Annotated in this window: 59 protein-coding genes and 1 pseudogene (1 of these 60 running past the window's edge); 9 read left to right on the forward strand and 51 right to left on the reverse strand. The window is 37.0% G+C overall.

Features of this window, described 5'->3' with window-relative positions; translation table 11 throughout:
* Positions 1 to 541 precede the first annotated feature (541 nt).
* From IHV12_RS19550 to IHV12_RS19725, 36 genes are all read right to left on the reverse strand, one after another.
* Positions 542 to 1,351 carry a hypothetical protein gene (locus IHV12_RS19550; RefSeq protein ID WP_197191972.1) on the reverse strand — a complete coding sequence of 270 codons (810 nt, stop codon included), beginning with the start codon at positions 1,349 to 1,351 and terminating at the stop codon, positions 542 to 544.
* Between the two features lie 21 nt (positions 1,352 to 1,372).
* A complete protein-coding gene (locus IHV12_RS22990; protein ID WP_305069394.1) occupies positions 1,373 to 2,413 on the reverse strand; it encodes a bifunctional lytic transglycosylase/C40 family peptidase in 1,041 nt (346 codons plus the stop codon).
* A 19-nt stretch (positions 2,414 to 2,432) separates the two neighbouring features.
* Entirely contained in the window at positions 2,433 to 3,053 is a 621-nt protein-coding gene (locus tag IHV12_RS19560) for a hypothetical protein (RefSeq protein WP_197191974.1), read from the reverse strand.
* On the reverse strand, positions 3,053 to 4,948 hold the full coding sequence (locus IHV12_RS19565) for a VirB4 family type IV secretion system protein (RefSeq protein WP_197191975.1): 1,896 nt from the start codon (positions 4,946 to 4,948) through the stop codon (positions 3,053 to 3,055). Before IHV12_RS19565 ends, IHV12_RS19560 begins: the two co-directional genes overlap by 1 nt.
* Positions 4,945 to 5,088, reverse strand: coding sequence for a hypothetical protein (locus IHV12_RS19570; RefSeq protein WP_197191976.1), 144 nt, complete (start codon positions 5,086 to 5,088; stop codon positions 4,945 to 4,947). The genes IHV12_RS19565 and IHV12_RS19570 overlap by 4 nt, the downstream gene beginning before the upstream one ends.
* Positions 5,089 to 5,093: 5 nt before the next feature.
* Positions 5,094 to 5,684 (reverse strand): hypothetical protein, encoded by a 591-nt coding sequence (locus tag IHV12_RS19575; RefSeq protein ID WP_197191977.1) that lies wholly within the window; start codon positions 5,682 to 5,684, stop codon positions 5,094 to 5,096.
* A complete protein-coding gene (locus tag IHV12_RS19580; RefSeq protein WP_197191978.1) occupies positions 5,671 to 5,994 on the reverse strand; it encodes a DUF5592 family protein in 324 nt (107 codons plus the stop codon). Before IHV12_RS19580 ends, IHV12_RS19575 begins: the two co-directional genes overlap by 14 nt.
* A 2-nt stretch (positions 5,995 to 5,996) precedes the next feature.
* Positions 5,997 to 8,000, reverse strand: coding sequence for a pLS20_p028 family conjugation system transmembrane protein (locus IHV12_RS19585; RefSeq protein ID WP_197191979.1), 2,004 nt, complete (start codon positions 7,998 to 8,000; stop codon positions 5,997 to 5,999).
* Between the two features lie 18 nt (positions 8,001 to 8,018).
* Positions 8,019 to 10,379, reverse strand: a complete 2,361-nt coding sequence (locus tag IHV12_RS19590) for a VirD4-like conjugal transfer protein, CD1115 family (protein WP_197191980.1) — start codon at positions 10,377 to 10,379, stop codon at positions 8,019 to 8,021.
* A gap of 70 nt (positions 10,380 to 10,449) precedes the next feature.
* Positions 10,450 to 11,505: an ArdC-like ssDNA-binding domain-containing protein gene (locus tag IHV12_RS19595; RefSeq protein ID WP_197191981.1), complete on the reverse strand. Its 1,056-nt coding sequence runs from the start codon at positions 11,503 to 11,505 to the stop codon at positions 10,450 to 10,452.
* A 1-nt stretch (position 11,506) separates the two neighbouring features.
* The gene (locus tag IHV12_RS19600; protein ID WP_197191982.1) at positions 11,507 to 11,719 is read right to left on the reverse strand and encodes a hypothetical protein; all 213 of its coding nucleotides are present in this window, start codon (positions 11,717 to 11,719) and stop codon (positions 11,507 to 11,509) included.
* Positions 11,720 to 11,726: 7 nt separating this feature from the next.
* Complete coding sequence (locus tag IHV12_RS19605) at positions 11,727 to 13,115, reverse strand: hypothetical protein (protein WP_197191983.1); 1,389 nt, start codon at positions 13,113 to 13,115, stop codon at positions 11,727 to 11,729.
* A gap of 18 nt (positions 13,116 to 13,133) precedes the next feature.
* A complete protein-coding gene (locus IHV12_RS19610; protein WP_197191984.1) occupies positions 13,134 to 13,361 on the reverse strand; it encodes a hypothetical protein in 228 nt (75 codons plus the stop codon).
* Positions 13,362 to 13,387: 26 nt separating this feature from the next.
* Positions 13,388 to 13,570 carry a hypothetical protein gene (locus IHV12_RS19615; protein ID WP_197191985.1) on the reverse strand — a complete coding sequence of 61 codons (183 nt, stop codon included), beginning with the start codon at positions 13,568 to 13,570 and terminating at the stop codon, positions 13,388 to 13,390.
* A 69-nt stretch (positions 13,571 to 13,639) separates the two neighbouring features.
* A complete protein-coding gene (locus IHV12_RS19620) occupies positions 13,640 to 13,825 on the reverse strand; it encodes a hypothetical protein (RefSeq protein ID WP_197191986.1) in 186 nt (61 codons plus the stop codon).
* A gap of 16 nt (positions 13,826 to 13,841) precedes the next feature.
* Positions 13,842 to 14,306, reverse strand: a complete 465-nt coding sequence (locus tag IHV12_RS19625; protein WP_197191987.1) for a hypothetical protein — start codon at positions 14,304 to 14,306, stop codon at positions 13,842 to 13,844.
* Positions 14,307 to 14,550: 244 nt separating this feature from the next.
* Positions 14,551 to 14,841, reverse strand: coding sequence for a hypothetical protein (locus IHV12_RS19630; RefSeq protein WP_197191988.1), 291 nt, complete (start codon positions 14,839 to 14,841; stop codon positions 14,551 to 14,553).
* 80 nt (positions 14,842 to 14,921) lie between these two features.
* The gene (locus IHV12_RS19635; RefSeq protein WP_197191989.1) at positions 14,922 to 15,071 is read right to left on the reverse strand and encodes a hypothetical protein; all 150 of its coding nucleotides are present in this window, start codon (positions 15,069 to 15,071) and stop codon (positions 14,922 to 14,924) included.
* Between the two features lie 94 nt (positions 15,072 to 15,165).
* Positions 15,166 to 15,528 carry a hypothetical protein gene (locus tag IHV12_RS19640; RefSeq protein ID WP_197191990.1) on the reverse strand — a complete coding sequence of 121 codons (363 nt, stop codon included), beginning with the start codon at positions 15,526 to 15,528 and terminating at the stop codon, positions 15,166 to 15,168.
* An 18-nt stretch (positions 15,529 to 15,546) separates the two neighbouring features.
* A complete protein-coding gene (locus IHV12_RS19645) occupies positions 15,547 to 16,269 on the reverse strand; it encodes a hypothetical protein (RefSeq protein WP_197191991.1) in 723 nt (240 codons plus the stop codon).
* A complete protein-coding gene (locus IHV12_RS19650) occupies positions 16,266 to 17,075 on the reverse strand; it encodes a hypothetical protein (protein ID WP_197191992.1) in 810 nt (269 codons plus the stop codon). Before IHV12_RS19650 ends, IHV12_RS19645 begins: the two co-directional genes overlap by 4 nt.
* 208 nt (positions 17,076 to 17,283) lie before the next feature.
* Positions 17,284 to 18,474 carry a CpaF/VirB11 family protein gene (locus tag IHV12_RS19655; protein ID WP_197191993.1) on the reverse strand — a complete coding sequence of 397 codons (1,191 nt, stop codon included), beginning with the start codon at positions 18,472 to 18,474 and terminating at the stop codon, positions 17,284 to 17,286.
* 16 nt (positions 18,475 to 18,490) lie between these two features.
* Complete coding sequence (locus IHV12_RS19660; protein ID WP_197191994.1) at positions 18,491 to 18,871, reverse strand: hypothetical protein; 381 nt, start codon at positions 18,869 to 18,871, stop codon at positions 18,491 to 18,493.
* Positions 18,872 to 18,943: 72 nt separating this feature from the next.
* The gene (locus tag IHV12_RS19665) at positions 18,944 to 24,202 is read right to left on the reverse strand and encodes a PKD domain-containing protein (protein ID WP_197191995.1); all 5,259 of its coding nucleotides are present in this window, start codon (positions 24,200 to 24,202) and stop codon (positions 18,944 to 18,946) included.
* A gap of 119 nt (positions 24,203 to 24,321) precedes the next feature.
* Entirely contained in the window at positions 24,322 to 25,494 is a 1,173-nt protein-coding gene (locus tag IHV12_RS19670) for a hypothetical protein (protein ID WP_197191996.1), read from the reverse strand.
* A gap of 24 nt (positions 25,495 to 25,518) precedes the next feature.
* Positions 25,519 to 26,016: a hypothetical protein gene (locus tag IHV12_RS19675; RefSeq protein ID WP_197191997.1), complete on the reverse strand. Its 498-nt coding sequence runs from the start codon at positions 26,014 to 26,016 to the stop codon at positions 25,519 to 25,521.
* Positions 26,017 to 26,028: 12 nt separating this feature from the next.
* Positions 26,029 to 26,418 carry a hypothetical protein gene (locus IHV12_RS19680; RefSeq protein ID WP_197191998.1) on the reverse strand — a complete coding sequence of 130 codons (390 nt, stop codon included), beginning with the start codon at positions 26,416 to 26,418 and terminating at the stop codon, positions 26,029 to 26,031.
* Between the two features lie 42 nt (positions 26,419 to 26,460).
* Positions 26,461 to 26,619: a hypothetical protein gene (locus IHV12_RS19685; protein ID WP_197191999.1), complete on the reverse strand. Its 159-nt coding sequence runs from the start codon at positions 26,617 to 26,619 to the stop codon at positions 26,461 to 26,463.
* 57 nt (positions 26,620 to 26,676) lie between these two features.
* Positions 26,677 to 27,576 (reverse strand): hypothetical protein, encoded by a 900-nt coding sequence (locus IHV12_RS19690; RefSeq protein WP_197192000.1) that lies wholly within the window; start codon positions 27,574 to 27,576, stop codon positions 26,677 to 26,679.
* A 13-nt stretch (positions 27,577 to 27,589) separates the two neighbouring features.
* On the reverse strand, positions 27,590 to 28,525 hold the full coding sequence (locus IHV12_RS19695) for a hypothetical protein (protein ID WP_197192001.1): 936 nt from the start codon (positions 28,523 to 28,525) through the stop codon (positions 27,590 to 27,592).
* On the reverse strand, positions 28,525 to 29,979 hold the full coding sequence (locus IHV12_RS19700; protein WP_197192002.1) for an ATPase, T2SS/T4P/T4SS family: 1,455 nt from the start codon (positions 29,977 to 29,979) through the stop codon (positions 28,525 to 28,527). The genes IHV12_RS19695 and IHV12_RS19700 overlap by 1 nt, the downstream gene beginning before the upstream one ends.
* Positions 29,976 to 31,127 (reverse strand): AAA family ATPase, encoded by a 1,152-nt coding sequence (locus IHV12_RS19705; protein WP_197192003.1) that lies wholly within the window; start codon positions 31,125 to 31,127, stop codon positions 29,976 to 29,978. Before IHV12_RS19705 ends, IHV12_RS19700 begins: the two co-directional genes overlap by 4 nt.
* 14 nt (positions 31,128 to 31,141) lie before the next feature.
* Positions 31,142 to 31,819, reverse strand: coding sequence for an SAF domain-containing protein (locus IHV12_RS19710; protein WP_197192004.1), 678 nt, complete (start codon positions 31,817 to 31,819; stop codon positions 31,142 to 31,144).
* Positions 31,820 to 31,879: 60 nt separating this feature from the next.
* Positions 31,880 to 34,009 carry a thioester domain-containing protein gene (locus IHV12_RS19715; protein WP_197192005.1) on the reverse strand — a complete coding sequence of 710 codons (2,130 nt, stop codon included), beginning with the start codon at positions 34,007 to 34,009 and terminating at the stop codon, positions 31,880 to 31,882.
* A 72-nt stretch (positions 34,010 to 34,081) separates the two neighbouring features.
* The gene (locus tag IHV12_RS19720) at positions 34,082 to 35,074 is read right to left on the reverse strand and encodes a hypothetical protein (RefSeq protein WP_197192006.1); all 993 of its coding nucleotides are present in this window, start codon (positions 35,072 to 35,074) and stop codon (positions 34,082 to 34,084) included.
* A gap of 588 nt (positions 35,075 to 35,662) precedes the next feature.
* Positions 35,663 to 35,953, reverse strand: coding sequence for a hypothetical protein (locus IHV12_RS19725; protein WP_197192007.1), 291 nt, complete (start codon positions 35,951 to 35,953; stop codon positions 35,663 to 35,665).
* Between the two features lie 619 nt (positions 35,954 to 36,572).
* Here IHV12_RS19725 and IHV12_RS19730 point away from each other — a divergent pair.
* Entirely contained in the window at positions 36,573 to 36,923 is a 351-nt protein-coding gene (locus tag IHV12_RS19730) for a helix-turn-helix domain-containing protein (protein WP_197192008.1), read from the forward strand.
* Between the two features lie 179 nt (positions 36,924 to 37,102).
* Here IHV12_RS19730 and IHV12_RS19735 read toward each other — a convergent pair whose 3' ends face one another.
* The 4 genes from IHV12_RS19735 to IHV12_RS19750 all read right to left on the reverse strand — a co-directional run bounded on the left by IHV12_RS19735 (position 37,103) and on the right by IHV12_RS19750 (position 42,434).
* On the reverse strand, positions 37,103 to 38,296 hold the full coding sequence (locus IHV12_RS19735) for an AimR family lysis-lysogeny pheromone receptor (protein WP_197192009.1): 1,194 nt from the start codon (positions 38,294 to 38,296) through the stop codon (positions 37,103 to 37,105).
* Between the two features lie 343 nt (positions 38,297 to 38,639).
* Positions 38,640 to 40,151, reverse strand: a complete 1,512-nt coding sequence (locus tag IHV12_RS19740; protein ID WP_197192010.1) for a primase C-terminal domain-containing protein — start codon at positions 40,149 to 40,151, stop codon at positions 38,640 to 38,642.
* 814 nt (positions 40,152 to 40,965) lie between these two features.
* Positions 40,966 to 41,649, reverse strand: coding sequence for a hypothetical protein (locus IHV12_RS19745; protein WP_197192011.1), 684 nt, complete (start codon positions 41,647 to 41,649; stop codon positions 40,966 to 40,968).
* 161 nt (positions 41,650 to 41,810) lie between these two features.
* Positions 41,811 to 42,434, reverse strand: coding sequence for a DnaD domain protein (locus tag IHV12_RS19750; protein WP_197192012.1), 624 nt, complete (start codon positions 42,432 to 42,434; stop codon positions 41,811 to 41,813).
* 407 nt (positions 42,435 to 42,841) lie between these two features.
* Here IHV12_RS19750 and IHV12_RS19755 point away from each other — a divergent pair, with 407 nt between their 5' ends.
* From IHV12_RS19755 to IHV12_RS19775, 5 genes are all read left to right on the forward strand, one after another.
* Complete coding sequence (locus IHV12_RS19755; protein WP_231620814.1) at positions 42,842 to 43,699, forward strand: ParA family protein; 858 nt, start codon at positions 42,842 to 42,844, stop codon at positions 43,697 to 43,699.
* Positions 43,675 to 44,121, forward strand: a complete 447-nt coding sequence (locus tag IHV12_RS19760) for a hypothetical protein (RefSeq protein ID WP_197192013.1) — start codon at positions 43,675 to 43,677, stop codon at positions 44,119 to 44,121. The genes IHV12_RS19755 and IHV12_RS19760 overlap by 25 nt, the downstream gene beginning before the upstream one ends.
* Positions 44,122 to 44,333: 212 nt before the next feature.
* A complete protein-coding gene (locus IHV12_RS19765) occupies positions 44,334 to 45,308 on the forward strand; it encodes a DUF3895 domain-containing protein (RefSeq protein ID WP_197192014.1) in 975 nt (324 codons plus the stop codon).
* Between the two features lie 27 nt (positions 45,309 to 45,335).
* Entirely contained in the window at positions 45,336 to 45,983 is a 648-nt protein-coding gene (locus IHV12_RS19770) for a hypothetical protein (RefSeq protein ID WP_197192015.1), read from the forward strand.
* Entirely contained in the window at positions 45,976 to 46,206 is a 231-nt protein-coding gene (locus IHV12_RS19775) for a hypothetical protein (RefSeq protein ID WP_197192016.1), read from the forward strand. Before IHV12_RS19770 ends, IHV12_RS19775 begins: the two co-directional genes overlap by 8 nt.
* A 40-nt stretch (positions 46,207 to 46,246) precedes the next feature.
* Here IHV12_RS19775 and IHV12_RS19780 read toward each other — a convergent pair whose 3' ends face one another.
* The 3 genes from IHV12_RS19780 to IHV12_RS19790 all read right to left on the reverse strand — a co-directional run bounded on the left by IHV12_RS19780 (position 46,247) and on the right by IHV12_RS19790 (position 48,124).
* Complete coding sequence (locus IHV12_RS19780) at positions 46,247 to 46,699, reverse strand: hypothetical protein (RefSeq protein ID WP_197192017.1); 453 nt, start codon at positions 46,697 to 46,699, stop codon at positions 46,247 to 46,249.
* Between the two features lie 65 nt (positions 46,700 to 46,764).
* On the reverse strand, positions 46,765 to 47,679 hold the full coding sequence (locus IHV12_RS19785; protein WP_197192018.1) for a hypothetical protein: 915 nt from the start codon (positions 47,677 to 47,679) through the stop codon (positions 46,765 to 46,767).
* Positions 47,680 to 47,737: 58 nt separating this feature from the next.
* A complete protein-coding gene (locus tag IHV12_RS19790) occupies positions 47,738 to 48,124 on the reverse strand; it encodes a hypothetical protein (RefSeq protein ID WP_197192019.1) in 387 nt (128 codons plus the stop codon).
* 235 nt (positions 48,125 to 48,359) lie between these two features.
* On the opposite strand from IHV12_RS19790, the gene IHV12_RS19795 reads away from it, so the two are divergent.
* Positions 48,360 to 48,860, forward strand: a complete 501-nt coding sequence (locus IHV12_RS19795) for a recombinase family protein (protein ID WP_197192020.1) — start codon at positions 48,360 to 48,362, stop codon at positions 48,858 to 48,860.
* 36 nt (positions 48,861 to 48,896) lie between these two features.
* Here the strand turns inward: IHV12_RS19795 and IHV12_RS19800 are convergent, their stop codons facing one another.
* The 8 genes from IHV12_RS19800 to merR1 all read right to left on the reverse strand — a co-directional run bounded on the left by IHV12_RS19800 (position 48,897) and on the right by merR1 (position 55,384).
* On the reverse strand, positions 48,897 to 49,556 hold the full coding sequence (locus tag IHV12_RS19800; RefSeq protein ID WP_138116166.1) for a class I SAM-dependent methyltransferase: 660 nt from the start codon (positions 49,554 to 49,556) through the stop codon (positions 48,897 to 48,899).
* A 100-nt stretch (positions 49,557 to 49,656) separates the two neighbouring features.
* Positions 49,657 to 51,792 (reverse strand): heavy metal translocating P-type ATPase, encoded by a 2,136-nt coding sequence (locus IHV12_RS19805; RefSeq protein WP_138116164.1) that lies wholly within the window; start codon positions 51,790 to 51,792, stop codon positions 49,657 to 49,659.
* Positions 51,785 to 52,153 carry an ArsR/SmtB family transcription factor gene (locus IHV12_RS19810; protein ID WP_138116162.1) on the reverse strand — a complete coding sequence of 123 codons (369 nt, stop codon included), beginning with the start codon at positions 52,151 to 52,153 and terminating at the stop codon, positions 51,785 to 51,787. Before IHV12_RS19810 ends, IHV12_RS19805 begins: the two co-directional genes overlap by 8 nt.
* 237 nt (positions 52,154 to 52,390) lie before the next feature.
* Positions 52,391 to 54,031 carry a mercury(II) reductase gene (gene merA / locus IHV12_RS19815; RefSeq protein WP_154319798.1) on the reverse strand — a complete coding sequence of 547 codons (1,641 nt, stop codon included), beginning with the start codon at positions 54,029 to 54,031 and terminating at the stop codon, positions 52,391 to 52,393.
* 15 nt (positions 54,032 to 54,046) lie between these two features.
* Positions 54,047 to 54,385, reverse strand: a complete 339-nt coding sequence (merP, locus tag IHV12_RS19820; RefSeq protein WP_138116158.1) for a mercury resistance system substrate-binding protein MerP — start codon at positions 54,383 to 54,385, stop codon at positions 54,047 to 54,049.
* 17 nt (positions 54,386 to 54,402) lie between these two features.
* Positions 54,403 to 54,705 (reverse strand): mercuric transport protein MerT, encoded by a 303-nt coding sequence (gene merT, locus IHV12_RS19825; protein ID WP_031536987.1) that lies wholly within the window; start codon positions 54,703 to 54,705, stop codon positions 54,403 to 54,405.
* Entirely contained in the window at positions 54,702 to 54,971 is a 270-nt protein-coding gene (locus tag IHV12_RS19830; RefSeq protein ID WP_138116156.1) for a hypothetical protein, read from the reverse strand. The genes merT and IHV12_RS19830 overlap by 4 nt, the downstream gene beginning before the upstream one ends.
* A gap of 14 nt (positions 54,972 to 54,985) precedes the next feature.
* Positions 54,986 to 55,384 (reverse strand): mercury resistance transcriptional regulator MerR1, encoded by a 399-nt coding sequence (merR1, locus tag IHV12_RS19835; protein ID WP_047914436.1) that lies wholly within the window; start codon positions 55,382 to 55,384, stop codon positions 54,986 to 54,988.
* 245 nt (positions 55,385 to 55,629) lie between these two features.
* On the opposite strand from merR1, the gene IHV12_RS19840 reads away from it, so the two are divergent.
* Together IHV12_RS19840 and IHV12_RS19845 are read left to right on the forward strand one after the other, a co-directional pair.
* Entirely contained in the window at positions 55,630 to 56,199 is a 570-nt protein-coding gene (locus tag IHV12_RS19840; RefSeq protein ID WP_138116154.1) for a recombinase family protein, read from the forward strand.
* Between the two features lies 1 nt (position 56,200).
* Positions 56,201 to 57,671 (forward strand): annotated as a pseudogene (locus IHV12_RS19845) (Tn3 family transposase) (its annotated part continues 800 nt past the right edge of the window); the annotation flags it as partial.

The raw sequence follows: 57,671 nt of genomic DNA on the forward strand, positions 1-57,671 counted from the left end.
GAGCTCTTCATAGTCTGTTCTTATCCCTTCTACTTCTTCAGCGATCACATGAGTGTCGAGTAATTTTTTTAAATATGCGTTCTTCGACATGCTCGCAGCTCTTGCTTTATCTGCGAGCATTTTTTGTGTAGAAATCGAGACTCCTTTGATGTTCAATTGCTCCATTTTTTTCAAAACCTTTCTCCAGTAGATTGCGCAAACTTGATCTTTAATCTTTGAAAGATCGTTTATTCTTTCGAGTCTGGTAGCGATAGCTACCAGACGTCCCCCCTTCGAAAAGAAGGGGAGGCGAAAGCAATAAAGAGCATAAGGGAAAACTGCTACCATTTCATGGTTGAAACCGCAGTGCGGTTTGTTTTTTTGCGGTACCATGGAATCATAAAAAAATACCAGTCAGGTATATGAAAATCTTATGAAAATACCACCCAGGTATATGTTTTCCCTGAAAAAATACCAGTCAGGTATATCAATTTTTAGAGATAATACCTATCTGGTATACATAAAGAGTGGTGTTTTACTCGTCATCTTCAGAATAAAACTATCATTGCACTTCTAGTTCTTGCTTCTTTTTCTTGAGATTTTTTATTCGTTCTTGCTGCTCTTTTATCAACTTCTCATGATCTGTTTTTTCTCTTTTGTAACCTTCAATTTTCAAATTAAGTGAGGAAATAGTTTGGTTTACTTCTGCTTTTTCTGTTTCTGTTTTGTAATCGAGTTCTTTTTTTAATGACTCTATTTTTTGTTTTAACTCGTTCTGATTTTTGTTGGCTGTTGCAATCATTTTTTGTTCTTCTTTGATGATTTTTTCTGCATCTTTAATTAAAAGATTTGTATATTTAACTTCATAAAACGAATCTTTTAGAGGAATAAATCGATCATGTTTTTCTGCTTTAGCAGAAGAAACATAGATTTTTTGGTCTCCCTTCATCACACTTTTTGATTCGTTCTTATCATAAAAATCAAATGAAACACTCTTCCATTTGTCCGGTAAACCATGAACGAAAATGACATAATATTGATCGGTAATCTTTACAATTTTCTTCTTATATACAACTTCTGTATCTGATTTTTCTTTTATGTTTACACCAAGATCAACCGGAATTCCATTTCCCCTTTCTTTCACTAAGACATTGATCTCAAGTAAGTTTTTACTTTCATAAAAGTCTTTACTCGCCACCTCAATATCCATTTTAGAGAATGAAACCGGCGTCCGAAGAGCTGTATCTTCATGCGCTTTTGGCATATTAAATAGCACTCTACTAGATAAAAAGAATAAAAAAAGAAAGCCGATAGAGAAGACCATCAGCTTGTACTTTGTTCCGTTTTTCTTGAATTTTATTTTTGAAAACAACCCGTCCTGCACCTCTCTTTTTTACTGGGTTACACGAACAATGACACCATTATACGTGCCTTTCCAGTAACTATTTTGCATCGATGCCACTCTTACACCACCGGTGTCTTGACAGTTTAAAAATTCTCCATTCCCTAGATAGATGCCTACGTGTCCGTTCACTTTATACGTATCAAAGAAGACTAAATCGCCTCGTTTGATATCTGAAGGATTCACACGGGGACCTTTGTTTATTAACGTATCCGTTGTCACAGATGAGAGTGGTCCAAGGTTCAACCCAGCTTGTGAAAAAGCGTAGTGAATGAAGCTACTACAATCAAAATGACCACGTGCAATATCACCCTGATTACGTCCTCCACCGAACACGTACGTTGAACGACCGATGAACTTCGACCCCTCTGAGATGGCCTTTTCTACTGTCTTATGTCCTCCTGGTAACGGCTTTATCCCTCCATTTTCAGAACCATCATTCGCCACTAAATACCTCATCACATGTGACACATATAACTGGTCGCCATACTTCCACTGGCCATTGTCCCGTTTCCTTCCACCACTCTTCATAAACGCAAATTCTGCGGCGTTTGTTTCCGACCAACCACCGTAAGTTGAGATCGACCAAGGGATAAAACCGTAGCCATAATTGTATCCCTGAAGACTAGTTTCATTGACGTTTTGCTTGGCGTTTTCCTTCGCGTATTTGTATCCGATTGAGAAGTACTTCACACCTACTTCAATTGAGTAATGAGGATCTGTAATAGCATTAGGTGGCAGTCCTTGAGACTCACTCGACTGCATCACATCAGGGACTCGTCCTCCACTTTCTTGCATCATAATCGCGAGGATTAAGTTCACAGTCTCGGGTATTCCATTCTTCAAACATTCCTCTTCCACTTTCGAACGATACTGTTCGACTTCAGGAGAAATATTAATAGGAGAGACGCCTTCAAATGAACCTCCGTTATTCGAATTGCCTCCTACTGCCCCAAGAATCAGGAGGCTAACAAATAGACCGATAAACACATAAACGCCCACAGAAGACAAAAGGAGAGCTAATAGTTTCATTAGCACTCCTTTGATCAATTTATTCTTCATTTGCTTCTAAGCTCTTTCCAAATAGTGCGAAATAGGAGATCTTCCATTTGTTGTCTTCGCGCACAACATTAAAGTGAAATTCAACACCAATCGTACTTAACCGTTTCTTTTTTTCATCAAATAGTTCTGCTGTCGTTTTTGCAATGATTGTGTGGTTTTCTCCCATTCTTAGGTAGTCTTGTAAGTTAATTTTAGTTACCTCTCGATACGCATGTATAGGCACTTTTGTGTTTTCATCTTCGGTTTTTTTTAACTCCTCGTAAAAGTCACGCGTGAGATATGGCTTAGCATCCTCAAGGCTTTTAAATCGATTGTTGGCATCATAGGTATAGTACGCTTTTATAAAGTCCGTGACCGTTTCCCCAACCTCTTCTCGGTTCTTTTTCTTGATGGCTGCCTTTTCTTTTTCATAATCGCTCATGGTATCTTCTTGCACTCCGGATTCAATAATTAAATCATTGGCCGTCTCCGTCTTTTTCTCCTGAACAGGTTGTTTCTGTTGGAAAAAAAATAAAACCACAGCTGTGATAAATATCCCAACCGTGGCCAAATAAATCCTTTTAAGGTTCTTGTTCCCTTGTCTATTGTTCATCCCTTGATCTCCCATCATTAAGCCCCTCCTTTGAATAGCGCTAGCTCTTCCGGTGTAACTTCTACGGTCATTACTAGGTTCTGATCACCAGCGATAGAAAGAACACAATTTCCTTTATCAAACGTTGGCATCATCCCATATTCCATGTCTGTCATTTGGTCACCAAAGAGATTTTTTATTAGTTTCATGGAGGTCGCGTCTTGTCTGAAGATTGCTTTATACTGCGTCAATCCGAAGATCTCAGACAGCTTATTAGAAGCAAGCGCCATCTTGTCATTGGATACGTTCTCTGCCTTCGGAAACATTCGTTCCATACGCTGCGTGGCCAGAACAACTCCCCCGAAAAACTTTCGTGCTTCAGACATCAATGTTACAAAGAAGTCAGCTGTAAACGATTTTTGGATGTTAAGAACATTGTGACATTCGTCCACGATAATTAAGAATCGTTTGATATCCCACCAGTGCTTGGTCTGCGTGTCATAAGCGTCTTTTTCTCTTCTACCGGAGTGCATCATATTTGCCCAAATTTGAGTGAGTGCATTAAACACCTGGATGTCGAAAATTTCCGCCTTAAGCTGTGATAGATTCCCAATATCGTAGAATACAATCTGTTCATGGGTCATGTCTGGAATCGTTGTACACCCATCAAATAGCTCCCCGTACTGTCTCACGAGGTTACCAATAGACTTTGAAATATCACCGATTCTTCCTTTGAAACGTTCGTCTTCCTCTAATTTATAGCGTTCTAAACAGAACGCATGAAATTCGGAAAGAATAGGGTAGTCTTCAGCCGGTAAATTGGTTATACGCACTTCACCAGAATAGTCCCACAGCCCCTTAAACACATAAAAGTCATAAACAAGTTCATCAAACTGTTGTTGTTCAGCATCTGTGCTATTAGGATTTAACATGCGGTAACACATGTTTAGTTTCGATACGTGTTGCCTGAAAGAAGCTGCTTCATCGACCTTTAATTCATCTTCACCTTCTGATGAAACCGTAGGGAATACTTGAAAAAGGTTAACCCTACCACCTGATCCATCCAGATTGACGGTCTTACCTCCAAAATCTTCTGTTACAGCTAAAAACTCTCCTGACTTATCAAAACCTCGAATAAAGTTTCCTTTTAATGCATTATCACGTAAGATTTTTTTCAAAAGAGTTGATTTACCAGATCCCATATCACCTGATACAAAAAGGTTATAATAAAGACGTTTCATCGTCTGATGAAACATATCCCAGTAGACTGTTCCTCTTGTTCGAGTGTAGCCATAATAGGCTCCTGTTGGGTCCTTTAAACTCGTTTGATCGTGCGCGAATCCAAGACCTAACGCTTCAGCCGGAATCTCAATACCAGGCCTTCTGTTTACGAGCTTTTGTTGAGATTCATAATCTAAGAACTTTGCTTGCCATTCTTCCTTTTGTTCATCTAAAAAGACAATACTTTTGTATCCATCACTGTCTAGAGACTTGCAGATCTTGTTGATCCGTTCTTCAAGTTGTATTTGAGTAGGTGCGTTAATATAGATGCGAACGTGAATACGTTTAATTACTTCGCCTTCTTTGTGTAAAGCTAGTCCCAATTCTCGCAAAGTTTCAAATTCCTCGTTTGCTACATCATACTGACTCTGATTTTTTGCGTTATCCCGTCGAGAGCGTAACTCTTCTGTCGAGTGTGTAACCTTTTCTACATAATTCACGTCTTGGGTTGTAAAAGTATCGACCGTCACGATCGTGTTTTCTAAACTTGTAATCTCATTTAACCAAAATTCTGTAAAAACGTTTGGGAAACGGTAGACATGGAGACAAGCCTCATATCCATCTCCTTTGCGGTTATAATACTCTTCTTTAAAGGAGATACCACCCATAGGCTGTGTCTCATAGATCAGTGCGATATCTTTTTCTACATTCATTGCTTCACCCACTTGTCTTTAAAACGAAAAGAAGAACCTGTTACTAAAGAGTTAGCCGGACATTCATTTAGATTCATTTTTGCTCCATCTAGTTTTCGTATCATTGGATTATCATCTATCGATATTAGTTCTTTACACATTTTCCTCATCCCCTTGTATTGTGATTGTTTAGTCGAAACAAGATTTTTTCTTTCTTCCGCATGGGTACCGTATTCATGCCGAGAAAATTATTAAATCTCCTCACTTGTTCCAATCGCTTCTGAAGTTCTTCCACACTTTTCCCAAATACAAAAAGGTACGTATCACGCATCTCATAAGTTTTTTCAATATGCTTCAGCTTTTCTAACTCTGTGTGTAACGCTTCTAATTGAGCCGGGTTTGTTGTCCGTTCGATCTTATGTTTAAAGTAGTCTTGCTGCTGTTGATTGTCCTCTGGGAAGTTCATATACACTTCCTTAATCGGAAACGGATACTGCTTTTGAAACTTCCAGTTGTTTTCGGTCACAAACTGAAATTCTTGTTCATCCATGAGAAAAAGATCGTATTTACGAACGTCTAGGATCTCAAAATAAACGACCGTCGCACCAATCTTACTTTTTATGAATTCTTCTCCCGTAACACCACATACGGGATATACTTTATTGATCTTATTAATCTGCTTCGTAATTTTCTTTTCTTGCCTTGTTTGATTAGGTTTTTTGGATTCTTTCACCTTTACAGCGTCAAACTGCATCATCTCCGCCTCCTATATAAAAATCCCTATCCTCTAAGGACAGGGATTTATACACCTTTCGGTCTTTCTTTAACACAATCATGGCCGTCTGATAGTTTTTCTTGTGTGGAACATTCGAACTCGGTAACAACAATACATAAAGTGAGATTGGAAACAAAGCAACGTAAGGAACCTCTAAAATCGGAAGGACAATCCATTTGGTGATCCATCCGACACCTAGACTAGCAATAATAATGATTCCATCTAAAACTGTAAGTTTAGACCACTTGGCACTTGCTTGAATCTCTTCAGGCACTCGTAACGATCTTCTCAAAGCTAGTTCCCTCCATTTTTGTTTAGAATCGAATTTTTCGACATATCATACGTTTTCCTCATGTTCTGAACCGGTGTAGAATCATATACCTTTTGAGCAGTTTCTGCGTACTTATTAATCGCTGCGTCACCTAGCGTAAGATTCGTGGATGGTTTTGGCGTTACCGATTGATCAAAATGTTGCTTCGCCTGTGTAATATAAGATGGCATATTCACGCGAGGCGACATTACACCGTTTCCGTTTCTACTAGAAGCGCCTCCTTGTATTGGTGAGAATTTAGCTGAAGGCTTATAACCGTTTCCTTCGGATAATGGTGAGTTCTTTTCAGCTTTTGAAGCGAGAGGATGCTTTGCCATCGCGTTCATGCCTGAAGGTGATGCATTCCCTTGGCTTACTGGTTCTTGCATACTACCAAGTGGCGTGTTTTGGTTACTCTCATTGCCGAGCGCAACTTGTCCACCATTTGGTGCGTTTTGCCCTCCACTTTGTTTCTGGCCATTTGAACTTCCTGCGCCAGCTAAAGGTGATTGGTCGACCTTATGTGATGTTTCAGAACCACCTCCACCCGGAGATTTATTTTCGGCTCCTAATGGGGTATTGCTTCCAGAAGGCGAGCTTTTATCACCAGATGAACTTTTGCCTTCGAGTGGTGTATTTGCTTGTTCCGAAGCATTGTTCGTCCCACCCATATTTTTGTCTGAACCTAATGGTGTTTCATCTTGAGCTTTTGCGGCCATTCTATTTTCTTTGAATCCATCAAGTGCTCCTTTTACACCAGCGCCAACCGTTGCACCACCAACAGCTGCCTTTCCAAATCCTTTTGCGGTTCCTTTGGCCATCTTTCCGACTGTCTTTGCCCCTTTACCGATCGCATTTGTTGCCATACTAGCCGTTTTAGCTGCACCCATTACACCCATAATGGAACGACTGGCACTCTTTAACCCGGCATCTATGCCAAACAATTCTTCAATGATGTTCGGACCATCTATGACAAACACACCGGCCGCAAGAAGAATGAAGATTTGAACCGGCTTTGATATGTCTGTATCGACAATAAAGTCGACAAATATTAAATAAAAGTTGAGCAACAACATAATCACATAAAGAATGATAAACGTGTTTCGAATCTTTTCCACGAGCTTTTTATTTCGTTGTCCCGTATCTATATCTGTCATGGCTGTAGACATCGTAAAGAGCTTTAAAAAACCAAGCTCAATAATGAGTTGAGTTGTCTTGAAACCTGTAAACAGTAGTACCAAGCATACTGTCAACAGCTCGATAATCATGTAGACGGGATGCCATGAGTAGCGATAGTAAGCCTCGTCTTCCGTAAAGAAGTTAGATTCGAGATCTTCTAGCTTGTATGTTCCTGAAGCATCGTTTATTTTCTTTTGTAACATCTCTTTTCCACCTTCAGATAAAGGAGAAGAGGATAGGATACCTCCGGTGTCTACCGTTTCTGTAATATCAAGAAGACTTATACTCTGATCACTTTTGATGTAGTTACCAGGAGACGGATTAACATTTTTCCAACCACCTTTATCTAACACATAGATGTCTGTCATATTGCTTTGAATGATCTTTGTAGACTTTTTCGATTCAGCTTCTAATAAACTTACTCCTTGAGAGACTAACTTCTCCATCTGAAGCATTGACCAAGGGAGTACAGCAATTAACGTTAACGCTAGTAAACTATTTGTGATGTACTTACTTTTATCCGTTTGATTGAGGATCATAATTTTAAATCCTAACCACAACAATGCTAGTGATGCGATCGCCACAATCACTAGATCATACTTATCGATCCACTCATCAATGACAGCACTATCAAAGAAATTCATAACAGAGTAGATCTCCTCTAACGCCCCTGAGAGTGTGTCCACACAGAGTGCTAAACCTCTAATGATTAACCAAGCGATAATGCGAAAGGGTGCATTTAACAAGTTGGCCAATGATAGATGATCCCGAAAGTCTACGAGGGTATCAATCATTTGTTCTTCGCTCATATTCCCCACGCCCCTTTCTTAAACAAAATATTGCTCGACCTTCTGATACAAAGTTTGTTTCTCAGGTGATGAGAAATAGGTTTCGATTTCCTCTATCGTCTTTAGCCCTTCAAAATAAGCATACTCTTGTCCAGACAACGTTTTCTTTACGATAGCCTTGATTAAGATATATTTGTCCTCTGTAATCACCTCTAAAATAGGAGTACTCGTATCCAATACACCTTCTATTTGATTCATAAAATCTTCTTCTCCTCTCTCTTCATAATCCAAAATGACTTCACTTGCGAAATTCTCTTCTGCTTCAGGAATAAGTGTTGCTGCAACTTCCACCATTACAGGTGGCTGGATGTCCTCTTGTTTCTTCTTATTCTCAGCTTTATTATTTGGTGGTTCTTGCTTTTCAACAGCTTCTGAAGATTCTTCTGACTCTTTATCCTTCTTCTTTGTTTTAGCCTCGTTTTTCGGCTTCGTTTTCTTCTCCGGCTTTTCTTTTTCTAGATACTTTGTATTGAACTGGATGAGGAGACTATTTAGATCAAGGCTTTTGTGTTCAGCTTCAAGTCCCATTTCATCAAAGGCAATGGGATTGTTAAAACGCCCCATCAAATACTCATATCGATGCAACATCTGTGTGCCGGCTTTTAAAGAAGAGAAAATGGGAAAGGGTTCAATTCGTTCATTGTCTAGATCTTCTCTCTTCTTCGTTCGAACTAGTACCCATTCACCTTTTTTAAGCCTCCTCAGTTCATCCGGCATCATTAGCGGACGTTCCTCTTCTTTTTCGCTGAACGACTTATCAAGGCTTAATGGTTGTCCAGAACGATCAGAGGAAACAACCGTTTTCGTTCCTAGCTTCTTACTAAATTCTTCTGCGTCTTCCAGTTCATCGGACATAATATAGATTTGATTTCCACAGTTCCCTGTGATGGCTTTTGCGGCCTTGTCCCCATACTTCTCAGCGATCTGTGCAATGTTCTGAATCACGAGACAGTAGAGTAGCCCACGGCTTAATCCAACGGCCAGTGAACGACTTAATCCTTCAATGGCCGGAATGTTGGCCACCTCTTCAAACAAGTGTCTCACCCTTCGAGGTAATTTACTTTCTTTAGTTAGGGTGGCTTTTTCAGATAATACAGCAGCAACTTGGGACAAAAATGTTGAAATGATACTGTAGTTAGAATCGTCCCAGTCTGGATAAACAATAAATAAAGCGATTGGTTTTTCACCAAACGCCAGGTCTTCAATATGGAAGGTTGTAGTCGCGGTCATTCTTGCGATTGTATCGTAGGCATAGTTCTTCAGCTTTGCCATCGTTCCCGTGAAAATACCCCCACGTGTGACACCTTGAGAAAATTGAATCGTCGCATACTGTAATTTTGCTGGGTGATTGGCCGGAAGGTTTCCAAAAAAGTAATCCAGTTTGGTTTGTCCATCTTCATCGGGGTTACTTCCTAATTCACTGAGCATAACCGTTACAGTGTACATCGTAATATTCTCAGGCTTGTTCGCCGTTAAGCTAATATCACAGACAGCTAGAATTAAAGCATTTACTAAGGCGATGGAGCTCTCTTCCCACATTGGATCTTTGGCATTAGGGTTATGAAAGAGGGAATATGACAACGTGTTACAAAGCATCTGCGCCCTGGAATATTCCCCTTTCATATAGGCTTGTTTAATGAGTTCAAGTGGGTTGTACCCTATACTTTGATAGGGATTTAACAAGTTTAAGACATGAACATCATAACCGCGCTTAATAAACTCTCCTCGCGTATTCTTTAGCATGTCCCCTTTAATATCTGTCACAATAACAGAATCCTTTTCTTCAGCCCTCATAATAACGTCAAGTAAAGGGTACGAAAACATCTCCGTTTTACCGGATTGTGTAGAGGCAACGACTAGCGTGTTCGTGTTATTTGGATCTATGTACAATTCATCCTCGTAATGAGTTACAGGGATTCCGGATTTTCCTTCGTAGTCCTCGTCATTATCTTTAACCGCATGATAGACTTCTCTCACTTCTTCCAGTGTTGTCCACCTTGCGGTACCTTTTGTGCCTTTGTTGATGTCTTGAAACGATCTTCTGAGGTTGTACGCTTTAAGTGAACAAAAGAATCCCAAGAAGCCGTACACGATCAGGTAAACAAACCAATACTCCCAACGGATGATAAGTGGCCATTCGGCAGATAGCATTGACCGAGGATCGACCGGATTATCTACTGAGTAGTTTTTAAATAAAGCCAAGTAGTTTGGAATGTTGAGGATAAAGTTTAATAGAAAGTTAACTACTAGTGTGCCACTTATAAAGGTAGCGACAAAAAAGGCTAGCAGTGTATACTTATTGGCCAAGATTTTCTTCCATTGTTTTGACTCTTTATGCATGGTGAATCCACCTCATTTCAGTTAAGAAATAAGAGGATAGCTTTTAGCCATCCTCGTTTTATTCGTACATTTAGGGTAGTAATGTCTTTTCTAATTCTTTAGATATACTAGGCTTGTTTGCTTTATGAGGAATAGGGATAGTAAAGGAAAGGGGTAACGTTGGTTCCAATACAGGTTCATTCTCCTTACTTACCTCTCGTTCCAATTGTTTGTTTCTCGTCTCCTCTATTGTGCTGACCATATCTTTCACGGTCTTGTGAACGCCCTGAAGGAGATCTTTTTTGTTCTCTAGTTTTGCACCCTTCGTCCATTCATGAAGGTAAGGTAGCGAGTATTCTGTTGTATCTATGCCAAAATAAGAAGCAACACTCACCGCAACTAATTCCGCCTGAAATTCCTTTTCCGGCTGACTTAGTTTTGAATCGCGATGAAGTGTTGCATGAGCTAATTCATGTATTTTTGTTTTGATGTTTTGCAGCTGACTATTCCGAGGATTTAAAATGATTTCATGTGTTCCTCTAAAGTAGGCACCTTTTGCGACACCTAAACTATAATTCTCGTTTCCTCTTAATTGCACACCGATTTTTTCCATAAACGCATTGATCCCTTGATCGAGAAGGTCATAATCTTTTACATCCCCTTCTAACCAACGATTTGGGAAAATCTTAGGTAGGTCTTCAGCTGTAGCGTTCGTCTGTGAGATATCAAAGACATAACCCTTTTTAAAGCCAATGCTGCGTTGTTTAAGCACTTCTAGTGTTCCATTTTTCAGAAGTTTCTTTTCTTCCGGTGTTGCTTCAGATACTTTCTTTTTCTCTCCGTTTAAAGCCCTAAACATCTTAGGAAGTTCAAAAGGAACTAAGATACCGATTCCCTTTTCACCCTTATTTACGAAGAACCCCTTTTTCTTAAAGTCAGTAAAAGATGCGACAGCTGATGCACCCATAAATTGATGTTGAATCAGTAGGGTATTACTAATAGAGTACGTATAAAAGTTAGACATGAACCGTAAGTATTCTTTTAGATCTTCAGGTGATTGCGTCACCTCTTCAATACGATCATTCATCGTATTTACAATTTCCGATAATTCTTTCTGTCTTTCTTCTTTATCTTTAATCTTGGCCATGTCACACCTCACTCTCAGTTGAGAGCTGTTTTGTTTTCGTATTAAACGATAAATAGAGTCCTTCAGTCATATGGGCTTCTAAAGCTTCCCAGTACTCTGGATTGTCCTTTTCCTCGTGGACGTCAATCCTGACTACTTGTTTATCCATCGTCTCTAAAATAATAAAAGGCTTTTTAACCTCTACAAGTAAACCTAATTCCTCAGTCCCCATCATTTTCCCATCACTCCTTTTCAATTTCACTTTCATTAAGAATGACTTCTTTTGCATCTTTAAGTTTGGCTTCTATCCCATCCTTCCACGAAGAAATTTCTTGATTCTCCGAGGTGGCACTAAAACCATAAATTCCAATACCCACTAATGCAGCTACAATCATTATTTTTTTTAAACCAGCAAGTGGACGTGATCTGTACAAACTAGACTGCGCGTTACGGATTTCCTTTTGGAATCTTTTCTGTTTTCGCTCGAAGGCAGCATGTTCTTTTTCTTTTCTTTTAAATTCCTTCTTCATCTGCTTTTCAAGAAGATGTTTTTCACGCTTCAGATCTTCGAGGAATTCAAGCTTACCCTTATCAATCTCCTGTTGAAGACTCATCGGCAACTGAGCTTCTGGAAACACAGGGGCTTTATTCTCTGTAGTTTCTTGTTGGTTTTGTGAACCGTAATTTTTACGGTTCACTTCATCTTGCTTCTCTGCTTCTCTTTCAGCTTCTTGTTGTTTAAGTTCAGCTTGTGCCTCTCTTTCGGCTTGTTGGTTTTGTGAACCGTAATTTTTACGGTTCACTTCATCTTGCTTCTCTGCTTCTCTTTCAGCTTCTTGTTGTTTAAGTTCAGCTTGTCTCTCTGCATCCCTTTCGGCTTCTTGACGCTTCAGTTCAGCTTGTCTCTCTGCATCCCTTTCGGCTTCTTGACGCTTCAGTTCAGCTTGTCTCTCTGCATCCCTTTCGGCTTCTTGACGCTTTAGCTCTTCTTGTCTCTCAGCATCCTTTTCGGCCTCTTTGGTTAGTTCTTCTAATTCCTGGCGTTTCAATTCCGCCTGACGCTGTGCTTTCCGTTCAGCCTCTTGCCTCATGATCTCAGCTTGACGAAGTGCTTCTCTTTCTTCGGCTTGACGTTTAAGTGCTAACTGTCGCTGAACTTCCTTTTCCTCTTCTTGGCGTAACAGATCGGCTTGCTGCTGTTCTCTTTTTGCTTCCTCTCTTTGCTTTAAATGCGATGTTAATTTTGCTTTTTTATCTTTTAATAAAGACTGAATCCTATTTATTCCTGATGTTTGTTTCACTTCTGCTTCATCATCATTCATTGCAATAGACAGCTTGTACAACAATGCTTTTTTTTCTTCCTTTGGCGTATCCTGAAAGGTGGTATTCAATGTTCTGCTCACAAGGAGAATAAGATTGGAAGCCTCCCCTTTCCCAACCGAACAAATGTCTCGAAATAAAAGACTCTCATCTTCATAGATAATGAATTCTATTTGTCCAGATACATTCTGTTCTGTTGCATAATCCTCCGCGTTTGATAACGAAATAGAAGCGTTTTTAAGTGTATATTTTTTATTGGGGGATAGAACGTTCTTCCATCTCTTATCCACCTTAAAGCGAACATAAATCACTAGATACGCCTCCTGTTTTTAAAAAGTAAGACCAGCCTGTAAGAATTGAATTCCTGCTTCACAGCCTAATACTACAGCTAGTCCGATAGCTACGTTTGTCATACCGTCTTTAGCTTCTTCTACCTTCTGCATGTTCTTTTTCATATAAGCTATTCCGTATATCGATAATTTAAAGGCAGCGTAACTGCCGCCTACCCCTTGTACAGCACGAATACAGTAAGTGATAATTTCAATTAATTGTTCCACGAGAGGACCCTCCTGATATATATAAATTACTGAGCCTTTTGATTGATAAATAGTTCTAAAGCTTTTTCTACGACATCTTGATTGTTCTTTTCAATCTCCTGGTGTTGTCCATGAAGCCAATCATCATAATTGACTCCTTGAGCTTTCAATAGAAGGGTAGCAACATCCTTACTCTTCTTCAGTTCTTGTTTACTTACTGCTTTTGCCATGATTATTCTCCTTCCTTGACCAACAAAAAAAGACCTAGAAAATGTTCTAGCTCTTACTGGGGTAAATAATTACTTTAAGTACACAATCCAATGTGTACGACACAACGTTACATTTACGATCGTCAGCGTATGCAGCGTGTTTAACGCCTTACAAAAAACATTGATACTGTTTCCCAATCTGTAATCATCATTTAATTGGAAAATGTCCACTAAAATCCGTTTTGTTTTTAAAATGGACGAACTTTTATCTTTCATATTTTGATCCCTCCTTTCAATTCTGTACCGTTGGTAGTGAGAATAAGACTTTTTGAGTGTTTAACCGATAAACATCAGTCAACACTTTCTCTGAAGGTAACAAGCGAATCATGAACTCAGATAACCCTACTAGATGGACAATAGGCTCTGAAGCACTGACTAAGAGATTGATACCAGAATTTTGACACCCGATCAATTTGAGTACGGCATCCATTCTTTGCTCATCACTGATGGATTCAAACGACTCAAGGATCAAAAAGCGATTTTCGATCTTGTTTGATCTCTTCAGATCACCAATCTTCTTTTTAATAGCATCAATTCTTAAATCATTTGTATGGATTGTATGTAAATCAACATGTGCAACTTCCGCAGTATCATTTACAGCTATGTTTTCTAAGAGGTCCCACGTTAATGAGCGTCTGTCATTCATAGACCCACCAGAAATTAAATATCCTGTCGCTTTTGTACGTTTGCTATTCATTAAGGTAATGATATTTTTTATATACGAATCGTAATTCATTAACCTATCTATCCTTTCTTTTTCTGAATAAAACTGTTTAAAAAGGAAAAGCTACAACTACCACTCTCTTTGAGAGAGGCTCCAATTCCTTCTTTACACATGTTTTTCGCTTACTTCAATACGTATGTATGTTGTTCATGAAATGGGTACATGATAGAACCGAAGTCGGCTGACTTCGGTTCTTAAGCATCTGAACTTGGCCATTTTACTTCTTCATGCGATTTAACTGTTTCATCGCTTCCCAGTATCTTTGCACAACTTTTTCGGCTTCACTTAGGCTTGGTGTATGTTTGATACATGAAAGGTAATATTTGTTTTGAAAAAGGAAAGTTCTATCGTTTTCATAATCAGGTAACTCACTGCGGGTAATCTCTCGGTGAATCACAAAAACCTTTGAATCTACCATTTCAATAAGATAATTTGAGGGTTTTATATCGTTTTCTTTAAAGTCTGTGTTAGGAAAATTCATCACCTGAAAATCTTTTGTATCTTGCATGAATGTATTATCTCCTTTTATTTAATTAGCTTGGAAGAAAGGAGAAGGGCTGGGTACTTCCAGCCTCTTCACTATCCTTATTAGATACCTGATGTTAATTTAGCCTTAAACACATCAATGACAGAAGTAATAAGCTCCGGAAATGCTACCTTCAACACTGCAATCATTAACCCTACTACGATTACTGCTCCAATCATCCAATACTGACGGTCCGCGTTTTGATCTAACATATTAATATCATCCTTTTCTCATTTTATTTTTTATTGAAAAAAGACCAGGATATCCTAGCCTTTTAAACAAACACTTTTGTTGCATCAAAAAACGCTATCTAATATTAGATAACGCTGCTCCTTTAACCTTTATATCTCGACTTAGAATCGGTAAAAAGAAGAATTCATATTTCGTTTTTATTGTATAAGTAACTTGTTCTCCGTATTGAAACTTTTGGTTCATTTGTGGACTTTCAACCTGGAACTTCCCCTCGTAATGGTCATTGTTATACTCATTGATCTTGGATAAGGCGGTTCCATTCAATCCACCATATCTCTCAATCTGGTAGTTAACATATTGCTTGTACTCGTTGGCATGGTTAATTGAAGTAAAAAACATGGCCAGAGAAAACAAACTAAAGATAATGAATAAAGAGATGTATAGTTTCCCCATCTCCATTACAGAACCTTCCATCATTGGACAACACCTCCTTTCCTAAAATGAAATAGACGTTACAACATCTGTTAACATAGCTGCGGCATATCCAGCGGTAATTAAAAAACTCGCCATCGTTAATTTAGTTGGGTACATGACAAATTTCCTTAACTTATAGGCGATGATATCATCTACTCCTTCAAACAATTCTTCACTGGCCATTTGGCCAAGTTCTGTAATGATGGAATGATCAAATGTATTTTGTTGAAAATCGTAAAGAGTCGTCATAAAAAGAATGGCACTGTCTGTCCCACTCGCATCAATCGCAAATTTCTTAAAAGGTTCTTCAGAGTTTGGCTGTTCATTCATCTCAATTAACAAACGCTCTAAACAGTGTTTTACATGACCATCTTCTAAACGGCTAAGCATTCGGTTAAAAACGGTGTATAACGTTGCTCCAGACTGTAAAAGATACGGTATCAACATTCTCATGAACTTTGAAAATACAAGTTGCTTTTCAAATTGAAAGTTACGGTAGAACTTGAATGCACGTTTGTATTCGCTTGTCCAAACAAATACACTTATTCCTATTCCAGCAATAAATAACCATTTGTTTATAAAAATTGAAAGTATAATAAAGGTGAAAAATATGGATAGGGTAAGAAAAAAGCGTCTTTTTTGAAACTTAATGAAGCGTTCTTCATTAAAGCCCATCTCTTCAAGCATCTGGAACAAGTCGTGTTCAGCCAGCCTATGCCAAAACCCTTGCTTTTCTTCTATCATAGTTGCACCTCCATAATGTCGTCGTCTACAAGTCGTTTTCGAAACGACATAAAATAACCGCCAAGAATTGCGAGATAAGCTCCACTTACCACCCAACCAATTGGACTATGTGCATAGACCGTGATAAATTGTTCCCACCCAAAACTAAAGGAAATAGCCGCGATAAGAGCAAGGCCAATCGTACAAATAAACTTAAAATTATATGCTTCACGACTTTTCGCAGCCTTGAACTTGTCTTGTCTTTTTTTGACTTCATTGTGATAGGTTTTGATATCCTTTAATGTCTCCATGCTAAAGCGACCTTCTGTCATGGCCGTCGTCAATTGTTCAATATACATATCGAAAATAACGTCTTTTTCATATTTCTTTGACAGAACTTGAAACGCTCTTTGTACTTCTTCCTTATCAGCATCGATTAAAGAAGCCTGAAGTTGTAGAAGATCGTGTTTAAACTCTCCATGCGCACGTTCTCCAACAATTTTAAGTGCTTCGGGTACGGTTCGCTCTGGATTCGTTAGGATCTGAGTAATGTTGTTTACAAAGTTATTTCGCTCACGAAACGCATTGTTTTCATACATTCGTTTAATGTTTGCAGGCATCATCACACTGTAGCTGTACACCATGCCTATAATTCCTGCGATAAGAGCAAGCCACCAGTAGTAATACAGCGAAAATGTATAAAGAGCTGCCACGACAAAAGGAATGGTTAATGTCGTAAACAGCTCTTTACGTTGAATGGGGTTTCCATATGCTTTTTTATATGCATTTAATTCCTCTAAGCTAAAAACCTTTCTTTTCTTTAACATATTGACTAGCTCTCCTCTTCTTCATTGGGATCATTGATACAAATGCAGTCATTCTTATCACTCAAAAGCCAAAGGACTGAAATTCCAATTACGGTAATTGAAATTATGATAGGCGAGACATCTGCCTTGAAATACCTCTCAAACACGATAGTAAGTCCCGTTACAAGTGCCATTACAAACAGTGCATAGGATACTAAAACTAATCTCTTTAGCATGTCCCTATAAATTGGTTACTACGGTTATATTTTTTTAATCGTTCTTCAAAATCTTGACTATACTTCCCAATAACCGGATGAATGTCGTCCCCTTCTTTTTTCTGTTCAAAGACCGTGAGCACGGTACCGTCTTCCTGATATTCCACAATCTCACGGAGATATCGGACCACTTTGCCGTTTATTTCCGTTTTCTCAATATGCACACCAAACTGAAAATAGTTATAGATATCAGACTTGATTGATTCCTCATCTACCTGGTAACCCATCTTCATCATGTTTACAAACCGTTTAGGAATGGCTCTTGCATCCACTGCATGAAGCGTTGTAATGATACGGTGTCCTGAAAGGACTGCCTGAAGCATCTCATACGCTTCTTTACCACGTGTTTCAGAAACCAAGATCCATACCGGGTTGTTTCGTAATGCAGCCTTAATGAGATCCGTAAACGATGTAGAAGGGGATGTAATCCAACTGTGAATATCCTTGTCCGGAAAAAGATCCTTGATATGGCTATCGATTGTATCTTCTACCATCGCAATCTTTTCATCAAACGGAATCATACTCACCAACAGTTTCTGCAGCTCCGTTTTTCCTGTTCCGGTTTCACCCGATATGACAATATTAGAGCGTGTCGCAATGGCATCCCGAAAGAAATCTAGTATATTAGGTGGCGCAAAGCTAGAAAAGTTTCCTTCATGTAAAGCTAGTTTGGCTTTTGAAGCACGTAATGCCATTGTTGTGCCGTAAGGTGAAATACTATTGTGAACCGCATTTAAACGTAAGTTACTGAGTGTCGCGTCAAGAATCGGTGACTTTGGCGTAAATTCTTTTCCAACAGCGTTCGCAAACTTTTGAATGAGCTTTACGATGTAGTTTTCTGATACATCTTGATCATACGTATATTTTCTTTGATTCGTATTGATGATTAACTCCGTACCGTTATAGCTGATATCCGTCACATCTTCGTTCTTGATGATGGTTTCTACGATTCCTAAACCAACGGTTTCTTGAACAACATGATCCAGTAGTTCATCCGTTGATAGCAGTGTCCCATGTTCCGTTTTTAAAATATCTCGCAGAACTTCTCGTGCTTCAAAATCAGTAAACGCATCAAGCAACAGCTGCGGATGTAGTCTCTTAAGTTCGCTTTGTATCCCTTCTAATGTTTGTGGTTGTATGTTCATCACAAAAACTCCTGTCCTATTTATTTACATCTGCGACATATGTCGTTTTGAAAGCATTGTTTCGATCGTCAGTGATTTTAATACGAACAGCTTTAATCTTTCCATCTTCAGATTTTAAATATTGAAAATCGAAATCCTTAGGATTAATCTTCGCGTTTGCATTAGTTTCAAATAGGTCTTGAAAAGAAGCCTCGAATTTACTTTCTGTTAATTCGGCGCGTCCTATCTCTACACGTGCACTGTTATCTAAACTCTTGACCCCAGCGATTTCAGCCGATTCTGTCATCGTCGTTAATGTGGCGCGATGCCTGTATTCTTCTGTTTTATAATGAGCGACAAGTAATATCATCATAAAACCTATATAGATGATAAAAATGACAAAGGGAAAGTCTTTCATTCTTTCACTCTCCTAAAAAATAAGGCCCAGAACATCATTCTGGACCTTTAAATCTTGTTCTATTCTTCTAGCTTAGTAGTTTCTATGAAAATTAAATTCATCATAAATGTTGCCTACTATCTTAACTAAATAGGTATCTTCTGCTTGTACATACGGGCTATTCACCGGATGGAAGGAAGTAAAGCGAAACAAATACTCCCCTTCTGGAATGTAGATAAAATCATCTCTCCATAATTCGGCTCTCCATACCATTTTATATGGCTCTGAGCTTACTAATGTAAAGGCTGAAGAAGGAATATCAATATTTCCAATTTCCCCTCCAAAATTAACATTCCCCATCACTCTGTTAGCAGGCGTAGTGGTTAGTTCTATAACAAATTTTTCACCGGCTCTAAAGTGGTTGGTGTCCCGAGACATTCCGTTCTTAACCCATTTTTCTTTCCATTCTGGTGTATGTGTAACCAAGGCTTCCAGTGCTGCAATGTTCACATTCATTCTTCTGTTTGATATTCCCTTACCACCACTATTGTCAGTTACAGTAAGTTCAACATCGTAATAATCAGAAACCGCAATTATTGAAGGATACCTCTGATTGCTAGTCGTTGTTACACCGTTCTTATCTTTAAATTTCCAATTCCACTGTACAATTGCCCCATCAACATCAAAAGAGGTATCTGGGTTGAACGTGACTGTTTTACCAATGAAAGGTTCCACAGGCGACCAATCAAAGAGCGCAGTCGGTGGGTTGTTAGGTGGTTTTGGGGTAACCACAATATCATGTAAAGCTGGCACCAGTGATTTCAGACCATCGTTATCAATAACCTGTAAGGAAACTTTATATGTTCCTACTAACGCGTTTGCGATCACCGGATTCTTACTTGTTGATGTAATTGCGGTACCGGTAGGTGATTTTATACTCCATTCATAACCAACAATTGTTCCATCTAGATCATATGAAGGTGAAGGATCAAATGTTATATTTTTTCCTTCAACAGCAGGTTGTGGTGTCCAAGTAAATTCCGCAAATGGATGATCAGGACCTTTTATTACTTCAATCTCTACCATACTTGTATCAGATAAAGAAGGAAGTGGTGCTGGTGGACTATCCCAGACAGTTTGATAAACTCGATACTTTCCAATACCTCCAAAATCTCTAAAATCAGTTGGTACATATCCAACTTGCCATTCTTTCTCAACTCCACCAGAACCGTTTAACTTTTCTACTTTCCAAGCATACTTGAGTGGAATGTGATTGTCTGGATCATAACTAGAATCTTTATATACAGCTACCTTCCCAAGTTCAATCGGACTTGGAGATAATGTAAATACGGATTTTGGTGGTTGATTATCCTTTACCACCTTAACCTGTTTTTCAAATAAATCTGACTGAAGACTAGGCGGTTGTTTAGGCTCGTCCCAAACAGTTAAACCAATTACATAACTTCCTTCTGCCAAGCCTAGTGAAGAGAAACTATTTGGCCAAGTTTGTAACGTAGATAAAATTGTCGATTCTCCTTGTTTACGAATGGTGATTTCGTAATCTTTCAAGGGGTCCCCATTTGGATCGTAAGACAAATCTGTAAAGTTCAAAGGTTCACTTCTATAAACTTCATCTTGCACATCGAATTTTGCGATAGGCTTTACATTAAATCCTGTATCAATTCTTTTTGTTACGCTGCCAAACGCCCCATCTATGTCTTCTACTTCTAATGTAACGTCGTAAACCTTATCCTTCTGCAAGTTAGCAGGTGGTTTTCCATTGTACTTAACCCCATCAACCACATAAGATATCCAATTGTAAGCCACAATTCCTTTGTCACTTCTATTCTTCTTATAGTCGGGATCATATGATGCTGTAGGATCTAAGGTAAGAGCATAATTGTTGCTACCGTCTACAGAAAACGTAAAATCTGCAACTGGTCGTCTATGAACATTCACCGTATATTCTCGAACCAAGCTTTCATCAGACCATTTTCTAAAGTTATTAAATCGTGCGTCTTTCCAATGAACAGGATCGTCTTGTGCTCTGAGTTGAATTTTATATGTTCCTACTTTTGAAAGTTCAGCAGGCGCGTTTATCCAGGAATTATGCTCCGAGATAGGAGTAAATGGTGCATCGTCGATTTTGCGTCCATTTACAGAACTAGGATCATGATTAAAGTTCCACTCTCTTTTTATTTCCGGATCTCCTTCAAAATCATTATACGTAACGTTGTAATTCAGTTTATCTCCCAACACAATAGTTAAGTTGGTTGGATTTTCTTTTATTACATACTTATTAATATAATAATCCTGAATATCACTTACGTTTTTAGATAGATAAAGTGGATCATATGGTTGATACTTACCGTTACCTAATCCCTTTAAAAACAAGCTTTCAGCATTACTTTTGTTTGTGACATCCGACAAACTCCAAAATGAAATGTTTTCATTTTTTATTTTGTTTGCCATGCTATTTACTTTTGAAGAATCGCCCATCCAGTTCCAAGGATTCTTATCCATTCTTACATAATACTTATCAGCACCCGGTCTATAAGATTGATTTACAAACGAGCTTGTGAAATCAGTAGCGTTCACTTGTTCTTTTGTAAGTCCCTCATTGTATGTACTTTTTAGTTCCATACGTTGTTTATAAATCGGTTTTCTAATGCTGTAGTAATAAGTAGTTCGCTCAAGCTCAACGTGGTTCGTATGCCAGTTTAAGTAGATAAACCAACCTTTTGTTCCATCCTTTGCGCTTGTATAACCATAGGGACCTGGATGGCTAGCTTGGGTTGCAATTGGTGGATTATAGGATGATAGCTTCGTTGTATAATCAGTCGCATTGTACTCCTCCCACCATTCTCTTACTAAAACCCATCCGTTTGTAGGCCGATAGGATCCTGGTGAAGCATGTATGTGGTTATACTCTTTGGATGTATTAACATTATAAATTTCATAACCTGCGGGTGGTCGGTAATTTGGATCATAACTGGTTATCGTTCCACCATCTACATACTCTGTCCAGTAGTACCAATCCCAATATTGAACACCACGTATCCCCGTTCCATCAGGATCAAGAACTTTATAGTAGCTGTTATCAAAGGAAACTTTTGCATCGATTCCTTTTGTCTTGAGGTCTGTTTCTAGATTAGCCGCATAAGACATCATCTTCGTTTTACTGCTTGTCTCGTACTCATTATAATAATGGTCATATGTAGCCCAATCATAGTAAGTACCTGGAACAGATGGTGTATACGCTGCCCCACTACCTACTGGACCTGTCTTATGCTTTTGTGTAACTTGATCAAGACCACCAAAGTTCAATATAATATCCACTTTGTTATGTCTCACCATTCCAAAATCAACGATTGGCGGTGCGTTGTTTACTTGTACAATTTTATCTTTCTCAGGAATATTAAAGTTAGTATTTTGTAGATAATGAGTGACCCCACCTATCATTTGAATGGTATCTGAAGCGTCTCGCATATAATGAGAATCCTGAATAAATTCTGGAAGTGTCGGCTGTCCAAAGGATTCTTTTACTTCTAGACTAAATCGGTAGTTCCCTACTTTATCGGTTTTGTATTCGAGATACTTCTTGTTTCCACTATCAATGACAACTTTAGGTGCATCTTGAGCTGTTCCGATAAACCCGTCATTGTTTGAATCAAACTCGACACTCCATATTCGTTGTTGAATCGGGTCATTATCAAAAGACTCACTTAGGTCTGTTAAACGAATAGTAGCTTGTTTGGATGCTTTGTCCCTAAGTTCTATCTTTGAGTTAACCATAAACTTCGCAAGAGGCTTCTCATCTTCAACGACCGTGAATTTCTTCGTAACGGGATCTGACGTTTCCCCCAAACTATTGGTAACGGTTAACGTCACTTCAAATTCTCCAGCTTTTCTTGATAAGAATTCAAGTTTCCTCTTATCAGCTGCTTGGCGTATCATAACATCGCTCAAAGTAACTCCTGGTGTTAAAGGCTTTATCGTCCAAGATGTCTTTGTATAGTCCAGTGGAGCTACTCTAATGGAAGGCGTAACAACCTCGGAAGCTGTAGCATCAACAAACACAGCACGATTGACCTTCTTCACTCCTCCTATACCGAAATCTGCTTTAGGAGTGGTTGGAAGTATTTTAAACTGCCGTTCTGTTTGATCAGAATCTCCATCATCATCGGTTACTTTCACGGAAACAGAATGTGTTTCTGGTTGCGTTACTCGACTGTACTTTTTTGTGTTTCCTTGTGAGAATTGACCATCAAATTGAAATTCGTTCGAAACAATAGTTCCATCTGTATCATAAGAGTTATCTTGGACGATAACATCTTCTACCCAAAAGTACTCATCTTGTGTCCATATACTTGCAATAGGTGGTTTATTCGGTTCTGGTTCTGGAACTGGCTCTTCTGGTACAGGCTTTGCGTCTGGAACTTTCTTCTCCATCTTCACTTGTACTCGGTAATCAAATTCATGAAGATGAACCATCGCTTTCCAATAATAGTACCAATAACTTTTGGAAGTACCGTCAGGCTTACCAGGATACGCTCCATAATACGTCCAATCCGAATACTTCATCTCTTTCATATATGGATCATTACCAGGTGTGTAGAAAACCGGATGGGCCCTTCCGAAATATTCCTGTCGATCAACTAATGGTCTTAACTTCTCAGCAGCCCACACATAAAAGAAATCTTTATCTCCCCATTCAGCCCCTTTTGGCCCTGCAAATGACATCCAAGGATCAGCTTGTTTGGGATACGAAGACCCTGCAATTTTCCAATAATATGGCATGTGACCTGGAAGAACATCCAGGTAGGTAGCTCCTGCAAGTTCGTTTAAAACACTTGTCCTATTGTTCTGATTGTCTTTCCACATCGATACAAAGGCATCCATTTCAGAAACAGGATACGTATATCTTCGATGAACAGGGTACACAATGGCAGACTTAATGGTGTATTCATCATACTTTGCGGACAAAGTGTTTAACGTTTGTTCAACACTGCTGTTGTAGTTTCCATTCCACGCCATTCGTACTGGAGGAAGAATAATTTCTTTGTCCTTATCTATTTTTTGCGTTCTAAAAGTAGTTATCTTTGGAAGTACAGCTGTTTTATGAAGGTAAGTAGTGGGTTCTTCAAAGGAACGACTGTCTCTAACCCATATATCAGTAAGCTCCGGTTCTGGACCACTTAACGGAACTTCTTTTCCAATCCCTGCTTCCAGTTTAACGGTCGGGATGCTCGCTCCTTCGACCTTCTTATTAGTTCTAGGATACACATCCAGCAATAGATTACCTGCCAATGCCACAACAAGGATCTGATTAACTAGTTTCTTATGTCTCATTTTCTTCTTTACGAACTCCCTTCAAGAAAACAGATCCAACAAAAAATAGCTCCTTATCAACCTACCCGTCTCGGCAAGAAAATTAAGAGCTATCTCTTTCCATATACAATTCTAAAAGATTAGTTTTTTACATAAGAAGCGTTGTTGTCCTTCACTAAATAACTACCATTTTGTAAAAAGTATTTACCTTGTTCCAGACGAACCACTCGATGTTTTCCTTTCGCTGCTTTTGAAGTCGTCCCTTTCAAACTGTACATTTTGGCATCCTTTTTTATATTCATGTATCCGATGAAGTATTCGACTGAAGCATCCTTTTTTAAGTAATAAGATCCACCCACATCTAGCTTGTCTTGTAAGACATTGTAGACTCTCAAGGTTTCGTTTTTATCGATGATGGAAAATTGACTACCTTCTGGGGAGTACATAATCACACCATTTTTTTTGGCGATGCCGCGACCGATGTAGGCGTTTGTTATTCCTTTTTCGTATTTAACATAATAGCCACCGCAATTGTAATAATCGCCTTCTATCCCATGAACTCGCAATGATTCACCTTTTTTTAGTGTCTTGAAAACAGAAAGACTGCCATCCTCGTTTTTTTGATATAAAGGGCGTTCTCCATTAAAAACGACTCTTGCGACAGCTTCTTGATTCACCTTTTTTGGTAACACAGGAATATTGGGATTAATGTCCGTTAAATTTGGTTTTTCTATAGGTGGGATAACCACCGGAGGCGAAGCATTTAAAAAGGCATCTCGGTCTTTTCTAGAAAGTTGCGAAAGATCTTTATTCTTATAGAATGTCACCTTGTGTTTATACGCATTTCGGTAAAGTGAGTAAGTTCCTCCTAGATAATAAGAGTGATCCGTTGTCGGTTCATCAATATAAGCGTAGAACCGTACATAGAAATCATCTTTCGACTCTCGATTTACAAAATCCCAACCGGTGTCTAAATATCTATCAGCGTATTGGTTTCTGCCTTCTGCTCCAAATGATTGTTTATAAAGCATCACACCTAGATACTCTGAGGACAAAGTTCTCATCTGTTCCCAACGTCCCATATCGAACTCTGGCCCTTTCTTGATTTCAAATACCATCGTTCCAGGTGTCTTTTTTGATGTAGTGAATTTATAGCCACCAAAGTCTTCATAATCACCGATATACTCATCTTTGAATATGGATTTAATTCCTACTGGTGCGATTGATTCTCCTTGTACAGCTGCTGCGTCCACCTTCTGTGGCGAGAGTGTCACAAGGAGCACAAGAGAGAAAGCTGCTAAGCGTTTAAACATCGTTTCCTCCTTCTAGCAAGTCTGCTATTTTTTATATTCCTGGATCACCACAAATTGGTGAGGACTATTATTCTTGTAGAAATTAGCTTCTATTACATACGCAATGCTCGGACCAAAAACCGTCCGTTCAAAACGATTAACGCCGTTGTATGTGTAGATATAAGGAAAATTAACGAATTTATTTGTGAAAGGGTCTTTATAACCATGATCAATATATTGCACATCTAGAAGTTTAATAGGTCCGTCTATAAGAGCTGAGTTTATAGGCTTTAACGCCGTATCCACTTTTAAATTCGCCATCATGGTATTCTTAAATGTTATATCGGCTTCATTTTTTACAAATATAACCTTATCATTCAAAAGTTCATTTTCGTCAATCTGTAATGCTGCATCATGTGCAGCGTTCTCAACGGCTGTTTCGACCTTATCCATACCTACATCAAGTATAGTTACTTCTAATTGATACATGTTCAAATACGCCCATAAGATCCCTAGTAAACCTGTTAACAATAGATACTTCAATGCCCTTCACCTCTAATTGACGTATTCACTCATCCTGGAAGATGACTTAATATGAGGTGGGTTTCCACTGTCCACTTTACTCGAAATGAGTTTACTCAGGATAAAGTGATACTCATTAGGCGCCTTTATTGTTCCCTCCACATATTCTCCTCTCATCTTTATATCTCCGGTTAGCTCCAGCTCAACCTTATTACGATCATATCCAATTTCTTCTAGATCTTTATAGATATCTTCTTTAATTTCTGGTGTAAAGTATCCTTCTAAAGAAGCTTTTTCCGTTGCCTTTTGAATCGTTCCTTGAATGATTTTTCCTCTCGCGTTTTCTATGTCGTTTAGGATTGGAGTAAATAAAAAATAAAGAACAAATGGAAGTATTAGTGTAAAGACGATAATATCCTTCATGGAACCTCCTATACAAACAGGGGGCCGACGCCCCCCACCTGTTTATTTCGCTATTTCAGTTTGCACTTCTTGCAGTTTAGTTCTTGTGGTATTTTTCATATTTTCAGCGTCTGATTTAAATCCGTCAGAGCTATACAAAAAACTACTTGCCAAACCAAGCGTAAACACTAACATAACTACTTTCATTGCGATATCTTTCATCTTCTTACCTCCAAATATTTTTATGATAATCACAAATGTAAAAAATTTGTGTTATATCTACAGATTGTTTGACATGTTAATCATGTCTTTGTATTGCAAAAAGTGAACAACAATGGGACAGATAAATAAACTAATCGCGCAGACTGTAAACGCGACTAAATGAATTATCTTTCCCCTGTCTTCTAAGTAGTCTTCATATTCCATGACATTCAGGTTGGAAAATTCTTCTCGTTTTTGTTTTAATAGCTCATGCGTTTGAGATACGGGTAACACCTCTACCTCTTGCATAACCAAAGCCAGCTTTTCTGCCTCAGGTGTATGGATATCTCTAACAAATGCATCCCAATTTATTTCTTTCCCATGTCCATTCGATAACGCTTTATCAATGGCTTTTTTGATATGGTGAAAGTATTTTCTACTTTCATAAAGTAAGTTGTAAATATTCCCCACTCGCTCGTCATGAGTACTAAATTCTGAGGCTATTAAGAGATATAACGAATAAACTTCATTGTTCTTTCTTCTTACTCGATATTTTCGATTGAGGTTTAAAAAATAATACAACGGCAACCCTTTTCGAAGGATACACCCCACTGAAAAAAATAAACAAACAACGCTTAAGAATGTGGGTGAAAATGGCCCTATGCCCATTCTCGTTTTTATCAACAACAGTACAGATGCAACGACCAACACAGCTAGACGCATTCCATTGAACACAACGCTATCTATCCATGTTGGGACTAAAAGTCTTTTTAATTCTTTTTCTGTTTTTTCATCAAAAAGGAACGAGCCTACTGCCGTGCTCTTTGGATCAGCGACAAGCTGTTTAAACTTCAGGTTTAATCGGGTATATCTTCTTCGATCATCTTTATAAACACTATTAAGCAAAAGATAAGTGCCTAAAAGGCATACACCACCTATTCCATAGAAAATAAGTGTAATGGGATCTAATAAATTCATGAGTGTATCACCTTCATATCTGTTTTTTAGGATTAGCTAACATAACAGCCATGACAATACCGATAACAGCTGCCGTTATCGTAATCGATAATGCTTTAACTCCCATCGATGTTGATAGAAGATAAGGATAAGAACTTTTTAGCATCATCTTTTGGTCGTTTAAAATAAAAAGGATTGGTGCCCCTATCGCTGGCAACCAACCTAATTGTGCGGCTTCTCTTCCTTTTGTTTCAGCTTTCCTAATGTTTCTTTCCTGTTTAGAGATCTCTTCTGTGACATCTTGTAAGATACTATTAACATCTGTACCATCTAATGATCTTAATATGGCTAATGATAGGTTTCTTCCTGCAAAACTACCGATTTGGTAAGCAAATACTTGCGCTGCTTCTTCTCGTTCTTCATGTTCAAATAAGCGAAGATAGAACATGGTAAACACGAGCTTCATGTGACCAGTTAATTCCTGGCTCAATTCTTTTAAAGCGAAGTACATGCTTCGATCATTTTTTAAATACGACTGTAATAGTTTAAGTGCAGCGACATTAATATTTGCTTGTGCATTCGCTCTAATTCGTGAAAGGCGTATATAAAGAAACACAATCGGTACACAGATGGCAAAGAGAATCGCAAAGCTCAAAGAGAACACGATATTTTGCGTCTTACTTAAAAAGAACACAAGAAACATGAGAAGAAAGCACGATTGAATCGTCATAATCGTCCGTAACATAGCCGGCCGATAACTCGATACCGTAGCACGCAACAACTGGTTATACCAAAGCAATGCTTTATTCTTAATCAGCTGCTCTTTATCTTGCTTTAACAACTGGCTGACACGCATCCTGATAACGGCTGATTTGTAGTTGAAGCCAATAAGGTGCAGCAGAATAAGAATCGCTGCAAGCCCAACGGAATAGTGAAATAAGCTTATGAACTGATCTATATAGTCTCGCATTACATCACACCTCGCAGGGCCTTAATTGAGATTCCGGTCCTTCTTCTTTCTTCCGTTCTCATCGGATACTTTTTACTGAGTTCTAAAAGCTCTCTTTGAAAGATCTCCATCTCTTTACGATTCTTCCTGAACGCTAATCGTTTAATCTTTTCTGGAATCTCATGGTGGTATGTCCAGGTATTTTGTTCCCAATCATAGTCCATGACTTTCCATATGGAAACATCAAGTGTAATCTCATCTACATGGTAAAATTGAATGCCAGTTACTTTCTTTTCGTGTCTAGGCTGATCAATTTCATCCATAGAGATAGAGAAATGAAGAGCTTTAGCAAAGCGAATATACTCAGCGTATTTGTTGCCGCCTTCGCTTTTATTTCTAAGGCTGATTGTGGCTAAAATGTCAGGGATATCAATGGGATCACTTTCATGAATCGTGCCCATGACTTGCGTAATCCCTCTGGTCATTCCACTAGCGAATATCTCTGCTTCATCTTCTCGTATTTCTGCCATGACTAGACGTTTAATATCTTCTCTTAACAATGTAGGGAACACGACGGTTTCAAGCTCTTTCCCCGTTCCCTGCTTATGAATGATTTGCTCACCAGGAAAATGCGTTCTTGGGTACATTTCAAAAGAAGATTCAATGAACCCCGTTCGGCTCAGATTCTTTGAAGCATTTAAAAGAGTCATTAAAAAGGTACTCTTTCCACATTCGGGTGGGCCACCTATAATGCTGCTAAATGGCATCTTCGCTAATGTCTCAAGTAAAGGGACGGCTTCTTGTGGAATGGTCTTTAATTTCACTTGAGTATCAAAGTCATACGTCTTTACAATTTGTCTTCTGAATGTGATAACCGGTTCAATCGTTCTTCCTGGAATACTGATTGTTACTCGTATTCCATCCATTGTGGTTGTTAGTAACTCCGTATGTTGAATAGCATCTAATTTATTCTTTCGGTCTGTATTTTTTAGCCGTTCGGTTAGTTCATACACTTTTTCAATGTTTTGAAAGGAATATGAAGCTTTAATATATCGGCCATTTTTATCAACAAAGATGTCTTTTCCTATGATTTGTGCTTTCGGCGAATCAACCAATGTGTTTCGCCATTGACCTAACGGCCCCCAACCGTAAGCCTCTTCAAAAATGGCATTGTTTAATTCTGAATAGTATTCAGGAATTTCAACTTCAGAGATAGCATTTTTTAACAAGAAATCATCAATAATTACTAAAATTGATTTCCTCGCAATTTTATCCCCCATAGCAGAACGATGCATGTTCTCTACATAGTCTTCTTGTTTGTTGTCCTGTTCGATTCGAGTATTGATCTCCTCTTTTACAAACCTTTTGGCTTTCTCCACGATGTCATAAAACGATGCATTCTTTTTTTTAAAACCCGTTTGATTTTGTTTGGAAAGATAGCTGCCAATACTAAAGCGTTCATTCGTCGACATCATTTGGCCCCCATGAAAGAGAAAAGAGATTTTTTCTTTAGCTTTGGCATTTCTCCTTCTACCAAAGATGTCGTTATGGATCTCGCGATCGTATGAATGGCCTTATTAAATGCTTTGCCAGCTTCACTTGCGATAATTCCATGTGCGATTTCAATATCTTCAGCGCCTGGTACGTACGGAATTTTCCCTACCAACGGAATGCCCAGGTGATCCGTTAAAAGTCGTGCTGTATAAGCCGCGTTTACCGAGTGTTTATTGATAATCAGTTGGAATTGATTTTCTGTATAACCAAGTTCTTTTAAAATTTGATTGCGGATTTGTTTAAAGTTTTTGGCCGATATGTCTTGTTGGGTTGCAACAAGCAAATGGGTTGTGGAACATTTTAATCCTGCCACTACTGACGCTGTATCATAGATCGAGCCAAGATCAAGCAGTACAATATCAAACTCTTGTTTAGCGATTTCAATGAGTTTCTGTATGGCATCAACTTTGTAGAATTGCTCAGAAGCAAATTTGCGATCCCTATTTCCGACCAGATAATAAAAACCATCTAGTTCAAGCATCAAGGACTTTAATTTGTTCTTATCGCGCTGATATTCCTTTTCAAATATTCCATTTTCTATAGAGGCATATAAACTATCAAAGCTGTAATCTGTTTCTTTATCAGGTATGTCCCCTGCGTTATATTGATTGAGGCCTAAAACACCGACTTTAAGATTCAAAGACGAGAGTTCGCTTGCCAAACATAACGCTAGCTGCGTGACACCAACTTGTGAATGCGTGCCAGAAATAGAGAATACGGTATTATAATCCATTCTTCTTTTTTCAATGCCGAACCAATCTAGTAGAATCATCTTCATGAATTCATTGGATGAAACCGTATCCTGGATTACCGTAATGTTGTTTCCGTGACAAACGTTAATAAGCGTTTCATTCAACACCGTTGCAATCATCGTCATCTTCATTTCAGGAAATTGTTCTCGAAGATTGATTAAATCAACCGTGTCCAAGTTCGTTTGTTCGAAAATAATCCCTTCATGCTTATGTGTGATCTCACTTATGTCGCTGATTTTTAGTAGCTCTGTAATCTGATTAATTTTTTCAATGCTTTGTTCGAAAGTAACGTTTTGGCTCAAGTAAGCAACCTTCATAAGCGCCCCTCCTATTAATAACTCACAATTATTTTGTAGCCTTGAGCAATAGCTGCATTCAGCTTTGAAAAATCGTCTTTTTTCATTAACACTTCAATTTGAGAGGGAGAACTGTTTCCATCTAGTCGATCAGTCTTCTCTTCTGCACCTTGTACTTCTGTGTTTTGGCTATTTTTAATAAAAGCTACGATTAGATCTGAAGCAATCGGCTTAGCAGCATTTCCGAGCTCCTCCTCAATGTTCGTTAGGTCTTCCTGCACAGTTGATTTTCTGCCTTCTGGCTTACTTAACCATAAATCAACAGTGTCTAGTCTTCTTAAGCTTCCTGGTACACTCTCAATCCAAGAGGAAGGAATCGAAAAGAAATACTCATTTTTGTTCTTTTTTAGTGAAGGATCTCCAATCTTATTCTTTGAGAACGAATCAAATTTTTCGATGATAGTCGTTGTGCGTTTCCCCACTACCTCAGCTGGGTCTTTAATCATCCCCTCTGTGACATATTCATTAGGAATTTTTTGAACCGTTACGTGTTCCTCCTCGATAATGGAATCAACGGGAATTTTGTCACTTGCGACCACAATGTTTTGGCTACTGAATCCACCCTTAAAAATGGTATTATCAGCGACTATCCAACCAAAAAAGAGAACCAAAAGAACGCCAGCCCAAATTTTTAACTTCAATCTGTTCTTCATACCTAAACTCCTTTCTCTTACATGCAAAAAGACACCATACACGGTGTCTTTTTGTTAGTCTTAATTTACTTTTTTGTTCCAAATCTTGAATTCTTCAATGTCTTGTTCGGTCCAGGAGTCGGGATACAAAGGATCTGAAGGGTTCACTGGACTTAGCAGAATAGCATCTTGTTTCGTTGTCGGTGAATCCATATGGCCATACATGAAAGCAAAGATATCCAAATTGTCTTTTATGACGGCGTTCACTCGGTTCACACCAATTGGTTTCGTCGAGTTGAATTCTAATGGATAGTTTCCTAAGTCTCCCCATATTGGAGTATAAAACTTTCTTCCACCGTCTCTTAATGCTTTTTTTATTCTACTATCTTTAGCAGCTACTTGCTGATCTGAAAATAAGTAACCTGTTTCTCGTTCCACATTCACATGTGGAAGTTCAAATTGTTTCGTGGTTGTTCGTTTTATTCCTGAAGCACTTACGTTAGATTCTGTTTGATCAAAAGGCACAGTAGCCAGTCCACTATCGATTGGATAAGATACGTAGCTATCAACTAATTTGTTTGAAATCTTCATATTAAATCCTGTATCCAAAACGCCTCCAAGATCATTTGAATACTGGGCATTAATGGGGGCATCAAAGCCGTAACCGGTCCTTTTTTTCTCTTGTTTCTTAAACGAGAGTAATAGATTCTCATAAAAGAGAACCATATCTTTCCCAACTTCTCGTTCCGTCATGACTACTCCTGTGTATTCTAAGTTTGTCTGATTGCCAGCATCAACCGTTATGGTTTCTTCACTACTGGTATATCCATCTGTAGTTATCGATCGTGCGTCTGTTGGAATATCGATCTCGTTCGGATCAAATCCTTCTAACTTAACTGTGTATGCAGCTTTTAAGTTTACTGTTAAGTAATGGGAAGGAATCGCCATATCAATAGAAGTGGGTAAAGACTCTGCGGTATAAGGGTTTGATTGAATCAGCGTATTTCCCTTATACAAGTTCACACTCACCTTTGCTTCTTTCAGTTCTGGTAATTCTTCATTGTAAATGTTCGCCCTGTTCAATTTGAGCTTAACGGGTAACTTCTCTTTTGCGGGTGCTGTATATATTTGTATCTTTTCTAGCCCTGCACCAATAAGAGGAACATCATAATAGAAAGTAAGAGTTATGTCTTCTGGACCAAGTGTGCCAGATTGAACCTCATTAGAAATAGGTCGATACGTATATTCACCCTTCTTTAGATCCTTTCTAGGAGAAAAACTATACTTAAACCCAATATCTTTAGTATAACTTTCACTAGCGATTAATTTTTTCGTGTAAGCGTCTCGATGATGAACATTAATTTTCGACTGCCGCGCTTCAAAATGAGCTGTGAAGCTTGCTGTATTAGTTGGATCAAACCACCCACCTTTTGCCAAAACCTGCAACGAACTATTAGTCATCTTGTACAAGATTGGTGAGTATTCCTTCATTGTTCCTTTAAGAGCTCCAGTGCTGAAATCCTTATCATAATTTAGAGGAGCTGTTAAATAAAATGAGTCTCCTCCTTTTAAAGTCACCGTTCCTCCACTTTGTGTTCTCTTTGTAGTTAGATTATGGAGAGTAAGCATACTGGGTAATGAAAAACTAACTTTATTTGTTGCATCTGCATTAAACCTTATAGTTTCTGTTCTTTGGATATTTCCTTCAACAAAACTATTCATTGAAGCTTTCGAAAATTCTAGAGCTGCCAGAGGAACATCTCTAGATTGTGCTTTATTAAATAAAGTTGAATAACCTGGAATACCTTTTCCACCATCCTCAACACCTGTGTAAATCTCACTGAGAACTAAGGAAGTGACAACGATACCTCTGTTTCGGTCAGAACCAAAGATATTACCATCGCCTCCCCATCCCCAATACAACGCGGCTGCAATTTTTTTATTATCGTAAATATTACCGCCATTATTTGGTGTACCCGTTGGAGGTGTTGCTTTACTATGTTCAATACAAAAAGCCTGTTGGCCATTAACAGTAAAATCCCCTACTGTTGAAAGTCCATAGGTTATGGAACCATGATAAACAACTGTTGCACTTGCTGCATCTACCTTCTTAATCAACTTTGAAAGTTCCAATAAAGGTAGAAAAAATTGAAATAACAAAGTTGCTATCATTAACAACGATAAGAACTTTTCCCTTGAAAAATTTTCCATGTAATCTCTCCCATCTATAAAATAAAAAAAGCATGTTTTATCACTATGTGATAAAACATGCTCAATTTACTTCTACCAATCAATCGTTCCCCATGATCGGCCACTATCAGATTTCATTTGTCCTTGATTTGTGGTTGTACCTTCCCATGTAGTGCCTGGCTTATCTTCTGATTCTTCCTTAAACGGTTTAGATGAACCAGTGTTATTTGACTTTTGTTTATTAGAATTACGAGAGGTATTAGCATCATGGTTATTAGGGACTTTCTTATTCTCGCTTAAAGAAGATGAACTCTCATTTACTTTCGGTTTAGAAGGCTTAACTGAACTATGCTGATTAGTTGTTCTTTGCTCTTGTGGTGTTTCAATAACTTTCATTTTGCTTTGTTCTTTCTTTTTTATTTCATGGCCCACTACATTAAGTAAATCCATTAATCCTTTTTTTGTATTCTCCTGTTTGATCTGCGATACTTGTTTCTTTATTGCCTCTAACTGTTGCTGATTCACTTCTGGACGAACTTTCTTTTGTTGAAGATTAAGGAATAGGCTGTGTACTTTCTTAGTACTATCTTTCAATTGAACATCTTGCTGTTTAGCTACATTGATGACTCTAAGCTGTTGATCTGCAAAGGCTGGTTTTATTCCCTTTAGATTTGAAGCTTTCTCACTCGCTTTAGAGATTGCAGCATTCTCTATCAATACACCTTTTTGATCTAACAGACCTTGAACTAAGGTTTGAAGCTGAAGCATGTTTTCAGCATCACTAAGCTCCATGATTGCCGTGTTCAACTTTACAGCATTGTCAGTAGTAAATCCTTTACCTTCTTGATTCTCTAAATCCCTTTTAATGACTTGTATCTGATCATAGTTAATACCTTTAGATAAAAACTCTTTCTTTGAATTGCTATATAGCTTATCAACTCTTTTTTGTATATCAGTGATGGTTTCGGTTTGCTGAGCTTCTACCCTTTTAGACTCTACTGCTTCTACATGATTACTGTAAGTATAAAATCCTCCACCAGTAACTAATGCTGCCGAAAGGAATCCTACAATCACTTTGTTTTTCATGGATTATCTCCCCTTCTATAGTTCTTATGAATTAAGTTTACCATTTTTTCCAATAATAGGTGGTGGGGTTTCAATGTGGATCTGGAAGATACGAACAAGTAAGCGCAACTTGTTTTTTGTTCAGAGAATACCACTACCACTTAGACAAGGGTTTTCATCGAAATGGGAGTAATATCCTTGGTTCTTTAAAACTTTAAAATTGGCCTTTTCAAACTCAATTAAATTGAATTAGTAGTGACGTTAAGGCAGGCGGAGTCACTAACACCCTATCAACCTAGCTAACATTGTTTTAAACAATGTGGTTGAATGTAGTTGGTTTCCGGCACATACCAACAACCTTCACGCAATAATAAGCCCACCATTGCGCCGTAAAAAACATCAAAGACCTAGACTGCTCCACGCGAATTTTTCGCCTTAGGTCCTCCGAATAACGGAGTAATGATATACAGCAGTTAATATATCACAACCAGTAACTATATTTTGTTTTCAAAGAACCATTACAATTTGCGCTTATTTCACTTGTTCGTATCTTCCAAACACACATTTTGTTATGTAATTTCTTGCTGTTCCCCAGTTAAGATATCAATCTTATCTTTTTTGAAACCTTACCTTTTTTAAGCCGGTAAGTGGATTTTTCCTCTTAGCAATAATATGACCGTGTTTATTTCTTACATTGCGAATCTGAGAAAAGAGTCCAGATAACGAGATAACCGATCTTGATTGCACTTCAAATGCATTACCGTCATACAAATTAACAAACTGTTGTTTATCAAAGGTGAAAAAGAGATGTCCTAATGTTTGAAGTTTTCCTAAAGAGAACTCTGATAAATAAACTGTTTTGTACTTTGAGCTATTATAATTTTTCATTTCTAGATGCATTCCCAATCACTCCTCTAAGAATATGGTTTTTAAAAGAAAAAAAGGCACGGACTTTTAGCCCATGCCTCTTAAAACCACTTCTCCCCATGAATACCTGTTAAGGTAGTTAAACCCTCTTGTTTATTAACAAAAACAGGGTATACTTATTTCATGTTGCATAAGTAAATTATGCATCAGGAGAAGTGGGCAAGACTGGCTAAAACACTCGGTATGTTTTAGTTGGTCGAAACGGAAAAGATCTACCAAATCTTTATCGTTTCCGCCCACTTTTTTTATTGCTATATTATTAGTGTTCGCATTTTAATACGAACAGAAAACCCTCAAACAGTATCCTACATTAACAAAATTAGTAAGTCAATTTTATTATAGGAATTTTTAGCAAAAAAGCATGATTTTATACCTATCAGTCTTTTTCTGAACTAGTAACATTTACTGACGAACTCTGATAATTAACTCAAGGAAATTTTTTAAAAAAATACGATTCTTAAAATTGATATTTTTTCCATTATAACTCTTAAAAAGAAATAAATCAATAATTACTTTTTAAGAGTTGTTATTTCTTATGCAATAGAATGATATAATTATTACATTAATGCCCTACGTAGAAAGGAGATTTTTTATGTACGGGAAAAGGCTGAGAGCTTTAAGAAAATCCAAAAATTTAACTCTGGCGCAAGTTGCTGAAAAATTAAATATGGTTACATCAGCCTATTCGTCTTATGAACGAGAAGATAAAAAACCCCCTATAGATAAGCTAAGATTTTTAGCGAGTTTATACAATGTATCTACAGATTACTTACTGGGGCTTACTGATGAACGGGAGCCTAAACCCAAACCAAATCCTGATCTCTTTGATGTACAAAAGTTCTTTTCTCATGATGAATTGCATTGGAACGGAAAACCTCTTAAAGAGGATGAGCTGGAACCAATCAGAAATTTACTTAAAATGATATTTCGAGATCGGGACTAGTTTCAACTCAATTTCTCTTTGTTGCGCCTTATGTAAATTTTGGGTGTGCGCGCAACAACCCCCAAAATGACGGAAAGACGCTTACTGGTTTCAGTAGCGTCTTTCCTATAATATATTATCCACCGCAGCATGGATCCCAATTAGCTTTTACTTTCACAGTTTGAACATTTGAAGCCGCATTAACTGGTAACGAGACCATTGTCAGTAATAGTAGTGTTAATAATAAAGTTTTTTTCAAATTTTTCTACCTCCTTAAAATTGAAAATAAAAGGTTTAATGCCCGCATAAACCTTATGTGGTTCCTCACCTTTTCTAATTAGCTCCAAACAAGGTAATATTGACATCCACATATCACGATCAGAAATAAAATTACTTAAAGAATCCCACAATAACTTATCATCCTCTGTTACAACTCCAGCAACAAATTTAATCATAGCCTCACTACATAAAGTTCCTTGTAAATCAGAGAGAAAGTCTATTGCCTTACTCTTATCACCAATCTTAGAGTAGTAATATGCATTTAAAACAGGATCAGTTGATTTAAAATTATCGAATTTATTATACAACAAATTAACTAAAGCAACAGCGAAATTTTTGGTATTTTTTTCAAAACCTTTGTTATTATAATGACTATAAATTTCAATTGATTTATTAAACGCTTCAATACACTTATCATAACTATCAAAAATATAAGACATACCTAGGTTATAATAGGCGCTAGCAGCTAATGGTTCATTGACATATTGGTTATTAACAATATTCATACTATACTTTCGTGCTTTATCAAAATCAGCGTATACCTTTAAACTAGTAAATGCTAAAGGTTCACTAATTCTTGCTAGAAATGAGGAATACAAATATTCACATGAAAAATTGCTTAATTCATTTTGAATTTCTCTTGAATAATCCAATAGAACATCATATTTCTCCTGTCTATAAAACACATACATCCCCATAATACGCTGAAGTATATTCATAGATTCATTTTCAATAATTCTAGTTCTCATAGTATAAAGAATATCTTCATCAGATAATTTACCATTTCTACTTTTTGCATAATCAGTATATACCTTGAAAAATTCGTCTTCCGATCCAAATGTGTTTTCAACACTTTGAAGAAGCTTTTTGTTAGAACTAGACATCCGATTAACAGAAGTATATTCCAGAGCCATTAAAATATTATCCGATTGTTTTAGAGTACTTGTGTATTGTTCCATGACGTAAAGTTGATCAAACGGATGTAAAATTTTGCTCATCAGAATCATTTTATCAAAACTTATTTCTTGTCCGTGCTCAAAAAAACGACTAATAGTAGAACGATTTACATCTAACATGCTAGCTAGTTGGGATTGATTATATCCCAATTTTTTCATGTTTTCCTTCAGCAAGGATCTAATCACTTATAATCCTCCTCTGGACCAAATAGTACCCAATTTTATATGCACGTAATATTTAATTTACAATAAAAAACAATATACTAGTTCATTTTACATGATTTTAAGGGTGAATGTGTTGGGAAAATAGACCCTAAATCCCCCCTTTTAACGTAGGTTCAACGACAAAACTTTCCCAAGTTCGTGCAATTTAGTCAAGAAACCCAAATAATTTCACATACCATAAACCAATAGAACAGAACCATAGAAACTATTATTAATTCTTTGCCAGAGTTAGAAATGCAGGTTATTAGATATGTATTGGCAGAACAGACAATTAATTTTAGGCGGACGAATGGATGGTTAATTGCTTGTCCAGAGGCGCTCCGCGGGCGATGTTCAAGCCGTTTTCAACAGCTAATAGAATACTATCCACCTCGAACTTGCGAACATCTAGTGCCTTTACAATGCTCTTGTAAAACGCTGTTTTCGTTTGCTTCACTTGAATTAAATAGTGTAATAGATGTACCTTTGTTGTAAAACCAGAATTGCTATTTCTTCCTTTGCCAAAGCACTTTTTGAACAGTTTAGTAGATTTCTTAAATACAACATTCAGCATGGATCTGGAGATTCCGATGACTTCAGAGATCTCTTTCTGCGTGCTTTCATAGAATGGTTTGTTGGCCGCAATATTCTCCTGGATAAAGTTGATCACATCTTGCTCCCACTCATACCAATGTGAGCGTTCACGCTCTTCACGAGGTTTCGCGTGTTTGTACCACCCTTGTACACCGAAGGAAGACAGACCACTCCCCCATGTTTCTAAAAGGTGAGATACATAGTCTTTACTAGCGCCTTGATATTTACCGGAATACGCACTTTTTATCGACTTCTTCAGTTGTGGAAGTGTTACAGGGTACTCCAAGTTCGAATTGAACTCATCGAGTAGATCAAAGGCTGCGTCTTTACTTTTACCTGCTGCAAAGCACGCTAAAGCGATCGTGAAAATAGCGTTATCACGACCCATTAAACCCTTCTCCCCTTTTATGTTTGTCAAACGTATTAATTCCTGAAACCATTCCTGATCGAGTGCATTAAAGTTGCTCTCTACAGAGCGAACCGGATATAGGTGCACACCTTCATTATCGGACTCTTTAGAAGACCAGCTGATAAGTTGCTTCATGGAATATACATACTCTGGATTAAACCATCGAATGTTTTCCTCATTTGGCATACGGAAGAAACCAAAGTCGTTGCATGCTAAATCAATGCCTTTGATGCCTCTAGCATAGGATTTTCGTAAATTACTAGAAATGGTTTTTGCCACAAATAAACCTCTAAAGTCATTTTTGTTTGAAATGAACAGAGGATCTTCAAGTATGTAATACAACTGGAACCCTTTCGGGGTTTCTAAAATTAAAGTTGGCATGCCGATGCTTTCATCCAAACCGTGAATTAATAGATCATTTACCGTAACACCCTCTTTCGTGTCACAGTCGATCACAAAACAGTTCACTTGTTGGAGATTGTCTTCAGCATGGCCTTTTATGTATGTACGTCGAGCATCTATGTAAGTCAATGTGTTATATATATTTGGTGTCCAATGGGACACGTCATTAGCTATGTTAAATAAAGATTCTTTGGATGTGACCGGAAAGCCTTTCACTCCAGCAGCTGTCGCAAGATGTTTCTTCTCTTTGACCACGGCCAAAGATCCTTTTTTATTTCTTCTCCTGTTCTCTTCACGCATCGATTTAATTTGTTCAGCCACAGACGCTTTTGATTGCTTTGGTTTAAAGCGAGTTAACCCATCATGCGTGATTAGATCGATAACTTCTTGATACACTTGTCCCATTTGTTTCACCTCCCGAATTATCGGGATAAATAACCAGGACACGACAAAAAAGACGCAATCTCTGAAACTTGTAAACGCACACGTCCGTGCACAAGTTAAAAAGATCACGCCTTACTAGAAGCCCTGTCGTTTCTTGTATGATTCTTTACCAAAAAGTAACATTGAAAAACTGCATTTTTGGGTTGAAATACATACCAAAAGGGTAGTATAATAATGGTGTATCTATTTAACCTGCGGTCCGTGGAAGGTTTAGCAGGTCAAAAGTCATTTTGCTAGAGGTTGGGGAACCTCTAATTATGCAAAGTGGCTTTTTTATTTATCCGATATCTATTAAGTTGCCCTTATTATAGACTCTATCAATCTTTCATTGCAAGGAAAAATTTACTACACCCTAGCTCCACTGCACTGAAATTTGCTTGTAATCATACAAAATTTCAGCCTCTATTATCGACTACTCATTCTATTTTTCTTTATCGGCAGCTCTTAAAATAATTTAAAAAAAATTTTGAAATGAGGAAATATGAAGACTTGAGAATTAACACTTTTAATAAAGCTTGTATCAGCTATGATTTTTAGTGAATTATAATAATATTTATAATGATATTATAAAAATATTGTTTTTAATATTTTTATAATTTTCTAATGATATTTAAAGTAATATTTGAATCCATAATCGAGCTTACGATGTCTAACTTGTTATAACGATGCCACAACCTAAAATTAAAAAATATCTATAGAATGTTATTTTTGATTTCAATTAAAATATCTATAATAATATTATTATTACATGGTCAAACATAGAAGCATTTATAATTTACCATTTTAGAAAATCGTTTTCTAATTTTTGGAGGCCAGTTGCATAAAAAATAAAATAATCAGGTGATAATAAAGATGTATCGAAGTCAATCTCGACTTTTTCAATAAGACTCTCTTCAGGATAAACTCTCCATAGCTTTTGTTTTATTTTCCCTGGTCTAATCCACAAATCTTCATAGCTTGATAGTTTTGCGTCAAACACAAAATATACTTTTCTTTTTCTATGCTCCTCTTTCTGGAAAACACCATAGTTTACTAATAAAACATATGGTAGATACTTCATTGTCATATCTTTGTATAACCAAATATTTTTATCCGATCCTGCACGAATCAATTTTTGAAAGTCACTTCTTTTAAAACCATTCTCTCCGAATATACTTCTACATTTTTGATAAACGATTTCCATATTGTTTAACAAAGATTTTTTCAATTGTTTTGCATTTCTATAATCTTTATAAATCGGCTGTAAAATTTCATAACTCTCTCGATTATTATTAACTGATGGACAATTAGAACCGGCTCTATGCGCAAAATGAGTTGAAACTGCTGGAGCGCTGTTTGCTTTAATGTAGATATCATTGTCACAAATAGAACATCGTCCTGGTTTTCCCTTATTATTTACTTCCCACTCATCTGCAGATACTTCTATACCCCTCACAGGATCCCATGTAGTTCTAACCATAAAATTCCTCCTAAATTTAAGTTGTACAAATTTATACCTATTCTTTCTATTCTTATTTGGAGTTCCGGCAGCAAAACGCTGAGCTAAACAACGTCAAAAGTTGGTAGTATCCGTACCATAACTAACCCATTTACATTCCCCCTGTAAACAGGTTAGCTTTTTTATCTTTTTCCAAATCCAACTACATATTTTTCATGAAACGTATCTATCAATGTTCTTGTAGATTCTTCATTTACTGGATTATAGCCAGCTAAATACTCAGCAAGTCTATCCATAAACCAATAAACCAGTAAACCGTTGTTAATTCGTTTTGAATACAAAATGATTTCTCTAGAAACAATGGCTTCCATGTCATAAGTTTCCCTTAACTTCTCCATGTATCTTAGATCATACATATTAAATTCGTTAATGTGCTTCTTCTTTGCTGCGGCTGGCTTCACTTTATTTATTTGATCTTTACGTATTTTCAATTCTAAGTACCTTTTGTGTTCTTCCCTAAGAAAATCCATAGCTTGTTCAGTGCTAATCACTTCCTTTTTTAACCAATTACTGGCTATTCTTTCGACAAATTTATGATTTAACCTATCACTAAACCTTAATGCAAAATCAAACAATACATTTATAACATTATCCTTTAAACCTGATTCTTGTAATCTCTTAGCTAACTTTAAATCGTTATTAGAAACAGGAACATTTATTATCTCTGCATATTCCCTGAGAATGTCTGCTGGTCTTAAAGTTTCACACATTTCAATAAATACCTTACTATCGTCTTCTTTATCCATTGTCCAAATCTCCTACAAGATCAACTTAACTCTAAGATAGCTTGTACTTGCTTAACCTTTTATATATCGACTTGCCGAATAACCGTCACTACTCTATAAATGTACCATTTCATTAAGTTCTAACTAGCTCTCTTAATAATAAATTGTTTCTAGTATAATTTAAACTATTTATCAGTCATCTCCCCATAATTAAGATTGTATATCGAATATTTTTAATGATATCAATAATAATATTTGTAAACATTTTTGCAAACATTGTAAACAATATTGCAAACAATATTTAAAATACTATTCTAAACTATATTGAAAAAGATAATTTAAATAAAATTATAATTAATATTATTTATTCAATTTCGACCTTTTATATTTTAATATTAATAATATTGTTGGGAGGATATTCTAAATAAATGAAGAATACAATAATAAATGATATTATTACCAATAGGGGAAGTGATAGGAAAATGGAGAAAGTGATAGCTGTATCAACCAATAAAGGCGGAGTACTAAAGACATCAATTACAACAAATTTAGCTGGTGTTTTAGCACGCGAAGGTAAGAAAGTTCTAATAATTGATACAGATAATCAAGGTAATGCAGCAATAACTTTTGGGAAAAATCCAGACAATTATGAAGTGACATTATATGATGTTTTACTTGATGGTATTCATCCAAATAAAGCGATTCAAAATTTGTATGAAAATATAGATATTTTGCCATCAAATGATGACATGGGATTCTTTGAATTTGATGTCGTATCACAATTAAATAAATACAACGATCCTCTAAATTTGTTAAAAATAGCAATTGATCTTATTAAAGAAAATTATGATGTCATAATCATTGATTGTCCGCCCAACTTAGGACTTGTTCTAGGAAATGTATTAAAAGTTAGTAATGAAGTAGTTATTCCTTTCCAACCTGAAGTTTATAGCATGCGCTCACTACAGAAGATTTTGAAACAAATTAGCGATTTTAAAGTGCAACATAATCCATCACTTAAAGTTTCAGGAGTAATAGGAACACTGGTAGATGGGCGTAGTTCATTACATTCTCAGATATTACAAGAATGTCGAAGATTTTGTTTTGAAAAGGATATTACAATGTTCGAGACTATTATTCCAAAATCAGTACGATTCGCTAATGCAGTTGCATATGAAAAGTTGCCTGCAATATTAGTAGAAAACAGGACAAATAATTTAATTAATGCATATTACGATTTATATGAGGAGGTTTTTAATAGATGGCCAGAAAAAACAGAAGCTTAACTACTTTCGGGGATGTTAGCAATGATATTGAAAATAATATTAAAAATGAAATAGTTAATGATATTGAAAAAGATGACAATACTACCAGCAAAAAATTAGGTGACAAAGATATTCCAAAAGATTCTAACAAAGATAGCAAAACAGAAATTAAGAATGATAGTGAGGAGAAAAAAGAAAAAGATATTAAAAATGATATTATAAAAGAAAATAAAAATAATATTGAAACAAATAGTAAGTTAGATATGATACTGTCTGGTAAAGATGAAAATAAGAAAATACCACAATACGTCTATTTAGAGCCGGCTATAGTAAGACTCTTAGACAAATACGGTAGCGTGAAAAAGAAAGGAAGATCGAGCAAGAAATCTGAACTTATTAATGAAATACTAAAAGAATTTTTCCGAAAAAGAGGGGACTTATAATATCCAATAAGTTCAAAAAACTCAATACTAATCTTGTTCTTTCTTGGAAAATAGCTGATCCGTCTCTTACAAATTAGAGAGTTGTAGGTTTTCAACCTAATACACTACGGTTTCCAGTTAAGAGAGAGCATGACAGCTCTCTTTTTTTAAAATAAAATAGTTTTTCTATACCAAATAATTTTTGTACAGGAGAAGGGGAGGGAGGTATACAGATGGCAGTAATATTGAACGTTAAAGAAAGGGATAGAATCCTTAGTTCCTTAGATGCTGTTCAAGCAAACTTTCTACAGCTGCATCTCAAGAGAAGCAAGAAAACAGTCTTTGCTAACCATATGGCACGTGATAAAGGATTAGTGTTTCCTGAAGATGTACCGAGTGAAGAGATCGAAATGTTACTTGATGAGTGGATCCTTGAGGATTACATAGATAACGGTTTTGTGAACCCTGAAACTCCTTGTGAATGCGGCAGACCACTAAGATATCAATACATCGTTAAACATAAGGGAACAGGAACTGTGCGAAGGTTTGGTATTACCCATTTTGAAGAACATACCGGTATTCCCCCAAATCTTATTAAGGTAATCGTTAGTGGCTTTAATTTTATCGATTATGAACTGGATGAATTACTCTATAAAATAGATACTGGATGGCAACTTCAAGATGAACTTTCCTATATTCCTGAAGAGTATTCCTTTCCAAAAGACATGCAACTGCATGTGGATGCCAACGTGCCACTGCTTAATAGACAAGTTAAAAGGTTAAAACTTGCTTATTTGGCTGCACTCGAAGAGGAACAACTACTTAGAAGGCAAATGGAAGTAGAGGTAAAATCAAAACAGAATAATAGAGTTAATGAGGAACAGGATCCTTGGCAAGAAACTTTTTTTGAGAACCAGGAACTACCTGCCATAGACATTGGGCACAAAAATTTTGTTATAGCTGAATATAGGGACGTAATAATGAAGTATGTGGATCAGGGGATTAGTAGTGCTAGGGTGATGTGTGAACTACTGATTAAGGAACACGGAGCATCTAGAGAGAGATACAGCACTAGTAAACCAAAAATTTACCCTTCAGTATGTATGCACTTAGAAACGTTAGTAAAGCAAGGTAACATTGGTCTTATTCGAACAAAAAACACTGAAGACCGTTACTATGGAAAGGCTTCTACTCCAATTGAAGTTTAAAATGTTAAAAAGGAGGCATTAAGGTGTATGGTATCTCGAAAAAAACAATTGCGTAAGAAGCAGTGGGAAGAACTTGATCTTACACACTTTAAACTTTTACCATCAGCTAAACCGCCTTTTTTTCATGGTAGTACGGTAAGGAAAGCAGCCCAACACATTTGGAATAAGAAACTTCGTCCGGCAGTATTAAAACAACAAGAAAATAAGTGTTGCATCTGTAATTGGATACCCAAGAATGCAAGTGAATTAAGGCGTCTACATTTGCATGAAATAGAGAACTATGATTTTGAAAATAAGGTATGCCATTTAATTGAGATCAAACTCATTTGTAGAGATTGTCACTCATTTCAACATATAGGACGAACACAGTCCGTATTAAATAAAAAACAATGGGAAGATTTAATGCAACATTTCATTAAAGTCAACCACTGCTCTCCAGACGTTGACTTTGATTTAGTGTTGGCCAAATCCATACATAGTGAAGGGTATTATGAAGCGCAACGGAAATTCACCTTTGGAATGACAATAGAAGAAAGAGTGAAACTAGCAAAAAAGCCGGTTCGCTTCACCATTAATCCTGGTATTCCTCTTGCTGAAGAATTAAAAATGCACTTAATAAAACGACAATTATTGTATGATGGGAGCGATATAAAAGAGGATAGAGGTAATGACTAATATTAAGGTGATTCGAGAGAATGGATATTATTGTAGCTACTGTATGGAGGAAGTCGGGAAAGGTATTGATCGCGTTGCAGCTGTCTATGATTGGCAAAATCCATTAAAAGTAGTGGGGTACTATTGTCCTTATCATTGGCAACAAGTTTATGACTTTGATCAGAAACAAAAAGCAGCTTATGAGAACATGTCTGCCCGATATAAAACTAGAGAAAAAAAGTAAAGGCCTTTCCTGATCTGGAAGGGCCTTTACATATGAAAAGTTAGTTTAAAACAATATTGATTTCTTTTAAGAATGAACTTATATCTTTATTTAGTTCTACTAATACTGGCTTATTCTCTTCATCCATTAATAGAAGTTTATGTTTCTCAATTAGGACTTTATCTTTTTGAACAATTATTATTATTTCATTGATTTTTCCGTGCATAACATAGTCTAGCTTGATATCTAAAGGTGAAATCAATGGAATTTTGATCAAATAATATTTTGTCGCATTGTTTAATCCGAAAGTATTTGTTTTTTCTATACAATTTAACCATTTTTTCATTTCTTCTTGTATTTTTGTTCCATTATCTCTTCTTTGTATCACTTTTCCTTTTTCAGTATCAAAAACTTCAATTTGTGCTGAAGCAGACTGTGAGTGAGCACTTGAAACTGGTAAATATATAAGGGAAATTATAATACTGAATGAAAGAACTAATTTTGCATTTAACATATAACACCTCTTATAAAAAGTGTTACCTAATTCTAAAAAAATTATTTATTCCCCTCACAACAACATTATTCGGTTTTTATTGTTATTTTATTAGTAAAGATAACATCACCTTGTTCTGAACCAGTTGCTGCAAAAGGATTTTCTACAATAATTCCCATGAGCTCATGATTTATTGTGTCTAAGTTAATATTAAAAGGTAATTGTAAAGTACCTGATTCGCTCAGTTTTAAGAATGAGTTGTTTATATCAATTTGTTTATTGTCTTGAAAAACTCCTACATAAATATCTTTAGGTTTGTCATTATAATAATTAAGATTCAATTTTGCATTCCCATAATCTAATTCAACAAATGATAGGGGATCAACGTTTTGGGGTTCAGTTATGAAAACTGTTCCTTCTGGCATTGAATTAGTCGAATCAACTTCTTTTTCAACTAGGTTCAAATTAGGTAAAGTATTACTACCATTTACTATAAGAGTTCCTCTTAGATAAAGGTTTACCATTTCAGAGGGTATGTATTGTTTCTTTGACAAGTGTCGCTCTGATTCACGAACTACTAAAACTAGAAATTCATGTGTGCCCGTTTCAATAACTGGTACCTTTATATTAATTTCCTTTGCCGAACGAGCGTCAATTGTTTCTTTAATAACTAATTTTTCATCATTGTTATGAGACATTGGGATTTGTTTATAATTTAATAAAAACATTATTGAATATGTATTTTTATGTGGAAACTCATTAGTTATTTTTATATTTGGGGAGAATTTCTTATTAGTTATTAAAAAGGATTTTCTATCTTCATTTAGTTTACTTTCGTCATCAATTTCTATGCCCATAGATACTGTTTCCGCTGACGCTTTTAAGTTGTTTTCTATTTTATTATTAGCTTTTTCGCTAAAATTAAGTCTCTTTTCATCACAACCACTTAACAAGATTAAACATATGATAAAAGTCTTTAAAAACATTTTTTGCATACGCATTAACAATTTCCTCCTATAAAGAAAAGAGAGGAATAAATCCTCTCTTTATATTTGTTATTTACACCCAATATCCATAGTAGCTCCATGTAGTCCACGAAGCACCATTGTCTTCAGCCTTATGAAAGCTTTTAGCACGAGGATTACGTGTTGTATCAATGTAATATTCTTCATTTATTCCAGCAGTTGCTTCATAAGCATTTATCTGAGATTTAGACGTCTTATTAATTATAGTTGCTGTATCTGCCATTAAGTAATGTGTAACTGAAATCTTATCAACTCTATAGGCAGTAAAGGAAACACCAGTCGAGGCATATATGTAAGGCCCACTTTTATCCATATCTGTCATACCTCTTAGATTTGGGCCAGCAGCTAAAGCTGTTGAGGCGAATAAAGAACTTGCCACCAATGACAATCCTAATGTTAAAGCACACATTTTCTTTTTCATTAATAGATACCTCCGTGTAATTTTTTATTTTCATTTTCATGAGTAATATTCTTCGTAATTTATAAATAACCTCCTAAAAATTACATATTTATTTATAAATTGGTAATTAAAAATGTTTTTCTATTATCTGATGTGTATCTTTTAACTAGACTCTATTGATACATTTTGCAACTCTTGCTATTATTGGGTTTGTAGCGTCTCACATACATATATCTTTAATAGAGGTGAAAATATCATGAAATATGGATATGCGAGAGTGTCATCAGTTGGACAAGATTTAACATCTCAGATTCGACAACTGGAGGAAAATAACTGTGAGATCATCTTTCAAGAAAAGGTGTCTGGAAGGAGGAAAGAAACACGAGAAGAATTTAATAAACTTCTTGAGGAGATAAAACCAGGTGACACAATTGTTGTTACTAAACTAGATCGGTTCGCGCGAAGCACGAAGGATGCTATAACTACCATTGAGTTACTTAATGACAAGGATGTATCACTAATTGTACTCAATATGGGCGGAGACAGAATTGATACTTCTACTGCAATTGGAAAGCTAATGATAACTGTATTATCTGGAATTGCAGAATTTGAAGCCGATATGATAAGAGAAAGACAACTTGAAGGAATTGCATTAGCGAAGGAAAGAAAAGTATATAAAGGGGTCCTACCAACAAAACGCGGAAAACATACGCTAAGCAAATTTCGACATGAAGAAAGCCGATTTCTCCTACGCTAAGGAATCATCGGCTTTTTAGTCACTATTCTGGTCGTGTTATGGTTTGAAAGCTTTATACGCCCTTAGTGTGCCTGTGATAGTTGAAAATTGCCCAGTTTCTTCAATTGAGACAAATCCAGTTTCTTTTAATAGCTTAGGAATAATCCCTTTAACATGATTTGAAGTTGTTTCAAACCCATCTAAAAATTGTATAGGGAAAAATGCGACACGCATCAACCAATTTTGCGGCTTCTCAAAATCAATAATATGAAATTGGCCACCAGATCTGAGTGTCCGATGAACTTCTTCAAATGTTTTCTTTTTCATCTCTAGAGTTAAATGATGAATAAATAAACTTGTAAATATATGATGAAATAGATTATTGGAAAAGGGAAGTTTATCAGAAAACCCTTCCTCAAAGGTGATATTATTAACTTGAGTTTCTTTAATTTTCTCCTTAGCAATTGATAATATTTCAGGATCAGCATCAACCCCAATTACTTGCACACCAGGTTGTGATTGCTGTATTAAAAGTGCCAGTGTACCTGTTCCGCAAGCTAAATCCATTATCGTTTCCTTTGGTTGGATGGTTGCTTGCTTAACTAAATGCATTTTAAACTTTTTTTCTTGCATTCCCCATTGAATTAACGGATCATAAAATCGAGTCATCCAATGATATTTTAGTGCAGGTATATATTCATTAGGTTTTTGAGACATTTTCTCCCCCCTAAAAACTTTAATTTTCAGAATAGTCATTCTGTTTATTTTAATAAAAAAGGGACAACACTTAGTTATCCCATTGACTTTCAAGAAAATTTTATTCTTTAACCTTCAATAGTCGTAAACTATTTAGAGTAACTATTAATGTTGCCCCCATATCAGCAAATATCGCAATCCATAGCGTTAACCAACCAGGCATGACTAACAGTAATGCCACTAATTTAATTGCTAAAGAGAAGGTAATATTTTGCTTAATAATCGCCAAAGCCTTCCGGCTTAACTTAATGGTATACGGCAATTTGCTTAGATCATCCGACATTAAAGCAATATCGGCTGTTTCAAGTGCTGTATCGGTTCCAGCACCACCCATTGCCACACCAACAGTGGAAGCTGCAAGAGCAGGTGCATCATTCACACCATCGCCAACCATCGCGACACTGTGATGTTTTTCTCGAAGTTCTTTAATAAAATTCAATTTATCTTCTGGAAGCAATTCGGCTTTGATGTTAGAAACCCCAACTTCTTTACCAATTGCTTCTGCTGTTCGTTGGTTATCCCCCGTAAGCATGACCGTTCCGATCCTAATTTGGTTCAGTTTACTAATGACTTCTTTTGATGATTCTCTCATTTCATCTGCTACGGCAATTAACGAAAGGATTTGTTTTTCTGTTCCTATTACCATCACCGTTTTTCCTTGTGTTTGCATACGAGTGATTTCTTCTTTGATTGATGTTTCTATGCCATTTGTTAGGATTTCTACAAATAAATTCGGACTTCCAACATAATACATTTCATTGTTTATATTGGCTTTTACGCCTTTACCCGTAATGGACTGAAAATCTTCCACTACAATATTTTGAATGTTTAATCCGTCTTCTTCTGCTTTTCTAACGATTGCTGAAGCTAATGGATGTTGTGACCCTTTTTCAATGGCTGCTGTTATTATCATTAATTCTTGTTCATTGCCAGCATATGTCACTACATCTGTAACGGCAGGAACACCTTTTGTTAAGGTTCCAGTTTTATCAAAGGCAATCACTTTTAAAGCTCCTGCTTCTTCTAAATGGATTCCACCTTTAATTAACACACCGTTCCTTGCAGCATTTCCTATTGCAGTTACTACGGCAACAGGTGTCGAAACAACCAGAGCACAAGGGCAACCAACCACTAACACAGCTAAACCTTGATAGATCCACTCGCTCCAATCACTGCCAAATAGTAATGGAGGAACTACAGCAATTAAAAGAGCCAAGACGATAATAGCTGGTGTATAGTATTTCGCAAAACGGTCCACAAACGCTTGAGAAGGGGCTCGTTCTGCTTGAGCTTCTTCCACTAAATGAATGATTTTGGATATAGTGGTATCTTCCACCCTTTTTGTTACTTTAACTTCTAGTAATCCCTCTTCGTTCAAAGTTCCAGCAAAGACTTCATCATCAATTGTCTTGGTTACGGGAACACTTTCCCCTGTAATCGCAGCCTGATTTAACGTAGATATACCCTTGATAACTGTTCCATCCATCGCTAATTTCTGTCCAGGTTTTACAATCATAATATCGCCGACTTGAATATCTTCAACGTTAACCATCATTTCTTCATTTCCACGACGAATTAAAGCTTCTTTTGGAGCAATATCCATCAACGATTCTATAGATTGACGAGCTTTATCCATTGAATAACGCTCTAATGCTTCACTAAGAGCAAATAGGATAACAACTGTTGCTCCTTCTCCCCATTCACCAATCACCGCAGCTCCTAAAATGGCAACGGTCATTAGCGTATTCATATCGAAATTTAATCTACTTAAATTTTTAAGACCCTTAATAAATAGCGAATACCCACCAATTAAAATGGATGCTGCATAACCAATCGTTGGAAGTATATGCTCTTCTCCATATTGCTCCCCTAAAAACCAACTAATAACAAGTAATATCGCTGAAATATACACCTTGATGTTTTCTTTTTGCTTCCAAAAAGGTTCACGCTCTACCTTTTGTTCCTTTTCATCCCGAACCTTTAGATTTTCAAAAGCACCTGCTTTTTCTAATTCTTCAATCGTTGTAGTACCTTGAACCATAATTTTTGATGCACCTAAGTTTACTTTTGCATCTTTAACACCTTTTAATTCTTTTACGTTATTTTCAAAGATCTTTGCACAATTTGTACAAGTAAATCCTTGAACACGGTAGGTTTTCATTTCCTGTTCAGACAGCTTCGCTTGCTGATCAGACATTGACTTTCACCTCGCTCTTATGTGCTAATGCAATAGTCATTAATTGCTTAATATGTTCATCATCTAACGAATAAAACGCCAGTTTCCCTTCTTTTCTAAACTTCACAACCCCTTGCTTATGAAGTGTTCTTAGGTGATGGGAAGCATTTGCAACTGTAACTCCTATAATATTTGCTATATCACAAACACATAGCTCTTCATCCTTACACAAAGAAAAGGTAATCTTTGCCCTGTTTTCATCAGCAACAGCTTTCAATAATTGGGCAGCACTAGAAATATCAACTGTTTGTAATTCGCCTTGTATTCGAGTTACCTTTTCTTCGTCATAACAATAAATCTCACAAGTATCTTTCTTATTCATTTTCTCACTCCATTATCATTCAAGTATTTGCTTGAATATAGTATACCCCTTTTTTAAATAGTTATTCAAGTGAACATTTGAATGAACCAATGAAAATATTCACTTCTTAGAATTCTCGTGTTCTAATAGGGGCCCTGCCGACACAACGCGGATAATATACGTTAAGACAACTTCTGGATGAAAAAAGCCGATATTCCTTAATTTAAGGAATATCGGCTTGATATTATAAAAAGATGATTAACCTGCACAACAAGATAGTTTGGATACATCTTTATCAAACGTTAGGGCAGCCAGCTTCAATCCTTCTGCCATTGTCAAATATGGTGCAAGGGTTTCGCGAAGATCCTCTACAGTTAGATCAAATTTCACTGCTAATGTCGCTGCATAAATCACGTCTCCTGCGTTTTCTGCCACCACATGAGCCCCTAATATTTTCAACGTTTTCGCGTCCGCAACCAGTTTAAACACGCCTGTTGTTTCCCGATTAACCAGTGCTCTTGGAACGGCATCTAACGGCAAGACGGATGTTTTCACTTCATATCCTTTCTCTTTTGCCTGTTGCTCCGTTAAACCAACCGTTGCAATTGCTGGAGCTGTAAATGTAACCCCCGGAACCACTTCTAAATTCAGCTTTTTGTTCAGTCCACCGATAGCATTTCCTGCCGCAACTCCACCTTGATAAGCTGCTACATATACAAATTGAGGACCAAGCGTGACATCTCCTGCTGCATAGATGCGTGAATTCGTTGTTTTTGAATACTCATCGATTACGATTTCACCACGGGGGCCTACTTCAACGCCTGCATCCTGTAAATTCAAGGTTGCCGTGTTTGGTGTTCTTCCTGTGGCAACTAGTAATTGATCTGCCTCAATGATTCGCTTCTTGCCATTTACCTCAACATGGACCTTTTTAATGTCTCCATCTTGTTCGATTCGTTCAAAAGATGCTCCCGTCACTAAGTTGACCCCTTGTTCTGTCAAGGCATGCGTGATTGCTTCTGAAACCTCAGGATCGTATTCCTTTAACAAACGCGGGCTTCTTTGCATCAATGTGACTTCTGAGCCTAGATTATGGAAGAGTTGTCCCAATTCCATCCCGATATAGCCAGAACCGATGACCGTAAGACGCTTAGGCACCTTCTTTAATTCAAGCAGCGTTGTGCTTGTTAAATAATCGACTTCATCCAGTCCAGGAATGTTTGGCACTGCTGGTGAAGCACCTGTCGCGATTAAGAATCGTTTGGCTGACAACTGCATGCCATTGACTTCAACGGTTTTTTCATCTACGAATTTCGCTTCGCCTTTGATTAATTCAAAGCCGTAGTCATCAATCAAATCTACATATTTTGAGTTTCGAAGATCCGTCACCAGTTCATTTTTCTGCTTGATCAATGGTGCCAAATCAACGTCGCCAGCTGACGTGTGCAATCCGATGAATGGATTATTTTTTGCCAGATGATTGATTTCGCCAGCCCGAAGCAAAGTCTTTGAAGGAACACAGCCGATGTTCACGCATGTTCCACCAACCGTACCACGTTCAATGATTGCCACTTTTGCTCCGTATTTCACGGCTTCGATGGCAGATGAAAAGGCAGCCCCACCAGAACCGATGATGATGTAGTCATAATCACCTTCATCACCTAACTGCATCATTTCTTGCGATTGTACTTCTTCTGCTTCGCCTGGTTGATATTTCGCTTCAGCAATCGCTTTTTTCGCTGTTTCAACCTCTAAGCCATTTGGTAGCTCAAATACAGCTTCGCCACCGCGAAAATCTACTTCAATCCCTCTTGCACCCATGTTTTCAAGAGCAACAGCTACATGCTCTTCACAACCCGTACAAGTCATTCCTTGAACGTTCACTCGATATTTTTTCATGTTAACTCCCTCCTTTTATTCGACTCCAAGCCCGAAATCCGAAACTGCCGTCTTAATTTCCTGTAAATCCGTTTTCTTATCATCAAAGGAAACCGTTACTTCGCCCTTGCTTCCACTGACTTTAATGGCTGTTTTGCTAACGCCATCTACCTGTTCCAGGACGCTTTCTACAACAGACGGTGGACAACAATCCATCCCCAAAACCGTGAATGTCCCTGTTTTAGTTGTTTCAATGGTAGCTTTTACTTCCTTCTTAGCATCTATATTATTTTGTGCTTCTTTTTCGTTGCTACACGCACTAACCACTAACAGAAGGGATAATAGCATCATAATCCTAATTATTTGTACGCTCATATAAAGCACCTCATTTTTTATAGTCCACCTTCAACTAGAAATAAAAAAAGAAACATGCAGAAAACGAAAAACGTCGTGATCCATAAGCCGATGATAGAACTCTTCCTTTTGCCTTTTCTCCCGTAAACCATGTAAAAGGAGTATGCAAGAAGGATGATGGTAACGATGCTGAACAATAACCGATACTTCAATGAGTAGAAGGCGATTGCTCCTGCAAATCCAGTTAAACCAAGAGGGATAAAAATCAGTGGACCCAAGCAGCATGCAGCCATACCAAAAGCTGAAAATATTGTGGCTAACTGTGACACTTTTTCCTTCATGATTTAAACCTCTCCATACTGCAACAATCATGCGTTGTTGTTTCTTTCGTTGTTTCATTTTTGATTTCTGGGTTCAATTTTCTCCAGCCATTGAATAGGGAGAAAACAAACAATATACCCATTATGATGAAGATAACATTTTTATATTCCACGAAATATGATCCCAGTGCTGTTCCTGCAATCAACGGAAGCAGTAAAAACAGATGGCATGGGCATGTAATTAGTGCGACAAGAAACCAACCTGAACTTTTTATTGTGTTTATCATCCTGTTTCACCTCTTTATTTTTTCATCAATGTTTCAATAATAGGACACTCGTAAATATCTTTGTTTTCGGGACATCTTTCTTTAAGATCCATCAGCATTTGTTCAATTCTTTTGAGATCTTGAATTTTATGCTGGATGTCTTCTATCTTAAGAACGGTGAAATCATACATATCACGGCACTTTGCTTCATCGCGATCGACGACCCCTAGCAATTTGTCAATTTCATTTAAGCTAAATCCTAATTCCTGCATCCGTTTTATGAAATTCAACCGATCGACCGTTTGTTGTGAATACATTCGGTATCCTTTTTCGGTACGATCAGGCTCTGGAATTAAGCCTAAACGCTCATAATATCGAATGGTCTCTTTGTTAACGTTACACTTCTCTGCGATTTCTCCGACTCGAAAATGCAATTTACTTCACCTCACATATAATATAAACCCTGTACCATAGTACAGGGTCAATATATTTTACTCCCTTCAATTAAATGATTCCAATACCGAAAACGACCGTTTTTGGTTAAAATAGAGAACTTCTCTAAAAATCTCGAAAACCACTTAAATTCATAACCAAAAATATAACCAAAAACTAACTACCAATATATCTATCTATTACCCCTTTTTGGTATAGTTAAGGTATTAAAAAGGGGGGATTCTTGTTGAAATTTGGGTATGCACGTGTCAGTACACAAGATCAATCATTATCGTTACAACTTGATGCATTGACTCACTACGGAGTGGACCAGACTTTTGAAGAAAAAGAATCAGGTAAGAAAAAAAACCGACCACAGTTAGATGAGCTTCTTAAAATTTTGCGTAAAGGCGACACGGTGATTGTCTATAAATTAGATCGAATCAGTCGGAGTACCAAACATTTAATTGAACTTATGGAACATTTTGAATCAAACGGAATTCATTTTGTCTCCATACAAGACAAGATTGACACTACAACTGCTATGGGACGCTTCTTTTTCAGAATGTTAGCCAGCATAGCAGAATTAGAACGAGATATTATTAGTGAACGAACGAAAGATGGATTGACGGCTGCTAGAGCTAGGGGAAGAAACGGAGGTAGACCGAAGGTTGATTTAAAGAAAATAGAACTTGCTATAAAAATGTATGAAAGCAAAGATTACTCGTTATCTCAAATTAAGACGGCAACAGGGATTGGAGCGACAACATTATATCGTTATCTAGAAAAGAAAAAGATACCTAGCAAGGAGTTATAGCATGAGAGGGAAAGAATTACTAACAGAAGATCAAAGAACGGAATTTGTACGAATTCCAGCTGATATGAGCGAAAGTGAACTAGAAACCTATTATACTTTTTCCCAATATGACCTTGAAATTATTAAACGACACAGAAGAGATCATAATCGTTTAGGCTTTGCTGTTCAATTATGTGTTTTACGCTATCCTGGATGGTCCCTTTCAGATGTTGGGCCTATTCCAGATTACATAATCGAATACATAGCTAGACAAATAAATGTTAATCCTAATTCATTTTCTTTATATGCCCAACGAGAGCCAACTAAGCATGAGCATATGGAAGAAATCCGTCAAGTTTATGGTTATCAAAATTTTTCCCTAGGGAACTATCGCAAGGTAGCTCAGTTTCTGTTGAATCATGCCCTTCAAAATGGAAATTCAATGTATCTTCTTCGTACAGCACAAGAAGAGCTACGGAATCAGAAAATTATTCTCCCTGGAATGACTACTATAGAAAGGCTTGTTTGGGAAACTCGTCAACGAGCAGAGGAAAGGATTTTTAAATCATTAACTTGTACTCTTTCTAAATGGCAAAAACAAAAGTTAGATAAACTTATAGATCCCTTTGTAGATAATAGAAAAACCCCCTTAGCATGGCTTAGAGAACTTCCCGGCCAATCTTCACCTGAAGCCTTTTTAAAAGTAATAAAGCGCTTAGACTATATTCGAGATTTAAAATTAGAAATAAATTCAGAACAAATCCATCCCAATCGTTTACTTCAATTATCTCGTATTGGAGCAAGGTACGAACCACACTCATTTCGAAGGTTTAAAGAAAAAAAGAAATATGCAATTCTCGTGGCATATCTTGTGACTCATAGTCAGGATTTAATTGACCAAGCAATTGAAATTCATGATCGACAAATGATGATCTTGCAATCAAAAGGACGTAAAACACAAGAAGAAATGCAAAAAGAAAACGGAAAAGCAGTGAATGAAAAAGTCGTACATTTTGCAGATATCGGTGCAGCACTTATCCAAGCACGAAATGAAGGACTTGATCCATTTAATGCTATTGAAATGATTATGCCGTGGGATAAAATTGTTTCTTCCGTCGAAGAAGCCCAAAAATTAGCCCGACCGATGGATTACGATTATCTAGATTTGTTAGAAAATCGGTTTTCTTATCTAAGAAAATATACTCCTACTTTTCTTAAATCTTTTGAATTTCGTTCTACACAAGGTACAGAGCCATTATTGCAAGCCTTAAAGACGCTAAATGAAATGAATGAATCTGGTAAAAGAAAAATTCCAAATGATGCCCCGGTAGATTTTATTCCTAAACGTTGGAGGAAGCATGTTTATGGTGATGATGGAATAATTAACCGACACTATTATGAGATGGCTGCACTAACAGAGTTGAAAAATCATATTCGTTCAGGCGACATATCCGTAGTCGGTAGTAGACTTCATAAAGATTTTGAAGAGTATC

The organism is Fictibacillus sp. 7GRE50, from assembly GCF_015903875.1.
GTDB lineage: Bacteria > Bacillota > Bacilli > Bacillales > Fictibacillaceae > Fictibacillus > Fictibacillus phosphorivorans.

What these genes read in the sequence shown, in the direction of transcription:
- IHV12_RS22990 (WP_305069394.1), bottom strand. Translation starts at nt 2,413, where the DNA reads ATGAAACTATTAGCTCTCCTTTTGTCTTCTGTGGGCGTTTATGTGTTT.
- IHV12_RS19560 (WP_197191974.1), bottom strand. Translation starts at nt 3,053, where the DNA reads ATGATGGGAGATCAAGGGATGAACAATAGACAAGGGAACAAGAACCTT.
- IHV12_RS19565 (WP_197191975.1), bottom strand. Translation starts at nt 4,948, where the DNA reads ATGAATGTAGAAAAAGATATCGCACTGATCTATGAGACACAGCCTATG.
- IHV12_RS19570 (WP_197191976.1), bottom strand. Translation starts at nt 5,088, where the DNA reads ATGTGTAAAGAACTAATATCGATAGATGATAATCCAATGATACGAAAA.
- IHV12_RS19575 (WP_197191977.1), bottom strand. Translation starts at nt 5,684, where the DNA reads ATGATGCAGTTTGACGCTGTAAAGGTGAAAGAATCCAAAAAACCTAAT.
- IHV12_RS19585 (WP_197191979.1), bottom strand. Translation starts at nt 8,000, where the DNA reads ATGAGCGAAGAACAAATGATTGATACCCTCGTAGACTTTCGGGATCAT.
- IHV12_RS19590 (WP_197191980.1), bottom strand. Translation starts at nt 10,379, where the DNA reads ATGCATAAAGAGTCAAAACAATGGAAGAAAATCTTGGCCAATAAGTAT.
- IHV12_RS19595 (WP_197191981.1), bottom strand. Translation starts at nt 11,505, where the DNA reads ATGGCCAAGATTAAAGATAAAGAAGAAAGACAGAAAGAATTATCGGAA.
- IHV12_RS19600 (WP_197191982.1), bottom strand. Translation starts at nt 11,719, where the DNA reads ATGATGGGGACTGAGGAATTAGGTTTACTTGTAGAGGTTAAAAAGCCT.
- IHV12_RS19615 (WP_197191985.1), bottom strand. Translation starts at nt 13,570, where the DNA reads ATGGCAAAAGCAGTAAGTAAACAAGAACTGAAGAAGAGTAAGGATGTT.
- IHV12_RS19620 (WP_197191986.1), bottom strand. Translation starts at nt 13,825, where the DNA reads ATGAAAGATAAAAGTTCGTCCATTTTAAAAACAAAACGGATTTTAGTG.
- IHV12_RS19625 (WP_197191987.1), bottom strand. Translation starts at nt 14,306, where the DNA reads ATGAATAGCAAACGTACAAAAGCGACAGGATATTTAATTTCTGGTGGG.
- IHV12_RS19630 (WP_197191988.1), bottom strand. Translation starts at nt 14,841, where the DNA reads ATGCAAGATACAAAAGATTTTCAGGTGATGAATTTTCCTAACACAGAC.
- IHV12_RS19635 (WP_197191989.1), bottom strand. Translation starts at nt 15,071, where the DNA reads ATGTTAGATCAAAACGCGGACCGTCAGTATTGGATGATTGGAGCAGTA.
- IHV12_RS19640 (WP_197191990.1), bottom strand. Translation starts at nt 15,528, where the DNA reads ATGATGGAAGGTTCTGTAATGGAGATGGGGAAACTATACATCTCTTTA.
- IHV12_RS19645 (WP_197191991.1), bottom strand. Translation starts at nt 16,269, where the DNA reads ATGATAGAAGAAAAGCAAGGGTTTTGGCATAGGCTGGCTGAACACGAC.
- IHV12_RS19650 (WP_197191992.1), bottom strand. Translation starts at nt 17,075, where the DNA reads ATGTTAAAGAAAAGAAAGGTTTTTAGCTTAGAGGAATTAAATGCATAT.
- IHV12_RS19655 (WP_197191993.1), bottom strand. Translation starts at nt 18,474, where the DNA reads ATGAACATACAACCACAAACATTAGAAGGGATACAAAGCGAACTTAAG.
- IHV12_RS19660 (WP_197191994.1), bottom strand. Translation starts at nt 18,871, where the DNA reads ATGAAAGACTTTCCCTTTGTCATTTTTATCATCTATATAGGTTTTATG.
- IHV12_RS19665 (WP_197191995.1), bottom strand. Translation starts at nt 24,202, where the DNA reads ATGAGACATAAGAAACTAGTTAATCAGATCCTTGTTGTGGCATTGGCA.
- IHV12_RS19670 (WP_197191996.1), bottom strand. Translation starts at nt 25,494, where the DNA reads ATGTTTAAACGCTTAGCAGCTTTCTCTCTTGTGCTCCTTGTGACACTC.
- IHV12_RS19680 (WP_197191998.1), bottom strand. Translation starts at nt 26,418, where the DNA reads ATGAAGGATATTATCGTCTTTACACTAATACTTCCATTTGTTCTTTAT.
- IHV12_RS19685 (WP_197191999.1), bottom strand. Translation starts at nt 26,619, where the DNA reads ATGAAAGATATCGCAATGAAAGTAGTTATGTTAGTGTTTACGCTTGGT.
- IHV12_RS19690 (WP_197192000.1), bottom strand. Translation starts at nt 27,576, where the DNA reads ATGAATTTATTAGATCCCATTACACTTATTTTCTATGGAATAGGTGGT.
- IHV12_RS19695 (WP_197192001.1), bottom strand. Translation starts at nt 28,525, where the DNA reads ATGCGAGACTATATAGATCAGTTCATAAGCTTATTTCACTATTCCGTT.
- IHV12_RS19700 (WP_197192002.1), bottom strand. Translation starts at nt 29,979, where the DNA reads ATGATGTCGACGAATGAACGCTTTAGTATTGGCAGCTATCTTTCCAAA.
- IHV12_RS19705 (WP_197192003.1), bottom strand. Translation starts at nt 31,127, where the DNA reads ATGAAGGTTGCTTACTTGAGCCAAAACGTTACTTTCGAACAAAGCATT.
- IHV12_RS19710 (WP_197192004.1), bottom strand. Translation starts at nt 31,819, where the DNA reads ATGAAGAACAGATTGAAGTTAAAAATTTGGGCTGGCGTTCTTTTGGTT.
- IHV12_RS19715 (WP_197192005.1), bottom strand. Translation starts at nt 34,009, where the DNA reads ATGGAAAATTTTTCAAGGGAAAAGTTCTTATCGTTGTTAATGATAGCA.
- IHV12_RS19720 (WP_197192006.1), bottom strand. Translation starts at nt 35,074, where the DNA reads ATGAAAAACAAAGTGATTGTAGGATTCCTTTCGGCAGCATTAGTTACT.
- IHV12_RS19725 (WP_197192007.1), bottom strand. Translation starts at nt 35,953, where the DNA reads ATGCATCTAGAAATGAAAAATTATAATAGCTCAAAGTACAAAACAGTT.
- IHV12_RS19730 (WP_197192008.1), top strand. Translation starts at nt 36,573, where the DNA reads ATGTACGGGAAAAGGCTGAGAGCTTTAAGAAAATCCAAAAATTTAACT.
- IHV12_RS19735 (WP_197192009.1), bottom strand. Translation starts at nt 38,296, where the DNA reads ATGAAAAAATTGGGATATAATCAATCCCAACTAGCTAGCATGTTAGAT.
- IHV12_RS19740 (WP_197192010.1), bottom strand. Translation starts at nt 40,151, where the DNA reads ATGGGACAAGTGTATCAAGAAGTTATCGATCTAATCACGCATGATGGG.
- IHV12_RS19745 (WP_197192011.1), bottom strand. Translation starts at nt 41,649, where the DNA reads ATGGTTAGAACTACATGGGATCCTGTGAGGGGTATAGAAGTATCTGCA.
- IHV12_RS19750 (WP_197192012.1), bottom strand. Translation starts at nt 42,434, where the DNA reads ATGGATAAAGAAGACGATAGTAAGGTATTTATTGAAATGTGTGAAACT.
- IHV12_RS19755 (WP_231620814.1), top strand. Translation starts at nt 42,842, where the DNA reads ATGAAGAATACAATAATAAATGATATTATTACCAATAGGGGAAGTGAT.
- IHV12_RS19760 (WP_197192013.1), top strand. Translation starts at nt 43,675, where the DNA reads ATGGCCAGAAAAAACAGAAGCTTAACTACTTTCGGGGATGTTAGCAAT.
- IHV12_RS19765 (WP_197192014.1), top strand. Translation starts at nt 44,334, where the DNA reads ATGGCAGTAATATTGAACGTTAAAGAAAGGGATAGAATCCTTAGTTCC.
- IHV12_RS19770 (WP_197192015.1), top strand. Translation starts at nt 45,336, where the DNA reads ATGGTATCTCGAAAAAAACAATTGCGTAAGAAGCAGTGGGAAGAACTT.
- IHV12_RS19775 (WP_197192016.1), top strand. Translation starts at nt 45,976, where the DNA reads ATGACTAATATTAAGGTGATTCGAGAGAATGGATATTATTGTAGCTAC.
- IHV12_RS19780 (WP_197192017.1), bottom strand. Translation starts at nt 46,699, where the DNA reads ATGTTAAATGCAAAATTAGTTCTTTCATTCAGTATTATAATTTCCCTT.
- IHV12_RS19785 (WP_197192018.1), bottom strand. Translation starts at nt 47,679, where the DNA reads ATGCGTATGCAAAAAATGTTTTTAAAGACTTTTATCATATGTTTAATC.
- IHV12_RS19790 (WP_197192019.1), bottom strand. Translation starts at nt 48,124, where the DNA reads ATGAAAAAGAAAATGTGTGCTTTAACATTAGGATTGTCATTGGTGGCA.
- IHV12_RS19795 (WP_197192020.1), top strand. Translation starts at nt 48,360, where the DNA reads ATGAAATATGGATATGCGAGAGTGTCATCAGTTGGACAAGATTTAACA.
- IHV12_RS19800 (WP_138116166.1), bottom strand. Translation starts at nt 49,556, where the DNA reads ATGTCTCAAAAACCTAATGAATATATACCTGCACTAAAATATCATTGG.
- IHV12_RS19805 (WP_138116164.1), bottom strand. Translation starts at nt 51,792, where the DNA reads ATGTCTGATCAGCAAGCGAAGCTGTCTGAACAGGAAATGAAAACCTAC.
- IHV12_RS19810 (WP_138116162.1), bottom strand. Translation starts at nt 52,153, where the DNA reads ATGAATAAGAAAGATACTTGTGAGATTTATTGTTATGACGAAGAAAAG.
- merA (WP_154319798.1), bottom strand. Translation starts at nt 54,031, where the DNA reads ATGAAAAAATATCGAGTGAACGTTCAAGGAATGACTTGTACGGGTTGT.
- merP (WP_138116158.1), bottom strand. Translation starts at nt 54,385, where the DNA reads ATGAGCGTACAAATAATTAGGATTATGATGCTATTATCCCTTCTGTTA.
- merT (WP_031536987.1), bottom strand. Translation starts at nt 54,705, where the DNA reads ATGAAGGAAAAAGTGTCACAGTTAGCCACAATATTTTCAGCTTTTGGT.
- IHV12_RS19830 (WP_138116156.1), bottom strand. Translation starts at nt 54,971, where the DNA reads ATGATAAACACAATAAAAAGTTCAGGTTGGTTTCTTGTCGCACTAATT.